Origin of the sequence: Rhodococcus sp. BP-332 (assembly GCF_019836065.1) — a bacterium.
Classification (GTDB): Bacteria; Actinomycetota; Actinomycetes; order Mycobacteriales; family Mycobacteriaceae; genus Rhodococcoides.
This window is the reverse complement of sequence record NZ_JABUEC010000001.1, coordinates 1-57671: the sequence shown is the minus strand read 5'-3', so window position 1 is coordinate 57671 and position 57671 is coordinate 1. Positions and strand designations below refer to the sequence as shown.

Below are 57671 nucleotides of genomic sequence, written 5' to 3'. Positions count from 1 at the left end.
GTTCCTCGTCCCGAACCACACGACGGTCACGTCCCGTTTCGACGTCGACCTGGCGAGTGTCGACGGCTCCGGGACCACCATTCCCATCGTCGTCGCCAACATGACCGCCGTGGCCGGCCGCCGGATGGCGGAGACGGTCGCGCGACGCGGCGGCATCGTCGTCATCCCGCAGGACCTGCCGACCGCGGCCGTCGCCGAGACGGTCTCCTTCGTCAAGAGCCGGAACCTGGTGGCGGACACCCCGGTCGTGTTGACGGCGGAGGACTCGGTCTCCGACGCTCTCGCCCTCATGCCCAAGCGTGCCCACGGCGTCGTCGTGGTCGTGGACGGTGACACGGCCGTGGGCATCGTCTCCGAGGCGGCGTGCACGGACGTCGATCGCTTCGCGCGCCTCTCGACGGTGATGGACAAGGACTTCGTGACGGCCTCCGTGGACACGAGTCCCCGCGAGATCTTCGAGCAGCTCGAGGCCCGGCACGAGAACCTCGCCGTACTGACCGGACCGGACGGCGCACTCGCGGGAGTGCTCACCCGCACCGGTGCGCTGCGCGCCGGCATCTACCGGCCCGCCACCGACGCCGACGGACGCCTGCGCATCGCCGCCGCCGTCGGCATCAATGGTGACGTGGGCGCGAAGGCCGCCGCCCTGGTCGAGGCCGGGGCCGACGTCCTGGTGCTCGACACCGCCCACGGCCACCAGCAGAAGATGCTCGATGCGCTGGCCGTCGTCGCGGCGCTCGATCTGGGCGTGCCCCTGGTCGCCGGCAACGTCGTGTCCGCAGCGGGTACCCGTGACCTGATCGAGGCCGGCGCGGACATCGTCAAGGTCGGTGTGGGCCCCGGCGCCATGTGCACCACCCGCATGATGACCGGCGTGGGCCGCCCGCAGTTCTCGGCCGTCGAGGAGTGCGCCGTCGCGGCGCGCGAACTGGGCAAGCACGTATGGGCCGACGGCGGGGTCCGACATCCCCGCGACGTCGCGCTCGCCGTCGCTGCGGGTGCCTCCAACGTCATGATCGGGTCCTGGTTCGCCGGCACCCACGAGTCGCCCGGAGATCTCCGCGTCGACGCCGCCGGGGTGGCCTACAAGGAGAGCTTCGGCATGGCGTCGAAGCGAGCCGTGGCCGCACGCACCGCGGCGGACAGCGCGTTCGACCAGGCGCGCAAGGGCCTGTTCGAGGAAGGCATCTCCAGCTCGCGGATGCGCCTCGATCCGGAGCGGCCCGGTGTCGAGGACCTCATCGATCACATCTGCGCGGGTGTGCGCAGCACCTGCACGTACGCCGGTGCGCGCTCGCTCGAGGAGCTGCACCGGGATGCCGTGCTCGGCATCCAGTCTGCGGCGGGCTTCGCCGAGGGGCGGCCGCTCCCGTCCGGCTGGTGATCTCGGCCGCACTCGTGCTCACGCCGCCGACTCGGTGATTCCGGGTCGGCGACGATACGATGTGTGCGATAGCGGCGCCCCCGAGCGGGTACCGCTGTGACACGCGCCGATTCTGCGGCGCAGGCGTCGCCTCCACGCGAACGCCACACGACAGGAAGGACACCGGTGCCCGAGGCACCCACGACGACGCCGACCCCCGGGTCCGGCACTCCGTCCCCGGACCGACCGTCCCGAGACCGCCCCTCCCCCGACGGGGAGTCGTCCGGCGGTCTCTCTCCGGAGGGCTCCTCTAGGTCGCCGGGCTCACCCGGCGCTTCCCCGACGACCACCTCGAGGCGCAGCGAGGTGTGTCCCTCGTGACCGTTCTCGTTCCGATCCTGTCCCTCGTGGGCTTCGTCGCGCTGACGGCGGGAACGGCGATCTTCGTCGCCGCGGAGTTCTCCCTCACCGCACTCGAACGCAGCACCGTCGACGCGGCGGCCCGCGACGGTGACATGCGCTCCCGCCAGGTCCAGCACGCGCACAGGACGCTGTCGTTCCAGCTCTCCGGTGCGCAGCTCGGCATCACCATCACGACACTGATCACCGGCTACATCGCCGAACCGGTGCTGGCGCGGTTCATCACCCCCGCCGCCACGGCGCTCGGTGCGTCCGACTCGCTCGCCGGCGCCGTGTCACTGGTGCTGGCACTCGTCATCGCCACGTCGGCGTCGATGGTGTTCGGCGAGCTGGTGCCCAAGAACATGGCCATCTCCAATCCGATGAAGGTGGCGCGGGCGACGGCCGGCCTGCAGGCAGGGTTCTCCCTCGTCTTCCGCTGGGCCATCAACGGTCTCAACGGTTCCGCGAACTGGGTGGTCCGCCGCCTCGGCGTCGAGCCCGCGGAGGAACTGCGTTCGGCGCGCTCGCCCCAGGAACTCGGGTCGCTGGTGCGCTCCTCCGCGGAACACGGCTCCATCGACCAGCGCACCGCTCTCCTCGTCGACCGCTCGCTGCAGTTCGGCGAGCGCACGGCGGAGGAGTTGATGACCCCCCGCGTGAAGATCGAGACGCTCGCCGCGGACGACACGGTCGCCGACCTCATCGACACCGCGGCCCGCACCGGGTTCTCCCGGTTCCCCGTCGTCAACGGCGACCTCGACGACACCCTGGGCGTCGTCCACATCAAGCACGCGTTCACCGTGCCCGCCGAGCGCCGCGCCGGAACGACGGTCAGCTCCCTCGCGCAGCGTGTCCCCAACGTCCCCTCGAGCCTGGACGGCGACACCGTCATGGAACGGGTGCGCGCCGACGGCATGCAGGTCGCCATCGTGGTGGACGAGTACGGCGGCACCGCGGGCATCGTCACCATGGAGGACCTCATCGAGGAGATCGTCGGCGACGTCCGCGACGAGCACGACACCCGCGAGGTCGACGTCCAACGCGTCGCCGACGGGTGGCTCTGCTCCGGACTCCTGCGCATCGACGAGGTCACCGAGTTCACCGGGTACGCGGCACCCGAGGGCGAGTACGACACCCTCGGTGGCCTGGTGCTGACACAGTTCGAACGCATCCCCGACGCCGGCGACCAGGTCATCCTGCCGCCCCCGAGCGGAGACCTCGAGTCCGACGAGGGCGGCTGGGTCGCGCGCGTGGACGCGATGGACGGGCGCCGGATCGACCGGATCCTCGTACGCCCGGCCGCGGAGGACGAGATCACCCGGCTGCGCGCCGAGACCGTCCGCGAGCACGACCGGGAGGCCCTCGATGGGTGACCTTCTCGCCGTCGGCCTCGCGGTCGTCCTCCTGCTCCTCAACGCCTTCTTCGTCGGTGCCGAGTTCTCTCTGATCTCGGCACGCCGCGACCGCCTCGAGAGTCTGGTGGTGCAGGGCAAGAAACGGGCTCAGACGGTCATCGAGGCCGGTCAGAACCTGTCGATGATGCTCGCGGCCGCGCAGCTCGGCATCACCATCTGCTCGATCCTGCTCGGGCGCGTGGCGGAACCCGCCGTGGCACACCTGATCGAGCGCCCGTTCGAGCTGCTCGGCGTACCCGACTCCCTGCTGCACCCCATCGGGTTCGCCCTCGCCCTGGGCATCGTGGTGATCCTGCACATCCTCATCGGCGAGATGGTGCCGAAGAACATCGCGATCGCCGGACCGGAAGCGACGGCGATGTTGCTGGTGCCCGTGCATCTGTGGTGGTTGCGTGTCGCGAAGCCGCTGATCTCGTTCTACAACCTGTGCGCCAACGGCACACTGCGGTTGTTGCGCGTCGAGCCGAAGGACGAGCTGGACTCGTCGGTGTCGGCGGATCAGCTCTCCGACATGATCGGCGAGTCCCGTTCGGAGGGACTCATCGACGAGGAGGAGCACCGCCGGCTGACGCAGGCTCTCGAGACGTCGGGGCGCACCGTGCGGGAGGTCCTCATCCCGCTGGACAAGGCCCGCACGGTGGTCTGCGGACCCAAGGGACCCACGCTGGGTGCGATCGAGGAGGCGGTCCGCGAGACCGGTTTCTCGCGGTACCCGGTCCGCGACGAGACCGACGGCATGATCGGGTATCTCCACATCAAGGACGTCCTCGATCTGATGGCGGACCCGCTGGCCGACTCGGGGACGATCATCCCGCGCTCGGACGTCCGCCTTCTGCCGATCATCGACGCGCGCACCCCTCTCGACGAGGCGTTGGCCGGTCTCCGCCGCCGACGCAGTCACCTCGGCGCCGTGGTGGAGACGGGCAAGGGCACCATCGGCATCGTCGCTCTCGAGGACCTCGTCGAGGAGTTCGTCGGCACGGTGCGCGACGGCACCCACCTCGTGGAGGACGTCGTCCCCGGGCCCGACGCGCCGTGACGTCCGTCGTGTCGGACACCGATCTCGTCGTTCTCGGACCGGACGCGTGGCATCCTCGGCGGCTCGCTCACGGCGAGCGGGTGGACGAGATGATCGGTGCCTATCTGGAGCGGCGCGCGGTCGGCGAGCCGCATCCGGTGCTCGACTTCCTCTTCACCTACTACAGCCTCAAGCCGGGCCATCTGCGCCGGTGGCACCCCGGTCACGGCTCGGTACTGACCGGGCCGGGCATCGAGGACTACCGCGGACGCTCCGGGTACGTGGACGTCGCCGTGGGCGGGCGACCCGGCGTCACGGTGTCGTCCAAGTTCCTCGACCGGCGGTCGTCCGCGATCGAGTTCGTGAGCACCCTGATCGGCCGGACGGCCACCCGCCCCGCGCAGCTGGGCTGCTTCGGTCTGCACGAGTGGGCGATGGTCTACCGCGGCGGGGACGAGGCTCTGCGTCACGACGTGCCGCTGCGCCTCGGTCACGACGGCACCGACGCGGTGGTGGAGTCGATGCCGTTGCGCTGCACCCACTACGACGCGTTCCGTTTCTTCACCCCGGACGCGGTCCCGCGGAACGCGCTCGAGCTGACGCCGGAGCACCGGCTCCTGACGGAACAGCCGGGCTGCCTGCACGCGTCGATGGATCTGTACAAGTGGGTGGCGAAGCTCGGACCGCTGCTGCCGTCCGAACTGCTGCTCGACTGCTTCGCGCTGTCGATGACGGCGCGTGAACTGGACATGCGGGCGAGCCCGTACGACCTCACGGCGTACGGCTACTCTCCCGTGCGTGTCGAGACCCCGACCGGGCGCGCCGAGTATGTGCGCGCCCAGTCGGCGATCGCGGAACGAGGCGCCGCTCAGCGAGTCGCGATCGGCGGCCTGCTCGCCGATCTGCGCTGACGGTTCGGGTCAGACGCCCACGGCCGAGAGTTCGGCGAACTCCTCGTCGCTGAGCTCGATGCTCGCGGCGGCGACGTTGTCCTCGAGGTGGGACACCGACGACGTTCCGGGAATCGGCAGCATCACCGGGGATCGACGCAACAGCCACGCGAGGGCGAGCTGTGACGCGGAGACGCCGTGCCGCTGGGCCAGCTCCGTCAGCGGGCTGCCCTCGCCGGTGAGCTTTCCGGTGGCGAGCGGGAACCACGGAATGAAGCCGATGTTCTGCTCGGTCGACCAGTCGAGGAGCTCCTCGGAGGAGCGGTCCGTGAGGTTGAAGAGGTTCTGGACGGACACGATCGGAGCGATCCTCTGCGCCTGTGTCACCTCCTCGACGGACACCTGGCTGAGGCCGATGTGCCGGATCTTGCCCTCGTCCTGCAGCGCCTTCAGCTCGCCGACCTGATCTTCGAGCGCGACGTCCGGGTCGATGCGGTGCAGCTGGAACAGGTCGATGCGGTCCACACCGAGACGGCGCAGCGACAACTCGGCTTGCTGGCGGAGGTATGCGGGACGACCGACCGGGGTCCACTGCCCGGGGCCCTGCCGGGTGAGCCCGGCCTTGGTCGCGATCACGATGTCGTCGGCGTAGGGACGCAGCGCCTCGGCGAGCAGGTCCTCGGCCACCTCGGGGCCGTAGCTGTCTGCGGTGTCGAAGAAGGTCACGCCCAACTCGACCGATCGCCGCAGCACGCGGATCGCCTCGTCGCGGTCACGGGGCGGCCCCCAGACGCCTTCTCCGGGCAGCTGCATGGTGCCGTAACCGAGCCGGGTGATCTCGAGGTCTCCACCGAGCAGGAAGGTGCCGCTCGCGTCGGCGGGGCGGGAAGTCGTCGAAGTCGTCATGGCGAGTACGACGCCGTGGGGGTCGCAGGTATTCCTGCTCGTGGTCGTCCCGCGCGCCACCACCGGTGGGCTCCGCACTACCACTGGGTAACATCGGGGCGATCCAGCGCGGCACGACGCCGCGACAGGCGAGAGTCAAGTGAGGGGCTGTGATGACGGAACGCGTCCAGGTCGGCGATCTGCAGGTGGCGGCAGTGCTGCACGAGTTCGTGGAGAAGCAGGCTCTGCCCGGCACGGGTGTGGATCAGGATGCGTTCTGGGCGGGTGTGCAGTCCCTCCTCGAGGATCTCGCGCCCCGTAACCGGGCGCTTCTCGAGGCCCGCGACGAGATCCAGGGCAAGCTCGACGCCTGGCACTCCGAGCACCCCGGAGCCGGCTACGACCGCGCGCAGTACAAGGCGTTCCTGAAGGAGATCGGGTACCTGCAGGACGAGCCTGCCGCGTTCGCGATCACGACCGAGGGCGTCGACACCGAGATCACCACGACGGCCGGCCCGCAGCTGGTCGTCCCCGTCCTCAACGCACGCTTCGCCATCAACGCCTCCAACGCCCGGTGGGGCTCGCTGTACGACGCGCTCTACGGCACCGACGCCATCTCCGAGGACGGCGGCGCGGAGAAGGGCACCAGCTACAACAAGGTGCGCGGCGACAAGGTCATCGCGTGGGCTCGCACGTTCCTCGACGACGCGGTGCCGCTGACGTCCGGCTCGCACGCGGACGCCACGTCGTACGTCGTCGACGGGTCCGCCCTGGCGGTCACCCTGTCCTCCGGCGACACCGTCGGTCTCGCGTCACCGGACTCGCTGCTCGGCTACACGGGTGAGCCGTCCGCACCGACCGGAATCCTGTTCGTCCACAACGGCTTGCACTTCGAACTGCAGATCGACGCCGAGAGTCCCATCGGCAGCACCGACGCCGCGGGCGTGAAGGACGTGCTGCTCGAGTCCGCGGTCACCGCGATCATGGACTTCGAGGACTCCGTCGCCGCCGTGGACGCCGACGACAAGGTGCTCGGCTACCACAACTGGCTCGGTCTGATGCGCGGCGATCTCGCCGAGGAGGTGTCGAAGAACGGGAAGACTTTCACCCGCACCATGAATCCGGATCGCGTCTACACCGCTCTGGACGGCTCCGAACTCGTGCTGCACGGCCGGTCGCTTCTGTTCGTCCGCAACGTCGGGCACCTGATGACCACCGATGCGATCCTCGACAAGGACGGCAACGAGATCCCCGAGGGCATTCTCGATGCCGTCATGACATCCCTGACGGGCAAGCACAGCCTGCGAGACGACGTCGCGCTGAGCAACAGCCGCACCGGCTCGCTCTACATCGTGAAGCCCAAGATGCACGGTCCCGACGAGGTCGCCTTCACGAACGAGCTGTTCGCGCGGGTCGAGGACGTCGTGGGCCTCCCCCGCAACACCCTCAAGGTCGGCATCATGGACGAGGAGCGTCGCACGACGGTCAACCTCGCGGCCTGCATCCTCGCGGCGAAGGAACGCGTCGTGTTCATCAACACCGGCTTCCTCGACCGGACCGGCGACGAGATCCACACCTCCATGGAGGCCGGAGCCGTCGTGCGCAAGGCCGAGATGAAGAAGCAGAAGTGGATCGCCGCCTACGAGGACTGGAACGTCGACACCGGTCTCGCGGCGGGCCTCGAGGGCAAGGCGCAGATCGGCAAGGGAATGTGGGCGATGCCCGATCTCATGCACGACATGCTCGAACAGAAGATCGGTCACCCGCGCGCGGGTGCGAACACCGCGTGGGTCCCGTCGCCCACCGCGGCCACGCTGCATGCCACCCACTACCACCAGGTCGACGTCTTCGCCCGCCAGGAGGAGATCGCGAAGGCTCGCCGCGCCACGGTCGACGACATCCTCGAGATCCCACTGGCTGCCGACACCTCCTGGAGCGACGAGGACAAGCAGCGTGAGCTCGACAACAACTGCCAGTCGATCCTGGGATACGTCGTCCGGTGGATCGACCACGGCGTCGGCTGCTCCAAGGTTCCGGACATCGAGGACGTCGCGCTCATGGAGGACCGTGCGACGCTGCGCATCTCGAGCCAGCTGCTGGCCAACTGGGTCCGTCACGGCGTCGTGACCGAGCAGGACGTCGTCGCCTCGCTGACGCGCATGGCGCCGGTGGTCGATCGGCAGAACGCCGACGACCCGACCTACCGACCGCTCGCCGAGAACTCGGATTCCAACATCGCCTTCAACGCCGCCAAGGACCTCATCCTCGAGGGAACCCGGCAGCCGAACGGGTACACGGAGCCGATCCTCCACGCGCGCCGTCGCGAGTACAAGGCAGCGAACCAGGCATCCTGACGGGGAGGCCGGGAGCAGCACGAGAGAGGACGGGTCCCGAGGGTGGGAGAGCATCGTCGCACCGCGTCCACGTCGGGTGGTCGTCGCGGTGTGAGCCGCGGACCCGTCGTGGTCGTCGTCGTTCTCGTGCTGCTCGTCGCGGCCGTCCTGGGCTGGTTCGCCCTGCGCGATCGCATCACCGACGAGGGTGAGCAGGCCGCGAAGGCCTGTGTGGAGGGTGACGCCGTGCTGGCCGTCACGGCTGATCCCGACATCGCCGACGCCGTGCGTACGGTCGCCGCGGCGTGGGACGCCACGGCGCCGGTGGTGCGCGATCACTGCGTCACCACGACGGTGACCGAGACGGCGTCGGACGTCGCGGCAGCGGCCCTCGCGGCCGATCCGTACGACGCGGCGGCCGGTCCTCGTCCGTCGCTGTGGATCCCGGCGACCTCGGCGGATGCGGCGCCGCTGATCGACGCGCGGCGGGTCGACAGCACCCCGCGGTCTCTCGCCACCAGTCCCGTCGTCCTCGGCGTCGCGCCGACGCTCGCCGACACCCTGGGAGCGGCGGCCGTGGGGTGGGCCGACCTACCTCGTCTCGCCGCCACCCCCGGGTCGCTCGACGCCATCGGCGCCGTGGGCTGGGGATCCCTGCGACCGGCACTGCCGGCGGGGTCGACCACCACCGCGGCTCTGGTGTCGGTGGCTGCGGCGGTCGTCGATCCCACCGCCTCCACCGCGTCGCTGACCGCCGATCAGGCTGCGTCCGCGCCCGTCGTGTCGGCGGTCTCCGCGCTCTCCCGCGCGGCGACGGACGAGACTCCAACACCGCCCGCCGATGCTGCGGCCGCTCTCGATGCGATGGTGCAGGGCGACGACCCCGCGGCCGCCCCGGTCCACGCCGTCCCGGTCACCGAACAGCAGTTGTTCGGCCGGATCACGGAGGGCCAGCAGCTGGCCGCCTTCCGCCCGGCCGGTTCGACGCCGAGTGCCGACCATCCTGCAGTGGTGCTCTCGGACGGTGATGCGACCGGACGCGCGGCTGCGGCCGCGTTCGCGGAGTTCGCCCGCGGAGCCGATCAGCAGCAGGCGTTCCTGCGACAGGGATTCCGCGTTCCCACCGCCGACGGAACCACCGAGGCGACACCTCCGTCGGTGGCGGGACTGACGTTCCCGGCGATCGGTCAGCCCGCCGCGTCGCCCGAGCCGGCGGCGCGCACGGCGGTGCTCGACACCCTCGCGTCACCCACCCGCCCGTCGAGCACCACCGTCCTGCTCGACGTGTCGGGATCGATGGAGTCGATCGACGGGTCCGCGACGCGCCTGACCAACGTGACGTCCGCCCTGCGTCAGGTGATCGGCGCGGTTCCCGACACCAGCCGAATCGGCCTGTGGACGTACAGCCGGGCACTGGACGGATCACGGCCGTACCGGGTGGAGGTTCCGCTCACGGAGGCGAACTCCCAGTCCCGCGCCGCATTGGACAGCTCTCTCGCCGGTCTGTCTCCCGCCACCGCCACCTCGACCTACGCCTCCGCGCAGGCCGCCTACGAATCGGCGGTGCAGAACTGGTCGGGCGACGGGACCAACTCGGTTCTTCTCGTCACCGACGGCCCGAACGACGACACCTCGATCTCCGCCGCGTCCTTCCTCCAGTCGATCGCCGCCGCGTCGGACCCTGCGCGTCCGGTCCGCATCGACGTGGTGTCTCTGACCCAGAACTCGGACATCGCGACGCTGCGCAGCCTCGCGGGCCAGACCGGAGGCGACCTCGTCGAGGTGTCCTCCTCCGACCCCTCACTCACCGCCACGCTCGACCGATTGTCCTCCGACCGGTGACGATCTCCACCGAATGCCGAAGGGCTTCCCCGTGATTCGCATGCTGACGTTCGCCGTGCTCCTGGCGATCGTGACGTTCGTCCTGCACCGCCGTCTGGTGGTGGCCACCGGACTCACCGGCGCCGCGCGCCTCGCCGCAGATGCCGTTCTCGTGGCGTTCTGGGCCGCCGCGGTGGTCGGGATCGGCAGCGGTGAGGTACTGGATCCCTCGTGGGCCCGCTACGTCGCGTACCCGGGTCTGACCTGGCTCGCCGCACTCCTGTACCTCTGCCTCGGTTCCCTGCTGATCGCCGTGGGCGCCCTGGTGGTGCGGATCGGAGCGCGTGTCGCCCACCGCGACGGGGTGTCCGCACGGCGCACCTTCGTGCGTCCCGCCACCGCCGTTCTCGTCCTCGGCACCGTGGTGGCCGTCGCGTACGGAGTCGTCGCGGCCGCCACCCCGAAGGTGACCCGGACGACAGTCGAACTCGCAGCACTGCCCGCGTCGTTCGACGGTGTGCGGGTGGGACTGGTGTCCGACCTGCACGTCGGCCCGGCGCGCGGCGAGGCGTTCGTGCAGGGGGTCGTCGACACCCTCATGGCCGAGAAGCCGGATCTCGTCATCATCGCCGGGGACCTCGTCGACGGAACCGTGGACCTCGTGGGCCCGGCACTGGCTCCGCTGAGCGAACTGTCGGCGCCGCTGGGTGTCGTGGTCACCAGCGGCAATCACGAGTTCTACGCGGGCGACGGCGGCGCGTGGCTCGACCTGTACGACTCGCTGGGACTGCGGGTCCTGCGCAACGAGACGGTCCCGCTCACCCGCGGCGTCGACACGATCGACCTGGTAGGCATCGAGGACCTCACGGCGCCGGAACCGTACGAGCCGGATCTGGCGGCAGCCCTCGAGGGCACCGACCCGGCCCGTTTCCAGCTGCTCTCGGCGCACCAGCCCAAGCAGGCGACGCAGGCGTCCGATCTCGGTGTGGACATGCAGGTCTCCGGCCACACTCACGGCGGACAGATCTGGCCGATCGTGTATTTCGTACCGCTGCAACAGCCCTCGGTCCAGGGCCTCGACACCATCGGCGACACCACGCTGTACACCACCCGCGGCGCCGGCGCCTGGGGTCCCCCGGTACGCATCGGCGCGCCGCCCGAGATCTCTCTGCTGGAGCTCCGGACGGCGCGCTGATCACATCGCGTCAGTGGGTCAGGCGAAGGCCTCGATCGGCGGGCAGGAGCACACGAGGTTGCGATCGCCGTGTGCGCCGTCGATCCGCCGCACCGACGGCCACACCTTGGCGCGCGAGGTGCCGGCCGGGTAGACGGCCTCCTCGCGCGAGTACGGGTGCGTCCAGTCCGTGACGAGGCAGTGCGCCGTGTGCGGCGCGCCCCGGAGCGGGTTGTCGTCCACGGTCCACTCCCCCGACGCCACTCGTTCGATCTCCGCGCGGATGGCGATCATGGCGTCGACGAAGGCGTCGATCTCGTCGAGATTCTCGCTCTCGGTCGGCTCGATCATGAGGGTGCCCGACACCGGGAAGCTCATCGTCGGTGCGTGGAAACCGTAGTCCGCCAACCGCTTCGCGACATCGTCGACCGTCACCCCGGTGCGCTTGGTGATGGGCCGCAGATCGAGGATGCACTCGTGCGCGACCATCGAGCGATCGCCGGTGTAGAGCACCGGGAAGTACTCGTCGAGTCGGCGGGCGATGTAGTTCGCCGACGCGATCGCGGTGAGGGTCGCGCGCCGTAGACCGGCGGCACCCATCATGCGGATGTAGGCCCACGTGATCGGCAGGATGGACGCCGAACCGTACGGTGCGGCCGAGATCGCACCGGTCTCACCGAGACCCTCCACGAACGGGTGTCCGGGCAGGAACTGCGCGAGGTGGGAGCGGACGCCGATCGGACCGACGCCGGGGCCGCCGCCGCCGTGCGGGATGCAGAACGTCTTGTGCAGGTTCAGGTGGCTGACGTCGCCGCCGAAGCGACCGGGGCGCGCCACGCCGACCAGAGCGTTGAGGTTCGCGCCGTCGACGTACACCTGGCCACCCGCGTCGTGCACCGCGGCGCAGATGTCGCCGATCTCGTGTTCGTAGACGCCGTGGGTCGAGGGGTAGGTGATCATGATGGCGGCCAGCGACTCGGCGTGCTCGGCCACCTTGGCGCGCAGGTCGTCGACGTCCACGTCACCGTTGGTGCGGCACGCCACCACCACGACCTTCATCCCGGCCATCACGGCGGACGCCGCGTTGGTGCCGTGGGCGCTGGACGGGATGAGGCAGATGGTGCGTGCGTCGTCCCCGCGGCTGCGGTGATAGTTGCGGATCGCCAGCAGGCCTGCGTACTCGCCCTGGCTGCCCGCGTTCGGCTGCAGGGACACCGCGTCGTAGCCGGTGACCGCGACGAGCCACTCCTCGAGGTCGCTGATGATGCGCGCCATGCCGGGAGCATCGTCTGCGGGTGCGAAGGGGTGCAGGGCGTTGAAGCCCGGCCACGTGATGGGCTCCATCTCGGCGGTGGCGTTGAGCTTCATGGTGCACGAGCCCAACGGGATCATGCTGCGGTCGAGGGCGATGTCCTTGTCGGACAGCGCGCGGAGGTACCGGAGCATGGCGGTCTCGGTGCGGTACCGCGTGAACGCCGGGTGCGTCAGGAACTCCGACGTACGGGAGAGGGCGTCGGGAACGGCGATCGGCGCGGGGCCGGAGGCCGGCTCGACACCGAAGGCCTGCAGCACGGCCTCCACATGAGCGTCGATCGTGGCCTCGTCGCAGGAGATGCCGACGTGGTCGTCGTCGACGAAGCGGAGGTTGATCGCGGCGGTCGTCTTCGCGGCGGCGACCACCTCGGCCGCGCGGCCGGGTACGCGGGCGAGGACGGTGTCGAAGTAGTTCTCGTGCACCACGGTGACGCCACCGGCGCGCAGGGCGGCACCCAGCGAGGCCGCGTGGCCGGCGACGCGCCGCGCGATGGCGGTGAGCCCGTCGGCACCGTGGTAGCTCGCGTACATCGCGGCGACGACGGCGAGGAGCACCTGCGCGGTGCAGATGTTGGACGTCGCCTTCTCGCGGCGGATGTGCTGCTCACGTGTCTGCAGAGCCAGGCGGTAGGCGGGCGATCCGTCGGCGTCGACGGAGACGCCGACGAGGCGGCCCGGCAACTGACGAGCGTGGGAGGTGCGCACGGCCAGGTATCCCGCGTGGGGTCCACCGAAGCCCATCGGGACGCCGAACCGCTGCGACGTGCCGAAGCACGCGTCGGCCCCCTGCTCGCCGGGCGAGGTGACGAGAGTGGCGGCGAGGAGGTCCGCGCCGACGGCCACGAGGGCGCCCCGATCGTGCGCCTCGGCGATCACCGACGTGAGGTCGACGATGCGGCCCGATGCTCCCGGCGTCTGCGACACGACACCGAAGAACTCGCCCTCGGGCAGGCCCGCCGCGAGGTCGGCGTCGACGAGCTCGATGCCGAGCGGCTCCGCGCGCGTCGCGATGACGGCGCGGGTCTGCGGGAACAGGTCGGTGTCGAGGACCAGGCGGGCCGACTTCGACTTGCCGGCTCGGCGCAGCAGCGTCATGGCCTCCGCCGCGGCGGTGCCCTCGTCGAGCATCGAGGAGTTGGCGATGTCCATACCCGTCAGGTCGGACACCATGGTCTGGAAGTTGAGCAGTGCCTCGAGTCGGCCCTGGCTGATCTCGGGCTGGTACGGCGTGTACGCGGTGTACCAGGCCGGGTTCTCGAGGATGTTGCGCACCAGGACGGGCGGGGTGAGCGTGGCGCTGTAACCCTGGCCGATCATGGACGTCGCGACGGTGTTGCTCGCGGCCAGCGCGGCCAGTTCGGCGAGTGCCTTGTGCTCGGAGACCGGCGCGGGCAGAGCGTCCAGGCCGTCCGCGATGCCGTCGACGGCCGCGTCGAGGATGTCGGCGGGAACCGCGGCGGCAGCGAGATCGTCCAGGCTCGCCACACCGATGACGTCGAGAAGTCGCGCGGTCTGCTCCGCGTCGGGCCCGATGTGGCGGTCGACGAAGGTACGGAGTCCGGAGGTCGAGCGGGGTTCGGCGGTCACGTGATCTCCCGTGGTGGTGGCGAGGTGCACGCCCCACACGCAGGGAGGGACGCCCCTCTCCCTCTGTCGTGATGCCCGAGACCACCGGGCGCCTGAGAGATTCGGCCGCCGTGTACGGCGCCTTTCCCCGTGGGCGGGTGGACGATTCCACCACTTTCCAGAGGCGTCGGAGCCCGCACGGTCCCGGGTGCCTGAGAGATTGACGGAGAGGTGCTGCTCCTTCGGCGCTCGTCGGGCCCGGTCCTGTGACGGACCGTGTCCCGGCGAAGCTCTCCCGTGCGGCGTCGACGCTTCCTCAGTATATGGGAGTGCGCGCCGGCGGGTCAGCCGGTCTTGCGGCTCGCGCGATTCTTGCGGCGGGAGGCGAGCTCGTCCTCGGGCGTCGGCTGGCTCTCGCCGCCGTCGGCACGCTCGGCGGGGAAGTCGGCGATGGCGCCGGTCAGTTCGCGCATGGCGCCGCTGACCGCGATCCCGAAGACGCCCTGTCCGCCCTGCAACAGGTCGACGACCTCCTCGGCGGACGTGCACTCGTAGACGGTGGTGCCGTCCGAGAACAGCGTGATGCGGGCCAGATCTGCCACGCCACGACGACGGAGGTGGTCGACGGCGACACGGATGTTCTGGAGCGAGATGCCGGTGTCCAGGAGCCGCTTGACGATCTTGAGGACCAGGATGTCCTTGAAGGAGTACAGCCGCTGGCTACCGGATCCTGCCGCGCCGCGGATGGACGGCACCACGAGGCCGGTGCGGGCCCAGTAGTCGAGCTGCCGATAGGTGATGCCGGCGATCTGGCACGCACTGGGAACGCGGTAGCCGACCAACTCGTCCGGAACCGAATCGTCGGGGAAGAGACCGGGTTGCACCTCGTCCACGTCGTTCGATGCCAGCAGGCTCATCTGCTCCGGCTCCTGCGGCTGATCTGCCACGTGTTTCTCTCCCTCTCGGATGGTCCGCCTGGAGTCCTCGTCCGCGAACCTGTTCGGCATGCGCGGTGAGAACGACGATGACATCCGTGACGCTCGGCGAGGTCGAGAATACGCCCTCGCCGCGGTGAGCGGCACGTCCTTCATCGACCCGAACGCTATGGACCGCGGAGCCGTGAGGCAACGCGCCACGCGGTAAGCCTCAACCTCAACTCAAGGGTGAGACTCGATCGTTATCTAACCGTCGGTCGCCTTGAAGTCGTCCGGCGAGATGGTGTCCAGGAATTCCTTGAACTTCTCCACCTCGTCCTCGCGCTCGTCCGGCATCACCAGACCCGCTTCGGCCAGGACGGGCTCCTCCGCGAAGATGGGGACGCCGGCTCGCAGGGCGATGGCGACCGAGTCCGACGGGCGTGCCGAGACGCGCACGTCCTGGTCGAAGACCAGGTCGGCGTAGAAGGTGCCCTCCTGGAGATCGACGATGCGAACCTCCTTCAACGATCGCCCCAGGGCCGTGACGATGTCACCGATGAGATCGTGGGTCAGCGGACGCGGCGGTTGCACGCCCTGCTGCTCCAGTGCGATCGCCGTGGCTTCCGTCTGACCGATCCAGATCGGCAGGTACCGTTCCCCGTCCGACTCGCGCAACAGCAGAACAGGTTGATTCTGTGGCTGCTCCACCCGGATACCGATCACGCGCATCTCGCCCATTGCGCCGCCTCCCAGCTGCTGTGACTCGTCGCCCGCGCACTCGACGGGGCGGACGTGCTCTCCAGTGTATTGACCCGCGGCGCCGACGACCGGCCGTGCGAGCGGCCGACGCACGCCCTCGGGGCTACTTGTCCAGTATCCCGTGAACCGCGGACTTGACCAACGACGTGTGGAGCGACAGCGACAACGCGGCCAGCTCCCGGACGAGCTCCTCGGCGCGGTCGCGCGCGCCCGCGTCACGACCCAGTGCCACCGGCCCGGCAACCTGAGCCAGCAGGTTCGCCTCGCGGTCCGCGGCGAGCTTGAACGCGCGCAGATGCCGCACCTCGAGCCCGTATTGCGCCATCGCCCATGCCGTGCGCACGAGCACCACGGCTTCCTCGTCGTAGAAGCCGGCCGGACCCGCCGAGACGAGGCCGCTCTTCTGCAGTTCGAGCAGGAACGGTTCCTCCACGCCCGCACGCTCGAGCAGGTCGGCACGACTCATCCGGACGCGCCGCTCCCCGAGAAACTCGGTGGGCGAGACACTTCCGGGCGCCAGAGCCAGCACACGTGGCCCCTTCGGCGCCGCGGCGACACCGTCGGGACCCACGGAACGGATGCCGTTGTCCAGCGCGTCCAACTGCTCCTTGATGACCTTCAGCGGGAGGTAGTGATCACGCTGCGCCGTGAGGACGTAGCGCAGGCGCTCGCAGTCCTCGACGGAGAATCTCCGGTAACCCGACGCCGTTCGTTCCGGGGAGATCAGTCCCTCGGCCTCGAGAAAACGGATCTTCGAAATGGTGACGTCGGGGAAGTCCGGGCGCAGTCGATCGAGTACGGACCCGATCGACATGCCGCCACCGGACTGCTGCCCGACTGCCGTCATCAGCTACCTGCGCCGGCAGACGTCTCGCCGAGCTGGCCGCCTGCGGACTGACCCTTCGGACCGGTCAGGAACACGAGGCGGAACTTGCCGATCTGCACCTCGTCGCCGTTCGCCAGAACGGCGGAGTCGACGGGCTCACGGTTGACGTAGGTGCCGTTGAGGCTGCCGACGTCGACGACCTGGAAGTCCTCGTCGTCCTGACGGAACTCCGCGTGGCGACGGCTCACGGTGACGTCGTCGAGGAAGATGTCGCTGTCCGGGTGGCGTCCCGCGGACGTCGTGGGCTGGTCCAGCAGGAAGCGAGAGCCCGCGTTGGGGCCCCGCTTGACGACGAGCAGGGCGGAACCGACGGGCAGACCCTCGACTCCGGAGACCGGTGCGTCGGAGGAGCCCTGGGGCGCCGCTGCGGAATCGATCTCGTTCAGGAAGTCCGCTCGGAAGACCGAGGTGGTCTCCGCGGGGGACTCTCCGTAGACGCCGTCGTTGCCGTTATCGCTCACGTTTCTCCTCCTCGATCTGATCGCCCCTCACCCACGAGGCGATTCAGCACATTCTCTTGTCACGCTTGTCTGACGGTTCCGCGGTTCCCCGACCGGGGTGCCGCCGAACCACGTGAGGACCTTACCGACCGTACCTTGCACACACCGTCGCCCGGGCGTGCTTGCCCGCCCGCCGGGCACGGCTGTTACGTGGTCGTGATCGACGCGTACCCCTCGGCGTCCATCATCGCCTCGAGAGCGTCGTCGAGATCGCTCTCGGAGTCGACGGACAGGTCCACGAGCCAGCCGGCGCCGTACGGATCGCTGTTCACCAGTTCGGGGTCGCCGTCCAGTTCACCGTTCACTGCAACCACTTTGGCCGACAGCGGGGCGTAGATGTCGGAGACGCTCTTGGTGGACTCCACCTCGCCGAGCGACTCACCGGCCGACACCGCATCGTCCTCGGTGGGCAGCTGAACGAAGACGACGTCGCCGAGCTGCGACTGTGCGTAGTCGGTGACGCCCACGCGCACGGTGGTGGGGCCGGTCCGCTGGACCCATTCGTGCTCGGCCGTGTACCGCAACTCGGTGGGGATATCGGTCTGGCTCACGTGAACCGGGTCCTTTCGCAGGCGTTGTCGCGGTGCGGACGAGGAGAACCGCACTCGCGCTGAGCGTATTGGCGAGCTTTCCGCCTCCGCAAGGCGGGCGCTCCCCGGCTCATCGTGCGGCGAGCGGGAGGCGTCGGACCGGACCGAGCGCCAGGCCGAGGTACAGCGCGCCCGTGTAGAGGTACAGCGCGGTCCCCCACACCAGCAGGGCCTGCGCGGGAACCGCGATCACGTCGGCGCCGACCCAGTCCACCCGCGCGGCGAGGAGGAACGGCAGGGCGCTCATCAGAACGAACGTCGCGGCCTTGCCGAGGTAGATCACCTCGGGCGGAGCGAGTCCCCGCCGCCGGTAGAGCAGCAGGGTGAGTGCGAGGATGCCGTCCCGCGCGATCAGGACCACGGCCACCCACCACGGGAGGATGCCCGCGAGGGCGAACCCCACCAGTGTGGTGACGACGTACAGGCGATCGACGAACGGGTCGAGCAGAGCACCCAGGGCCGACGACTGGTCGAGCAGCCGGGCGAGCTTGCCGTCCAACCAGTCCGTGGCCCCGCTGAGCAGGAGCAGCAGCAGCGCCCAGCCGTACGCCTGCTCCCCCAGCAACAACCACAGGAACACCGGCACCCCGAGCAGACGAACGACACTCAGAGCATTGGGCACCGTCAGGATGCGATCGCCGACGACACCGGCGACCACGTCGCGAGGGCTGTCGGACGCCGGATCGGTCATCCCCCGAGCTTTCCACACGGGCGCGCCGTCCGGACCCGACGAGCCGCTACCGCCAGGCGAAGACCGGCTGCTCGTAGTCGTGCACGCGGGTGTGCCGCCCACCGAGCACCACCTCGCGGAACTGGTGCACCACCGCGCCCGTGGGCGCGTGCACCAGGCTCGAGCGAAAAGGCCACTGCACCACCGGTCGCGGCGACTCGGCGATCGACACGAACCGGGCGTCGACGTCGATCTCGTCCGCGGTGACGCGGTACAGGAACTCCACCTCGTCCGGATTGGGCACCGCGTCCCCGGTCCAGTCCGCGATCCACACCACGAACGGACGGATGACGTAGCCGGAGCGGGTCCGATAGTCGTCGAGCGTCCCGAGCACGGAGTCCGGGCCGACTCGGATGCCGACCTCCTCGTCGAGTTCGCGCAGGGCGGCATCGACCGGTGTCTCGCCGTCGTCGACACGCCCGCCAGGCAACGCGAACTGGCCCGGATGCGCGCGCATCCGGGAGGGCCGCTTCGTCAGCAGCACGTGCCGATCGCCGGGCTCCCCGCCGACGGCCACCACGACCGAGGCGCGTCGTTCGTCACCGCCCTCGATGAGCCGACTCTCGAAACCGTCCAGCGTCCGCACGATCTCTGCACGTTCGAGGCGCGTGTCCATCAGGCGACAGTAGCCAGGCTCACCGGGCCGGTGCGCGCAGCGCGCGCACGGCCGGCGCCGCCGAGTACGGCAGGATGCGCGAGCGATCCGCCGGAAGGGCCAGCTCCACGACAGCGGACTCGTCGATCCGGTACGGCTGCGCGAGCACCACGCCGGCGAAGGCCTTGCGCAGCCGTGACATCTCGGCCCGGACCGTGATGGCACGGCCGTTGTCGCCGAACAGTTCCGTCGCAAGTTCTGCCGCGGTGCGCCCGTCTCTCCTCGCGGCGAGCAGGAAGAGGATCTCCGCGTGCCGAGGTGTCGGCTCGTGGGACCAGGTTCCGAAGGGACTCGACACCTCGACCACGGTGCGCGAGGGGTCGGACACGTCGATGCGGATGTTCGTCGGCGTCGACTCCCCGTCGACCACTCCGTCGCGTTGCGAGGACGCCGGTCGCACCATCCAGCCACCGGGCAGCGGCTCCAGATCGCACACGCCGAGCGTCGGTACCCACAGTCGGCCCGGCGCCACCTCGTCGGGGAGCAGCACCCGATTGCGCACCGGGACCGACGCCACCGCCGCGACCCACCCGTGCCCGTCGACGGCCAGCGCGGGCGTCTCCGACCGAGCCAGCATCGGCGCCGCCACCGAGCGCAGGTTGTCGAGCGTGCGTCGATGCTGTTCACGCAGTTGAGCTTCGGCGAGTCGAGACACGGCATCGATCAGCGCCAGCGTGGTCGGGTGCACCGAACTCGCGGGTCCGCTGACGTCGACGAGGCCCAGCACCCGGCCGGTACGCGGATCCTTGATGGGACTGCTCGCGCAGGTCCACGCGTGGTGAGTGCGCACGAAGTGCTCGGCGGAGAAGATCTGCACCGCCGAGCGCGAGACCAGTGCCGTGCCGATGGCGTTGGTTCCCACACTGTCCTCGGCCCAGTCGGCCCCCTCGACGAAGCCGAGCCGATCGGCGCGGTCGAGCACCGAGGGTGCCCCGCTGCGCCACAGCACCCGCCCGAGCCGGTCCGCGACCACCAGTAGGTTGTCGGAGTCCTGCAGAACCGAACGCAGGCTCCCGGTCAACTCCGGCAGGATCTCCACGAGCCCCGAGTCCCGACGCATCTGCTCGAGTGCCGCGGCGTCGACAGCATCGGCGGGTCCGCGGTTCTCCGGATCGACACCCAGGTTCATCACGCGCTGCCACGAGTCACCGATGACGTCGCGGGGGCGAGCGGGCGCGCGGGCACCCGACATGGTCGCGTCGTACACGGCGGACAGCAGCTGCGCGTACCGACGTGGGTCCTCACCTGCCGCGACGGCGGGCTCGGGTTCGGAGGTTCGAGTCATCGACACCGATTGTGCTCCGCATCACAGTGCGTGTCATGCCCGGGTCTGTCCCGATCGGTCATCGGTAGACGAGTCCGCCGTCGATGAGACCGGCCTGACCGGTCATGTACGCCGCGTCGGGCCCGGCGAGGTAGGACACGTATCCCGCGACGTCGTCGGGAGTCTCGGCTCGGCCCAACGCGATACCGCCCACGAACTTCTCGTAGGTCGCGCCCTCCTCCGCGCCGGTCAGTTCGGCGAACCGCTTGTCGATGGTGACCCACATGTCCGTGCCGACCACACCCGGGCAGTAGGCGTTCACGGTGATACCGGCGGAGGCGTACTCCTTGGCGGCGGCCTGCGTGAGACCGCGCACGGCGAACTTGGTGGCGCTGTACACACCGAGCATCTCGAACCCGTCGTGCCCTGCGATGGACGACGCGTTGATGATGCGGCCGGGCCGACCGAGTTCGATGAACGTCGCGGCGGCCGCCTGGATACCCCACAGCACACCTTCGACGTTGATCGACAGGATGCGGCCGACCTCCTCCGGCGTGGCCTCGGACAGCGGGCCGACGAGTGCGATCCCGGCATTGTTGACCATGATGTCGAGACCTCCCAGCTCGGCGGCGGCCCGGTTCACGGCGTCGAACACCTGGCGGCGATCGCTGACGTCGGCGACGATCGTCGTGGCTGCGCGACCGAGCTCCCGCACCTCGTCGGCGACCTGGCCGATGCCGTCGGGGTGCACGTCGACGAGCGCGATGTCCGCGCCGTCCCGCGCGAGTCGGAGGGCGATTCCCCTCCCGATTCCCTGTCCTGCGCCGGTGACGAGTGCGACCTGTCCGTCGATGCTCATGCGTGTCTCCTTCATGTGATGGTGGATGTCCGGGACGGAGGTCAGAGCGACGGATCGACGAGAACCTTCATCTTCGTGCCGGCATGCAGTGCCTCGAAACCGTCGTCGATCACCGCGTCCATCCCGATGCGCGACACCCACCCGGTGGGGTCGTACACGCCGTCGGCCATCAGAGCGATGACGGCGTCGTAGTCGGCGGAGGTGTAGCAGAGTGACCCCTGGATGCGGGCCTCCTTCATCACCAGATCGAGAAGCGGCGTGGTGAGCGGCTTCTCGTAGATCGCCACGCTGACCATCGGCTTGCGGGACCCGACGCACGCCAGCGCGGTCGCCACCGCCGGCGCGACACCGGCCGCGTCGTACACGGCGTCGGCGCCGCGCCCGTCGGTCTCGTCGGCCACCACAGCGGGGACGTCGACGGACGTGGGGTCGAGAGTGCGTGCACCGAGCGCCTCGATCGCTGCCCGCCGGGTCGCGGACGGCTCCACCACGAGGATGTCGTCGAGCCCCTTGCCGCGCAGCGCGAACCAGAGTCCGATGCCGATCGGTCCCGCCCCGAACACCATCGCGGTGTCGCCTTCGCGCACCTCACCCAGAGTCGCCGCGTGGTAGGCCACCGACATCGGCTCCACCAGCGCACCCAGATCGAGGGACACGGAGTCCGGCAGCGCGTGCAGCATGTCGGTCGGCACCACCGTGTACTCGGCCATACCGCCGTCGGACATCAGTCCGTGGAAGCCGATCGACTGGCACACGTTGTAGTTGCCGGCTCGACACGGACCACAGTGCCCGCAGCGGTACAGCGGTTCGATGGCGACACGGTCACCGATCGACCATCCCGTCACTCCCGCGCCGATCTCGGTGATGGTGCCCGAGAACTCGTGGCCGAGAATCAGCGGCATCTGCTGACCGGTCAGGGCGTGGGGCTCGGTGGGAACGAAGATGGGACCGGCGTAGTACTCGTGCAGGTCGGTACCGCAGATGCCGTTCGCCCCGACGGCGATCTTCACCTGGTCCGGTCCCGGGTCGGGCTCCGGGACATCGGCGATCTCGACCTTGCCGGGCCCGTGGTACACCGCTGCGCGCATCGTTCGACTCCTCACCGGCCGTCCCAGCGACGGCCGTGATCACCGTTCTATGTGACACGCGGCACAGCACGACAGGGTTGCAGTCGGTTGCACCTGCGACTGCAACCCGCTGCAACTCTTCCTCGGACCGTGTCCACGGCGTGTGCTGTGCATCACACGAGCACGACCACGGAACGACGAAGACGGAGTTGTCATGACCCAGACCCTCGAGCCACCCACGCAGAGCATCTCGCCGCAGCAGCGGGTCGACGCATGGTTGGCCGATTTCGAAGCGGGGCTCGCTGCGCGGGACATCGATCGAGTCGTCGCGATGTTCGCCGTCGACAGCTTCTGGCGCGACCTGGTGACGTTCACCTGGAACCTCAAGACGGTGGAGGGACGCGACGGTATCGCCGACATGCTGACGGCACGGCTCGCCGACGTCGGTCCGCAGGGTTTCCGCACGACCGAGACACCCGACGAGGCCGACGGTGTCACCTCCGCATGGATCGAGTTCGAGACCGCGACGGCACGCGGCAAGGGACATCTGCGGCTACGCACCGACGCGGAGTCCGGTGAGTCGCTCGCCTGGACCTTGCTGACGACGATGCAGGAACTGAAGGGGTACGAGGAACCGCGCGGGCACGCGCGACCGATGGGGGCTGTGCACGGCTCGAACAAGGAGACGAAGACCTGGGCCGAGCGACGCGAGGCGGAGGAGAAGGAACTGGGATACGGCATCCAGCCCTACGCCCTCGTCGTCGGCGGCGGTCAGGGTGGCATCGCTCTGGGCGCTCGCCTGCGTCAGATGGGCGTCCCGGCCATCGTCGTCGATCGCGGCGAGCGCCCCGGTGATCAGTGGCGAGGACGCTACAAGTCGCTGTGCCTCCACGATCCGGTCTGGTACGACCACCTCCCCTACCTGCCGTTCCCGGACAACTGGCCGGTGTTCGCCCCGAAGGACAAGATCGGCGACTGGCTCGAGATGTACACGAAGGTCATGGAGGTGCCGTACTGGTCGAAGACGACGGCCCTGTCGGCGACCTTCGACGAGGCGGCCGGGGAATGGACCGTGGTGGTCGATCGTGACGGCGAGGAGGTGACGCTGCGACCGAAGCAGCTGGTGATGGCGACGGGCATGTCCGGCAAGGCCTCCATCCCCGACTTCCCGGGAATGGACGTCTTCCGGGGCGAGCAGCATCACTCGAGTCAGCATCCCGGTCCGGACGCCTACGTCGGCAAGAAGGTCGTGGTGGTGGGCTCGAACAACTCGGCGCACGACATCTGCAAGGCGCTGTTCGAGACGGGCGCCGACGTCACGATGCTCCAGCGATCGTCCACTCACATCGTCAAGTCCGACTCGCTGTGCGAGATCGCGCTGGGCGACCTGTACTCCGAGCGCGCCGTCGAATCCGGAATGACCACGCAGAAAGCGGATCTCACCTTCGCCTCACTGCCGTACCGCATCATGCACGAGTTCCAGATCCCAGTGTACCAGCAGATCGCCGAGAAGGACAGGGACTTCTACGACCGCCTCGAGAAGGCCGGCTTCCAGCACGACTTCGGAGACGACGGCTCCGGACTCTTCATGAAGTACCTGCGGCGCGGCTCCGGCTACTACATCGATGTCGGCGCCTCGGAGCTGGTGGCGGACGGCAGCATCCACCTCGTCGGCGGTCAGGTCGACCACCTGACGGAGAACGCGGTGGTGCTGTCCGACGGGACGGAACTCGAGGCCGATCTCGTCGTGTACGCGACGGGCTACGGATCGATGAACGGCTGGGTGGCCGACCTGGTGGACCAGGAGACGGCCGACAAGGTGGGCAAGTGCTGGGGTCTCGGTTCCGACACCACCAAGGACCCCGGCCCGTGGGAGGGCGAGCAGCGCAACATGTGGAAGCCGACGCAGCAGGACAACCTGTGGTTCCACGGCGGCAACCTGCACCAGTCGCGGCACTACTCGCTCTACCTCGGCCTACAGCTGAAGGCTCGGTACGAAGGCCTGGACACCCCCGTGTACGGGCTGCAGGAGGTCCATCACCTGCGCTGACAGACGCGTGCGCCGTGTGCGTGTCCCTCGACACGCACACGGCGGTCGTCGGAGCGAGAGAACCTCACTCCACGGTCGGTGTGAGGCCGGTCGTCACTGACCGAGCCAGAGCCGCTTCCGGCAGACGGCGAGCATGGGCTCGACCAGCGCGCGGTCGGTGATCCGAACGCCGTTCTCCAGCAACACCTTCACGCGACCGAAGAACTCGTGGGGCGTGAGTCCGAACTCCACCAGGATGTCCTCGGCGCGGCCGCCGCCGTACACGTACCACCGCCGCAGGAAGGCGACCATCGCGAGGTCGGTCTCCGACGGATCCGTCGGATCGGTGGACAGGGGTGCTGCGCCGGGCGTCGTCGACCGGGAGGCTGCGGGGAAGGGTGTGCGTGTCACGACGCGAGTATTGCCCATCGATCCGACACTGCGGTGACGGATCGGTGAACATGCCGACGAGTCACAGCAATTTCTCAGCGGCTGTTCACTCCGGGACAGCGTGATCACCGGTCCGCGCGGGTATGTGATCCCCACCACGCCACCGCGGCGTCGTCCACCGTTCCGGTAGCGGAGGCAATAGATTCGACGGTGTTCGTCGTTCGTCGGCGGCACGACCGCCGGAGGGGCAGCACGATGAACGTTCGACACAGACGACCGGCCACCTGGTTCGCGACCGCCGCAGTGGGCGTCGCACTGGTCACCGCCCTCGCGGCCCCCGCGAGCGCCGCGCCCGCACCGGGCGACTTCTCCGGCGTCCCGGAGCGGACCTCCCTGTCGTACACCTCGCTCTCCACGGGCGTCCACGTCGGCACTGCCAACGAGAACGAGGCACGGCCGGGACTCTCCACGGTCAAGCTCTACCTCGCGGATCACGTGCTCCGACACGGTGATTCGTCCGCGGAGGACCGCGACCTCGCCGCTCGCATGATTCAGGTGAGCGACGACTGGGCCGCCTCGCTGCTCGACAGCAAGTACCCCGGCGCCATCGACGCCGCGGCGCGCGAGTACGGACTGACCGCGACCTCGCGAGGCAGCTTCTGGGGCGACTCCTACACCAGCACGGCCGACACCGTGCGCTTCCTCGACACCAAGAAGCGCACCGATCCCGGCAGCCCCGTCCTCACGTGGATGACCACGGCGCTACCGGTCGCGGCCGACGGCACGGTCCAGGACTGGGGCACCGGTCGACTCGCCGCCGCCACCGGAACGAAGTGGGGCTGGGCGGACGACGGGTCCAGCGTCGTCGCCTCGGCCTCCATCGGCGACGACTTCACGGTCGCGGCCAACACCTACGGCGGCCCGGCGCCCCAGAGCGACGACGTACTCACCGCGCTCGGGGCGTTCGATCTGGCGACCCCGACGATCGTGACCGCGCCGAGTGTTCCGTCGCTGCTGGACGCCATCCTCGGCATTCGCTGACGCCGACATCGACCGGCCTCACGCCGACTTCTTGCGACTCCGATTACCGGATCGAGCGGAGACCGCACCCCCGAGCAGGATCATGCGCATGGTCCGTTCGGCGGCGTCGGTGAGCAACCGCTCGCCGTTCGCGACCGCCTCGGACAACGGCATCGGCACCGTGATGATGGACGCGATGGCGGCGATGCCCACGTCGTGCACCGCCGGCGCTCCGCGACCGAGTGATCCCGCCAACGCGATCACCGGCACGCCGAACTGCTGGCAGCGCCGCGCCACCTCCGCCGGGACCTTGCCCCGCGGGGTCTGGAAGTCGATGGACCCTTCGGCAGTGATGACGAGGTCCGCCTTGCGGATTCGGCGGTCGAGGTCGATTCCCGACAGGCCCGAGTCCAGCAACGCATCGAAGCGGGACCGCAACTGCGCCCCGACCCCGGCCGCGAGTCCTGCACCCAGTCCGCCCGACGCTCCCGTGCCCGCTCCGGTCGCCACATCGCCGGTGGCCACACCGTCCCGCTCGAGGACGCGCGCCCAGTTGTCCAGGGCGGCGGCGAGTTCGTCCACCTGATCCGGGGACGCCCCCTTCTGCGGTCCGAACACGCGGGCGACACCGCTGGGTCCGCACAGTACGTTGTGCGGATTGCACGCGAGCACGACTTCGACCTCGGTGAGACGGGGATGCAGCGCCGTCAGATCGAGGTGGTGCGCCCGGATCAGTTCTCGACCGCCGCGGCCGATCTCATGGCCCTGCACGTCGAGGATCCTGGCGCCGAGCGCCTGCAGTGCCCCGGCTCCCCCGTCGCAGGTGCCGGAATCGCCGCAACCCACCAGGATCGTGTCCGCGCCCGCGTCGAGCGCCGCGGCCATGAGCTGGCCGACACCGTAGGTGGTGGTCGCGCCGGGATCGCGCCGATCGTGCGGTACGAGGGAGAGCCCCGCCGCAGCCGCCATCTCCACCACGGCGACGGAGCGCTCGGAGCCACCGAGTCGGGCCCAGTGCGAGGGCACCGGCTCCCCCACCGGTCCGACGACCGTCGTCTCGTGGAGGGTGCCGCGCGTCGCGGCCGCCAGTGTGCGGGCCGTTCCCTCACCGCCGTCGGCGATGGGCGCGGTGTCGACCCGAACTCCGGGTAGTGCGCGCCGCACCCCCGATGCGATGGCGGACGCGACGGACTCGGCGCAGAGGCTCTCCTTGAAACCGCTGGGGGCGACGAGGATGCGCTGGGGAACTCGTGTGGACATGGTTCTCCTGAGATAGGGGTGGGAGCAGTCAGGGCAGGTACAGCGGAAGACCGAGGGCAGGCCACAGCCATACCGAGCAGACGAGAACGAGAGCGACGGACACCGGGGCTACCGCGGCGGACAGGCGGAGCAGGTGGCCTGCCGAGAACCCCGGGACGGAGTCGCTCGCGGCGAACATCGCCACCGGTTTGGCCGAACTGGTGAGTGTGAGGCAGAAGCCGGCGGCAGCGGTGGAAGCGAACGCCGCGGCGGCAGGATCGATGCCGAGCACCGGCGCAGTGGCGACGACGACGGGGACGAGCACCGCGGAGCGGGCGGACCGTGACTGGACCACGAGGTGGGACAGCAGCGACACCAGCACCAGTACGACCACGAACACGGTCGCGGCGGACGACCCGAGCGCGCTGATGGGCCCGAAGACCAGGTCGGCGAACCACTCGGCGGCACCCGTCGTGGTCAGCGCCATTCCGAGACACAGTGTTCCGGCCATGAAGAGCAGCAGGCTCCACGGGATGGTGCGAACGGCGGCAGGCAGCGTGGTGGCCCCGACGAACGGTGCCGACGCGAGCAGTGCGCCGATCATCGCGACGATGGCCGGTTCGACACCGTGCACCGGCTCGGTGCACCACAGGGTCACGACGGCGACCAGAACGAGCAGGACACGCTTCTGCGGGACGGTGAATGGCCCGGTGGACCCGACGAACGCGTCGCGTGTCACCGAGAGCGGTCGGCGTCGCTCCGCTCGATCGGTGAACAGGGACAGCGCGATCTCCGCCGCGAGATGCGACCACACGATCGCGAGCGGCAGTCCGAGAATCGCCCACTGCAGGAACCCGATGCCCGATCCGGTCGTCGTGCGCACGATCTCGCTGGTGATGAGGTGCGCGCCGGCCCCCAGCAGCGACCCGACCGCGGAGCAGAGGATCACCGCGGGGAAGACCAGGGACAGCGTCAGCACCACTCGGGGCCGTTCACGCAGAACGGTCGCCAGAGCGAGGAACACCGGCAGCGCGAGCGCAGCCCGGCCCGACGTCGACGGGATCGCGAAGGTCGTCAGGAGCAGCACGAGGGTGACCAGATGGACGAGCTGCCGCGGCGACCGGGCGACCGACAGCACGCGTGCCGCAACCCGAGCGGACAGGCCGCTGGCCGTCACCGCCGCGGCGATGACGAACGACCCGACCAACAGCCAGATCACGGTGTCACCCAGTGTGCGCGTGAAGGTCTCGGTGGACACGGGACCCAGGATCACCAACGTCAGAGCGGCGCCCAGAGCGACGTGGGTGTCGTCGAGGGGCGAGAAGATCCACATCCACACCGCGACGAGGAAGACCAGCACCGTGATGGTCCCGTGTGCGGTCAGATCGCCGGCCACTCCTGCCAGGACGACACCGACGGCGAGCACCGCGAGAATGACGGCACCGACGAGGGTCCGCGGCGACGGCGTCGGAACTCGCCGCGGCGTCCGGGTAGGGACAGGACTGGTGGGAGTACGCCGCCCGGGCGGCGTCGTCGCGAACTCGGTGACGGTCATCGGACGCGGTATCCCATCCCGCGCACGGTCTCCACGCGCTCGGCGCCGATCTTCGCGCGCAACGCACGCACGTAGACGTCGACCACGTTCGAGGCCGGATCGAAGTCGTATCCCCACACCTGCCCGAGGATCTGCTCACGGGACAGCACCTGGTCGGGGTGGCGCAGGAACGTCTCGAGCAGAGCGAACTCGCGCGCCGTCAGATCGACGACCGACTCCCCCACGTGCACACGGCGTGACCGCAGATCGAGACGAAGATCCCCCGAGGTCAGCGAGTTGTCCGCCGAACCTGCGGTGTCGTCCTGCAACCGCAGGCGTACCCGTGCGAGGAGCTCGGCGAACTGGAAGGGCTTGGTCATGTAGTCGTTGGCGCCGCCCTCGAGCCCGGCAACGGTGTCGCGCACGCTGTCCCGAGCGGTCAGGACCACCACGGGTGTCGACACACCCTCGCCGCGCAACTGTCGGAGCACCGTGAACCCGTCCATCGCCGGCAGGCCGATGTCGAGCACCACCATGTCGAAGCCACCGCCACGCGCCATCATGAGCGCGGTCTCGCCATCGGCGACGTGCTCGGTGGTGTACCCGGCGGCCCGCAGACCCTTGCCGACGAAGGAGGCGATGTGGATGTCGTCCTCCGCGATCAGGATTCGGCTCATCGGATCTCCTTCGTGAGTGCATCGTCTGTCGTGGGCGTCGGGCCGGTCTCGGACCGCGGGCTGTGGCCCGGAGCCGGGAGGTCGAGGCCGAACGTCGCCCCCTCGCCGTGCACACTGCGCACCCAGGCGGAGCCGCCGTGGGCGTCGGCGATGGCACGGACGATGGCGAGTCCGAGGCCGGCTCCCGACCGCGCTGCCGGTGACGTCCGGTCGGCGGGCGATCCGCGTTGGAAACGGTCGAAGATGACGGGCGCGTCCTCGGGGCGGACGCCGGGCCCGTCGTCGGCGATCCACAGCGACAACCGTCGAGCGTCGCCGTCGTCATGGAAGGTCGATCCGAGCCGGATGCGGCTCCCGTCCTGGGTGTGTCCGACGGCGTTGGCCGCGAGCTGCACCATGGCCTGCGTGACGCGCTGGGCGTCCAGAACACACGAGCCCTCCGCGACCTGCATCAGCAACCACTGCCGATCGCCGAGCGTCTGCACCTTCGACTCGATGTCGAGGACGAGTTGCGCCGCATCGACGGGGGCGGGCACGACGAAATCGGGCTGCTCGGCCTTGGCCAACATGAGCAGATCGCTGACGATCCGCCCCATGCGGGCGAGCTCGCTGTCGACGAGCGCCAACGTACGCCGCCGCTCCTCCGGGTCCTCCGACATGAGCTCGAGATGCCCCCGGACGATCGTGATCGGCGTGCGCAGTTCGTGTCCGGCATCGTCGACGAACTGTCGCTGGGTGGTGTACGCCTGCTCCAGCCGGTCGAGCATCGCATTGAACGTCTCGGCGAGATCGGAGATGTCGTCGCGCCCGTGGACCGGGACGCGCGCGGTCAGATCCGTCTCCCCGATCTCGGCCGCGACCGTGCGCACCGTGCGGACGGGAGCGAGAATGCGACCTGCGACGAGATACGCGATTCCAGTCGTCAGCAGCAGTCCGACAGCGCCGACCACTGCCATGGTTCGCATGGTCCGATCGACGAGATCACGGTTCGCACCGGTGAACGCCGTGACGACGAACGTGCCGGCGCGGCCGGTCGCGTCGTCGATGACGACGTGCCCCCACCGCATCTCGCCGTTGTCGGTGTCCAGCACTCCGGCGGGTTCGGCCGACTGCACGACCGTCGTCAGGATCGGTGACCCCGGTGCGAGCACGGTCGGCACATCGACGCCGGGCTGAGTCAGTACCGAGTCGCCCACGACGCCGAACATCACTTCACCCGTGCCGGCCGACTGCCGGGCGAGGTACACCTCGAGAAGCCGCTCCACCGAGACGAACGGCTACGTCGTCGTGGGATCGACCCCCTCGGACGCGAAGGTCCGGAACTCCTCGGCTTCCTGCGCGACGTCCCCGTTGGCGCGCACGTCGACGTCGCGCAACAGCAGATTGCGGGCGGTCACCAGCACGACCACCAACAGAAGAAGGGTCGTCAACATGATCCAGGCGGTGATCTTCCACCGTGCCGGAAGAGCCGATCCGCGGCGAGCCGAGACACCGGCGACGTCACTCATCGTCGTCACCGCCGTCGACGTCGTCGACGTCGTCGACGTCGTCGGCGCCGTCATCGCCGTCGTCCGCGTCGTCGGAGAAGTCGACGATCGGCGGCGCCTGCACTGGAGCCTGAACTGGCGGCGGTGTGATCGGAGCGGGAGCGGCCGGCGCGGGCGAGGCAGGCGGGACATCAGGTGTGGGAGCGATCACCTCGGGCGTCGGCTCCGGCGCCACACTCACCACGACGGGCGAGGGGTCGAGGCGTGGCGCCGGTGATCGCGTCACCAGGACCCCGGCGACGAGAACGCACGCGATGGCCACCAGGACGGCGGCCGCGGCGAGTGGGCGGGAGGAGCGCATGACAGCAACTATGCCGGGGGTCCATGACCGTCCCATGAGACGACGATGAAGGTTCCTTCATGTTCGACACGCCGTGAGTGGCCTCAACGGCCGAGCAGGACGCCGATCTGCATCTCGATCTCTGCCGCCACGTCCGCGACGCTCTTGGTCGCGTTCGCCGTCAGAGCCATGCTGAGAAACAGGATGGCGGAGACGATGTGGGCCTGCACCTGCCGGTCCGGGTGGTGCGTCGCGTCGTCGTCGTCGCGGCCGAGGATCTCCGCGACGACCGCCTCGGTCCGCGCGGCGAGTGACAACGCTTCACGACGATGAGGTTCCGTGTCGTCACCGAACACGACCTCTCGCTGATAGGTCCGGCCGTTCTCGATCTGCTTGCGGTTGCACTCGACGACCGGCCTGAGGACGGCCATGACGGCCTCGACCGGATCCACGACGTGGGCGGCCGCGGCGATGCCCCGCTCGAGCGCGCTCGCGTAGTCCGAGTTCTGCACCAGAAGAAGCAGTTCACCCTTGTTCTTCGCGTACAGGAAGACCGTTCCGGTTCCCACGTCGGCGCGGTCGGCCACCTGTTGTGTGGTCACCTCACTCACGCCGTACTCGGCGAAGAGGTCGCGTGCCGCCGTGGTGATGCGGTCGAGCTTGTCCTGCTTGTTCCGTTCTCGACGGCTCATCGCCGGGGAGGAAGACACCGCCGCTGCCCTCCTTCGCGCACTCCTGACGGGTGATGTACTCCCGTCATTCTCCCACGGCAGGTTTCCTCTGCTGTCGATGAAGTCGACGACCACGGGCGCGGCCTCCGCGACGTGCGGTGCGCCCGCCACACTGGACGCGAACATGAAAAATGGCCCCGGACAACGGTCCGGAGCCATTTCTGTGTCGGGCTGACAGGATTTGAACCTGCGACCACCTGACCCCCAGGGAGCTAGATAGCCTGTTGCACAGTCTTTCTCGTGCTGCCCCGTCCAGCTCGGAGCGGTTCCGGACCGGATCACATGCCGCACCGTCCGCACAGTGTGTGCGGGTCTTGGCAAGCTCTCGGCACGCTGTCAGGTCAGAACTCGGGCCGCATGTCAGGTGGCAGTGACGCGTCGAACTCGGCCTTCGGACGGATACGGAGCTGCCGCATCGTAGGAGCCGTCCATCCGGACTCGCCGGGATGGGGACCCCAGTCGGAGAGCCACCACGGCAGTACGTGGAGAACACTCTCGATTGACCTGTCGTCCTGCCAGGTCGCGAACCGGATACCGAATCGATGCAATCCGTCGATGCAGCGATGGATGAACGCCAGACCTTCCAGCGCAACGCGCGCCTCTCGCTCTGTGATCGTCACTGTTACTCGCCGGTGACGCGTCAGCCCGGTCGGGTCCGTCGTCATCTCGTCGGGCGCTTTGTATGCGGTGCGCACGATGGTTACAGCTTGTTCGGGTGTCGTGCCTTCCGTCGCCGCGATGTGCAACATGTGCGCAAGATCGTGGCGCATAGCGATGGCCCGTTTCCATTCAGGAGTCCATATTTCTTTCGAAGGCAGTCGCATGTTTACCTGCCGCGCCGCCGCCCGGATTTTGCTCGGCAGCTTCACCGGATCCACCGTGGTGAAGTCGGGACCGACGGACGGGACCCTCTCGTTCACGTACAGAAGAGCGCGCGTCTCTTGCACAACGGTCTCGCAGCCGCCGACCACCTGCCAGAGCAGCCGCTCGATGGTAGGTGATGGCACGAAGAGGTTGTCTGCGGCACGTTCGTTGGCCTCGATCTTCCGACGGATCTCGTCAAACTCGGCGCTTAACTCGCGTTCTGTCATAACCCGATGAAACACCACGAACGCGACACCGCCCGCCCCTGTCGAGCGTGAGGGCGGGCGGTGTCAGCGGTCGAGCTACTACTCCACGGGTCGAAGAACGCGCACCGGCCACATCCGGGCACTTGTGATCTGGTGAAGATCGAACGAGTGATAGTGGTCGCCCGAGAGTTGCAAAGCGTCGAGCACGTCGCGGTGACCGGCGTGACCACGAACGTAGAGTGTCGCGGCCAGTTCCTCCACGGCGGGCCAGACCAGCTCCAGCAGTGCGCTGACCTCGCGCCGGTCGACGTGACCGGATGCGGTCAGAGCTTCGGCGTCGTGCGAGTTACGAGCGAGCGACCCTGCGATCTGCGCGCCCGAAGGTCGGTGACCGGCGAGCCAGCGGGCCTCGGCCCACGGTCCGGCGAATGTGACCTCATGGTCGAACTGGTCGGGAACCGCGCCGTAGTGGGTCGCCCCCTCGGCCAGATCTATCCGGTCGATAGTGCCGCCGTACAGGACAGCCGCCACCGCGTGACCGGCCTCGTGGACCGAAACTCGCAGGTCTCGGAGGTCTGTAGCTGTGAGCGCGTGCGTCATCGCGCCACCTTCTTTCGTCGTGTCGGGCGGGAGATCCGCGGCAGGGACTCGCCAGGATGAAGTCCAATGGCGACCTCCACGCAGTCGCGGCACCGCCACCGATGGAGCGAGCCTTTGAAGATCACGACCTGCACGCCGCAGTCCGGGCAGAGTCCGGACGGTGCCCCGGCCTTCACAGTTCGATCCCGAGCGCGGCGAGCTGTGCTCGCGCGGTGTCGGCGGCAGCCACCGTGCGGTCCGGTACCGGGTGAGCCGCACGGGCGAAACGAGCGCGCTCGACCTTGCGGACGACTGCCAGAGCGGCACGGTCCAGCTCCCGCAGCTCGGTCACGAGTTCGTCGCTGAGCTGGCTCGCGAGGCCGTTTCGCGGATCGGCACCTTTCAGCGCGCGCCCGAGCGGAACGCCGTAGGGCCGCGCCGTCTCGACCAGAGCGGCAACCCACGAGCCGTCGGCAAGCTTGCCGACGCCGATGTCAGAGCGTGGGACGGTAGCCGCAAGCGCGCGAAATGCCTGCCGTGCACGCGCGGCGTCCTCCGCGTTGAGCGATTCGAGTGCCGCGCGGCTTTGCCGTGCGGAGACGATCCCCGAAACGGTCGCGATCAGACGATGCACCGCGTCGGCCACCGCCTGAGCGTCGTCCGCGTATCGCTTCGGGCATGGCTCGCTAGCGACGGCCTCGGCGACGGGTCCGGCGATGGCCTCGACCTCGGCTGCCAGGTCGAGATTGCTGCCGTCGTAGCGGACTGCCAGCCATGTGCGGCGACGTTCGCGGGCTTTGTCCTGCGAGAAGACGACGGGCTTGGACGGGCCGCGGTCGGGGCGAGGCTTGATGTATCCCTTGAGCATTCAAATTCCTCCGGTTATCAGTAGGTCAGGGTCAGGGTCGGAACAGGTTCTCGATAGGTGGGACGCCGCGCATCGAGTGACCACGTGTCAGCGGGTGCGGAGTCGGTGGCGCGACCGGCGCGACCGGCGCGACAGCGGGTGCGGCAGGCGTCGGCGTAGGGGTCTCCGGTGCCGGCGCTTTCAGGTCCGTGAGTGCCGCGGCCTCGGTGTCATCGAGCACCCACGGATCAGGGCTCAGCTCGCCGCTGTCAGCCGAACGGGCGTCGGGTGAGGGCTCGGTCGCACCGATCTCGCGAACCAGTCGTGCGGCCTCGGTGGCGAAGTCGAAGTCGGAGACCGTAGCGACCTCGACAGCGACCGGGGCTGCGATACCGAGCAGCCGCACCCGACGGTCGAGTGCGCCGAGCACGATGCCCGCGGCCTTGGTGTCGCCGCCGACTGCCGCCGTCCAGTAGGTGCGGTGCAGTTCGTCCAGGCGCATGAGTTCAACACCGCGGTACGTTTCGACACCCTCGGTCTCGGTCCGGGCGAGCAGGCGGTCCACCGCGTGCCGTGCACCGCTCTCGTCGGCGTAACCGACGCGTTCAGCGACGACGCGCCACGGGTGCCCGTCGCGGCGTAGGTCGAGTGCATCGAGCGCCTTCGACCGGGACTTCGGGGTCGGTTGGTTGTTGGACGGCATGGCGTGTTCCTCTCGGTTCGGACAGCGATTGAGCGGACGGGTCAGAGGGCTATGAGTCGGCGGCGGCCGGGTGTCGCCGCGAACGCAGCTCGGGACATCTCGTCGGACCGACCGACGTAGGTCCGGCCTCGGATGACCACGGCCTCGATCTCTCCGCGGCTCCACAGCGCGGACATCGCCGCTAGCTGTTCGGCCTCGGTGCCGGGCAGTCGTCGCGAGATCGGCTTCCACGGGCGCAGCTCGGTGTCGAGCGCAGCCAGTAGCGCCGCGTCGATCTCTGCTCGGTCGACGGTGGGTGTGGCGGTGGGGGTCATGGCGTCCTCGGTTCGGGGTCGGGTGAGGCCGTCCGTTGAGGGGTGCTCGGGTTCGGTGTCGAGATCAGGTCACGAGGGCGTCACCGTCGTCGCTTCGTCCGACGATGCGAACGGTCGAGCCGTCGATCCTGACGTTGATCCCGTTCGCTTCCGTGATCACGTTGTGGCCCTTGCGGTCGGGTGACGTGGTGTCGCAGTCGCAGCTCGGACGACATGCCGGGCAAGCCGACGGAGCCGAATACGAGTGCAGTCGGGTCATGCGGGGGCGTGTGTCCCTCCGTGTTGTCCCGACTGCAAAACCGTCGAGATATGTTTGTAGTTATATGCAGGTAGAAGGGGGTTTCCGCAGTGGGGTCAGCAGTGGGGACAGACTGCTCAGTGAGGCCCACAGGGAGGGACGAATAGTCGCAGGTCAGAGGCAGTGGGGACAGTCGGGACAGTGGGGACATACATACGGACGGTTCTACTGTCCCCATTGGTGGCCGCGTCACCGCTCGACCTCCGTTGCCGGGGCTGCGAGGGGGTCGCGGTGCTGGTCACCGGGCAGCGACCACACTGTCTTTCGCGGGAAACCCTCCGAGTGGTAGATGACGCCCAGCTCGCTCGCAGCCCGCTTGAGGGTCCGCTCGGAGATGTTCTCGTCTTTTCGAGCGGCGTCCTTCGTCTGCTTGCTCGCGGCCGGGCTGTGCACCGACAGGTAGTCGGCCAACCACGCCTTGGCAGCGTCGACCGTGGTCGCGTCCTCGTCACCCTCGTTGAACCGGTCCGCGATTATCTGGCGGGACGACTTGCCGACCGTCCCGGCGTAGGCGAGCAGCGGCACCGTTCCGTCGTCGTCGGCGGTCGGAGGGAAGTGCTGGATGGACGTGATGCGGAACCGCGTCGCATCTGACGACCGCGCGATGTTGGACTTCTCGGGGCCGATCACCACGCAGCCCTCCTCGTCGGGATCGGCCTGCGCGAACAGGGTCATGCGCGCCTTCTTGCGCAGCTCTGCGGTCGCGCCGTACTTGTCGCGGGCGTTCGCCGTCGCCACCCGGTTCGTGTGGGTGAGCAGCAGAACCGCCGCGCCGCTGCTCGTGGCGTACTCCTTCCACGGGTGCAGAGCTTGGCGGGCGTGTTGCGGGTCTCGAACCGACAGCTTGGCTGGCACGGTGTCGAGCCAGGCGTCCACCACCACGAGGGCGGGGTCGACCTCCGCGGTCAGGATGACATCGAGATCGTCCGGGAACGTGGGCGCGCCGCTGCCGTCGGCCTCCGACGCGATCACGTGCACTCGGGACAGGTCGACGCCCGCGACCTCCAGACGCGGCCGAACAGTGGTGGCCCAGTCGTCCTCGGTGGCGACCACGATCACGTCCGCGGGCTCTCGCACCGGCACGCCGTACTCGGGCATCGGCTTACCGGTGGTGACGAATGCGATCAGCCACACCCACATGAGGGACTTGCCGATACCCTCGTCGCCCACGAGCAGCGTGACCGCCGAGCGGGGCACGTGTCCCGTCGCGAGCCATTCCCGCGGCTGCGCTGCCGCCAGCTCGTCTCCACGCCACAACCGTGGAGCGGCGTCGGTCGGTCCAGTCAACCGAACGCGATCCCGCACGGTCTGGCGGCTCTGCTCCAGGACCACCGCGGCCCGCAGGCGCAACTCCTCGATCTCGGAGTGGGTGAGCGGCCGCATCGAGTTCAGCGCCGCGTCATCGGCCCCGGCGCGAATGAGGCGGTCGCCCGAGATCATGAGTTCGGGCGCTTGTTTCAGCGGGTCGCGCTTGGCGTTGAACCGGTCGAACCCTGCGGCCACGTTCCGCGCCCACAGCTCGGGTCGAGTACGTAGGTCGTCCAGGTCGAACGAGCACGTCGCCCAGCGTTTGAGACGTGCGTCGGCGTCCGGGCCGCGCGCGTTGTCGGCGCGCTTGGCAGCCGTCTTCGGATTGTCGAACGGGTTGCTCTCGGTGTCCGGCGCGTCTGCCGGTCGGTCGGTATCGTCGGTGCTGGTGGTCACGTCGACCTTTCCCGATCCCCGGTGCGGTGGTGCGCGCCGGGGATCTCTCGTTTCACGGTGAGGCCGTCAGAGGTTTTGTCTCGCAACGCGATTTGGCGATCACCGAGCCGGGGCAGGCCCGAAGCCATCACCCCGGCCCAGCGACCGGTTCCCGCCTCGCCAGATGGTCTAGGCCGAAACGGCCGGGTCTTCGAGCATCAACTGGGCACGCACCCAGGCGCTCGGAATACGCACGCAGCCGCGGACTTTGATCGAGGGCCAGTCACCCGCCTTCACCGATTCGTATGCCTTGCTCCGGGAGACTCCGAACGCGGCGGCCACGTCGAGAGTTCCAACAGCGGGGTCGGTCATGATGCGGTGGAGCGCTGCGCTCGTGTCCGTCTGGTGCTGTGCCATGAGTCCGTTGTACTCTGATTACGTACCGTCCAACTAGCCGAAATTACGGTCATTAAATGAGCACCGACAAGTTGAGGTCCGCACGGGGCGACGTGGTGTCCGTGACGGTCCAGCCCGACTCGGACCGCCCGTATCTCATCGCGCTCGCCGGGCATCGTTTCAGTTATGAGGTGGCGATCACGCCGAACCGCGACCGGGCGGCACTGGGAGACCTGCGATTGGTCGCCAACGATCACGGCACCGCCATCGCGACGGCCGACCTCATGGCGGTGCCGGTCGACAGGTTGGCGCGCATCGCCGCCAAGCACGCCCGTCGCGACGACGGCGAGCACGACCGCGCAGCCGCCGACCGTCTCAGCGCCGCGCTGGCCGAACGCTTCGGCCTCGACCCCGACCAGGCCGCGGTGTCCGTGTCGAGTCACGAGACACCGGGTCCGGTGATGGTTCCCGGATCGAAGCCGAAGGGGCGGGGCCGACCGGCCAAGTCGGCGTCGTTCTACGCCCGCGTGGCCGACGCGGCTCGCGCAGCGGCAACCGACCCCGAACGACGCAGCATCGCTCGCGGGGTACAGGCACGAGCCGCGACGTGGCCCGAGTACGACACCCCGCCCCCGCTCTCGACCGTCGAACGCTGGCTCAAACAGGCCAGAGCACTCGGCCTCTACACCGGACCACGTTCACGCCCTACCCATCTCACCCACGAGGAGACCGACCAGTGACCAGCCCCGATGCACTCCGGAAGACACGCCGGGCGGAGCCCATCAACAAGCACACCGCCCGAAACGGCAGGGTCAGCTACTGGTTTCAGGTCGACCTCGGCACCAAGCCCGACGGCAGCCGGGACCGCCAGCGGTTCACGCACTCAACTCTGAAAGAGGCACGCGCGGACTACCGACGCATCACCAGCGAGGTGGCGGCAGGTCGCTACTCGCGGCAGACAGATCTCACCGTCGGCCAGGCGTGCGACGCGTGGATCGACGGTCGACGCGGCATCCGAGAGGTCACCCTGGCCGGGTACGTCAACGATCTCAAGCCCGTGCGTCGGCACATGGGCGGCAAGAAGCTCGCGCAGCTCACCAAGCGCGACGGGGACGAGCTGGTCGAATGGATGCTCACCGCGGGGCGCACGTCCTCGCGTAACCAGCGGCCGGACTCTCTGTCGGGCCGTGTCGCCGCGCTCATCGGTCGGCACCCTGAGGGCATCTCGGCAGCAGATCTCGCGGCAGCCTTCCCCGGCGACGACGTGCACACCTGCCTGTCGGGTCTCATTCGAGCGGGCCGCGTCACCCGGCCGCGTCGTGCCGTCTACGTACTGACCGACACGGCCGCGTCGACACCGCGGGGCGTCAAGCCAGTCACGGTGCGTTCTACGCTCACCAGCTTCGGGATGGTGGTGCAGAGCTTCGTGGACCAGGGTGCGCTCCCCCGGAACGTCATCGCACTGGTCGAGCGCCCGTCGGACCCCATCGCGGCCGACGAGGACGACACGGCCGGTCGGTCGTGGTCGCTCAGCGAGGTCGAGACCTTCCGGACCGCGGTCGCCGAAGACCGGTTGTTCGCATGCTGGCTCTTGAGTTGCTACGGGATGCGCCGCAGCGAGGTGTTGGGACTGCGATGGTCGAGCATTGACGGCGACGTGCTCCGCGTCCGGCGCGGACGGGTGGCGGTCGGCAGCACGACCGTGGAGGGCTTACCCAAGTCTCGGCGCAGCCGTCGTGACTTGCCGCTGCCGACCGAGCTGTCCGACGCACTCCGCGCGCTCCGGACACGGCAACGTGCAGAAGCTCTCGCGCTCGGCGTCGAGTGGTCCGATGACCGCCTCATCGTTGCGCACGAGGACGGCACTCCGGTTCGACCTGAGTGGTACTCCGACCGGTTCGACCGGCTGCGCTCTCATGCGGGCCTGCGCCGCATTCCGCTGAAGGGTCTGCGGAACACGAGCGTGAGCCTCATGCTCGCGTCGGGCATACCGGTTCACATCACGGCCGGGTGGCACGGCCACGATCCGGCCGTGTCGCTCAGCATCTACTCCTCTGCGCTTCCGGAGGATCTACGCGCGGCGGGAAGCTCGTTGTTCGGCTGAACCACCGCGCGTTGGCAAGCTCTTGGCAAGTCGCGTATCGCTGAACGAACAGAGGCGACTCCCGATGAACTCGGAAATCGCCTCTGAACTGCTCGTATTGTGGTCGGGCTGACAGGATTTGAACCTGCGACCACCTGACCCCCAGTCAGGTGCGCTACCAAGCTGCGCCACAGCCCGCGATCCCTCGAAAGGGATCGTGTGTGCCCCGAAGGGAACGAGCAAACACTACCCCAGTGGCGACGCTGGACGCCAATCGCCTCAGCAGCACCACCGGGGCAGTCGCCTACTTCTTCTTGCGGTCCCGCTTCTCCCGGATACGCACCGAGATCCGCACCGGACTGCCGTCGAAGTTGAACTCCTCACGCAGTCGGCGCTCGAGGAACCGGCGGTACCCGGCCTCGAGGAAACCGGTGGTGAACAGCACGAACGTCGGCGGGCGCGTGCTCGCCTGCGTGGCGAACATGACGCGGGGCAGTCGACCACCACGCATCGGCGGCGGCGTCGCGGCCACGACCTCCTTGAGCCAGGAGTTCAGCTGACCGGTCGAGATGCGCTTGTCCCACGACGCGAGCGACGTCTCCAGAGCGGGCACCAGCTTCTGCACCGCACGACCGGTCTTGGCCGAGACGTTGACGCGCTGCGCCCACGGCACGCGCATCAGGTCCCGGTCGATCTCCTTCTCGAGCTGGCCACGACGGTCGTCGTCGACGAGGTCCCACTTGTTGAACGCGATGACCAGTGCGCGGCCCGCGTCGGCGACCATCGAGAGCACCCGCAGGTCCTGCTCGGAGATGACCTCGGACGCGTCGAGCAGCAGGATCGCGACCTCGGCCGCGTCGATGGCGCCCTTGGTGCGGAGCGAGGCGTAGAACTCGGCGCCGCTGGCGTGGCTGACGCGCTTGCGCAACCCCGCGGTGTCGACGAAACGCCACACCTTGCCGCCCAGTTCCACCAGTGAGTCCACCGGGTCGACGGTGGTGCCGGCGACGTCGTGCACGACCGATCGCTCGTCGCCGGTGAGCTTGTTCAGCAGGCTGGACTTGCCTACGTTCGGCTTGCCGACCAGGGCGACACGACGAGGGCCGGCGACACCGGTTCCCTCGCGGGGCGTCTCGGGCAGGACTGCCAGGACGTCGTCGAGCAGATCGCCCGTACCGCGGCCGTGCGTCGCACTGACCGGACGGGGCTCACCGAGACCCAGCGACCACAGCAGTGCCGCTTCGGATTCCGTGCGCTCGTCGTCGACCTTGTTGGCCACCAGGATGACCGGCGTCTTCGACCGACGCAGGACTCGTGCCACGGCCTCGTCCGTCGCCGTCGCACCGACGACGGCGTCGACGACGAGCAGGATGGCGTCCGCCGTCTGCATCGCCATCTCGGCCTGCCGGGCGATCGACTGCTGCATCCCCTTGGCGTCGGGCTCCCAACCGCCGGTGTCCTGCACCATGAATCGACGTCCGGACCAGTTGGCCTCGTACGAGACACGGTCGCGGGTGACGCCGGGAACGTCCTCCACCACGGCCTCGCGGCGGCCGATGATGCGGTTGACGAGCGTGGACTTGCCCACGTTGGGCCGACCGACGACGGCGAGGGTGGGAACGGCGACCTCGGCCTCGGCCTCGCCGTCACCCTCGAAGTCGATGTCCTCCCAGTCCGACTCCTCGGACCAGATGCCGTCCGAGGCGTAGACCTCGGTCGCGTCGAGCGTGTCGAATGTGTTGTCGCTCATGAGCGTGCTCCTTCCGGGGCATGAGTCGGACGCCCGATGTCCAGACGCTCGGTGACCAGACGCATCAGTTCGTCGATCACCGCGTCCTTGTCGAGGTCGCTGGTGTCCACGGTGACCGCATCGTCCGCGGGTCGCAGCGGGGACGTGGCACGTGTGGAGTCCGCGTGGTCCCGACGCTGGACGTCGGCGAGCACGGCGTCGTAGTCGTCCCCGCGGCCCTCGGCGATGTTCTGGTCGTTACGACGCGTGGCGCGCGTCTCCGCGGACGCGGTCAGATAGATCTTGATGTGAGCGTCGGTGAGGACGACGGTGCCGATGTCGCGACCCTCCACGACGATGCGACCGGCAGTGTCCGCGATCTCTCGTTGCAGCGCAACGAGTTTCTCGCGCACAGCGGGCACGGCGGACACCGCGGAGACGGCCGCCGTCACGGCGGACCCGCGGATCGGACCGGTGACGTCCTCGCCCGACACCTCGACCCGCTCCCCCGTGGGATCGGTGCCGATGGAGAGGTCGATGGACTCGGTGAGCGCAGCGACGGCGTCGGCGTCTCCGGGATCGACGTCGTTCGTCAGCACCCATGCCGTCGCCGCGCGGTACATCGCACCGGTGTCGAGGTAGGACGCACCGAGCCGGGTCGCCAACAGGCGGGAGACGGACGACTTGCCGGTACCGGACGGGCCGTCCATCGCGACGATCAGTCGATCCTCCGACGCGGTCACAGGCCGACCGCCCCGTACAGACTGCCGACCTCGCCGCGACCGAGCACCCGCAGCGTGCCGGGGCGCTGGTCGCCGAGGGCGACGGCCCCGATGTCGGTGCGCACCAGGCGTTTCACCGGGAACCCGACCGAGTCGAACAGTCGGCGCACGATGTGCTTGCGACCCTCGTGCAGCACGACCTTCACGAGCGTCTTGCCCTCGTTCACGTCGAGCACCGCGTAGGAGTCCACCTTCGCCGGTCCGTCGTCGAGTTCGACTCCGGAACGCAGCTTCTTGCCCGCGTCGCGGTCCAGGACACCCTGCACCGTGGCGAGGTACGTCTTGGACACCTCGAAGGAGGGGTGCATCAGCCGGTGGGCCAGATCGCCGTCGTTGGTGAGCAGGATCAGGCCTTCGGTGTCGGCATCGAGTCGGCCGACGTGGAAGAGCCGCTGTCCTGCCTGGACCCGCTCCGAGACGATGTCGCCGATGCAGGGCCGACCGAGGTCGTCCGACATCGTGGACTGCCATCCGCGCGGCTTGTTCAGCGCGATGTGGACCAGATCGGCCTTGATGACGACACGGGTGCCGTCCACCCGCACGACCGCGACCTCGGGGTCGACGCGGACACCTTGCTCGGTGACGATGCGGCCGTCGACCTCGACGCGTCCCTCGTCGATGAGCTGCTCGGCGGCGCGACGCGAGGCGACACCTGCCTGGGCGAGCACCTTCTGCAAGCGCACACCGTCCTCCGGAGCCACGTGCGGCCGCGGGCCGTCGGTGTGCTGATGGCGGGCCGGCTTGGCGTTGCTGATGGTCGGAGCAGCCGTCGTCTTGCGCTCCGGCTTCGGCGACTTGCCGGGCTTGGAGCCGCTGTTCTTGGGAGCCACCCGGGGGTACCCGGACTTGCCGCCGGGCTTACGGCTCTCGGTGCGCTTGCTGTACGCAGCAGCGGCGACCTTCTTGTTGGGGCGCTTCTTCTGTCGTTCGGGAGTGGAGGCGTCGGATGCGCCGTCCCGGTCCGGTGTGCCATCACGGCGAGCGGAGTCGTTCACGTTTCTTACCTATTCGTCTGTGGTGTCGGTGCCGAACTCGGTGGTCGAGTCCGACTCGGTGTTCTCTCGTCGACGCTCGGCACGCAGGACCCGCGGATCGGAGTCCATGCTGTCGCTGATGTCGTCGATCATGTCCACGCCCGGAAGCAGCGGAGCAAGTTCGGGGAGGTCGGACAGTGACGCCAACCCCAACCGTTCGAGGAACATTTCCGTGGTGACGTACTGCGTCGCCGCAGAGTCCGGGTCGGGACCCGCCTCGGCGATGAGACCTCTCGCGAGGAGAGTGCGCATCACGCCGTCCACGTTCACTCCGCGCACAGCACTGACTCGTGCGCGGGTAACCGGTTGACGATAGGCGATCACAGCGAGGGTTTCCAGTGCCGCTCGGGTGAGCTTGGACCGCGCACCGTCGAGGAGGAGCCGTTCGACATAGGGCGCGTACTCGGTGCGGGTGTAGAAACGCCACCCGTCGCCGGCGAACCGCAGGTCGATGCCACTGCCGCGGGCGGTGAGGTCGGCGGCCATGGCGGTCAGCGCCTGCCGGATGCGCGTTTCGTCACAGTCCAGGGCCGAGGCGAGCTGCGGGACGGATGCCGGGGTGTCGACGACGAGCAGCACCGACTCGAGCGCCGCGCGCACCTCGGCGTCCGACAGGGCGTCGGGAGCGTCCTCGCTCGCTGTCATCCGTAGTCCTCCATCCTCGAGACGTCCATCCGGTCGATGTCGGCAACGTCGTCGTCGCCGGTCCAGGTGACCGCGAGATCGCCCAGCGCCTCGGGTTGGTCGAACGCGACGACCTTCTCGCGATACAGCTCGAGCAGCGCGAGGAACCGTGCGACCACCTCGACGGTGACCTCGCAGTCGCGGACCAGGTCGGCGAACGTCGCCCACTCACCCATTCCGCGGTCGCGCAGCATCGCCAGGATCGCCCGCGCGTGTTCCGGGACCGACACCGCCGACGCGTGGAGATGGCCGAGACCGACCGTCGGCACCTCGCGCGGGGTGAACGCCGCCGCGGCGATCTCGGCGAAGCGGCGCGGATCCACACCGAGCAACACCTCCGGCAGCAGCGACGCGAACGAGTCCTCGAGCGAGACCGATCGCGGATAGCGCCGCAGCGCGGCGTTCTCCAGTTCGCCGAACAACTGCGCCACCTGTTTGTAGGCCCGGTACTGCAGCAGCCGGGCGAACAGCAGGTCCCGCACCTCGAGCAGTGCCAGGTCCTCGGCGTCGTCCACCTCGCCCGACGGCAGGAGGCGGGCGGCCTTGAGGTCCAGCAGGGTCGCCGCGACCACCAGGAACTCGGTGGTCTGGTCGAGACCCATCTCCGCGCCCATCGCGCGGGTGTACGCGATGAAGTCGTCGGTGACGGTGTGCAGTGCGACCTCGGTGACGTCGAGTCGGTGCTGCCCGATCAGGGTCAGCAACAGGTCGAACGGGCCTTCGAAGTTGGTGAGCCGCACCTGGAATCCGGTGGGCGTCGGCGCGTCCCCGACCGTCGTGTCCGTCACGACCGTCCCGTCGGTCAAGACTGGGGTGCGGTGTCCCGGTGGATGACCTCGCGGGCCAACGACCGGTACGCGTCGGCACCCGCGGACTTCGGCGCCCACGTGGTGATCGGCTCGCCGGCGACGCTCGTCTCCGGGAAACGCACGGTGCGCGTGATGACGGTGTCGAAGACGACGTCGCCGAACACCTCGACCACGCGATTCATGACCTCTCGCGAGTGCAGCGTGCGGGCGTCGAACATCGTGACCACGATGCCCTCGAGCTTCAGCCGCGGATTGAGACGATCGCGCACCTTGTCGACGGTGTCGTTGAGCAACGCGAGTCCGCGCAGACTGAAGTACTCGCACTCCATCGGGATGAGCACGGAATCGGCGCACGCGAGGGCATTGACGGTCAACAGGCCGAGCGACGGCTGGCAGTCGATGAGGACGTAGTCGTAGCGATCGAGAATCGGGTGCAGCACGCGTCCCAGCGTCTGCTCGCGGCCGACCTCGGTGACCAGTTGGATCTCGGCCGCGGAGAGATCGATGTTGCTGGGGAGCAGGTCCATCCCGTCCACCCGCGTACGCATGAGGACGTCGTCGATCGCCACCCGCGGCTCCACCAGCAGGTTGTGCACCGTGAGGTCCAACTCGTGGTGTGGCACACCGAGACCCGCGGAGAGCGCGCCCTGCGGATCGAGGTCGACCAGCAGGACTCGGCGTCCGTACTCGGCCAGCGACGCACCCAGATTGATGGTCGACGTGGTCTTGCCGACGCCGCCCTTCTGGTTGCACATCGCGATGACCGTCGCCGGTCCGTGCGAGGACAGCGGCTGCGGATCCGGGATGTCGCGATACGGGCGGCCCGTCGGCCCCATGCCCGACGGGTGGGCCAGCGTGGGATGTTCCGGTTCGGGCTGACGAGTGCGGAACAGTGCTCCGTCGTCGTGCGCCGCTGACACCACCGGACCTCCATCCTCACCTCGTGCTGCAGTTCCCCTGAACGCTACCGCGTGTCGGGTGCAGCTTCGTGCGGACACGCTACCGTGCGCGCGGATGCGCCTCGGCCCACACTTCGCGCAACGTCGTGACGGTGACCAGTGTGTAGATCTGCGTGGTGGTCACCGAGGCGTGACCCAGAAGTTCCTGCACCACACGTACGTCCGCGCCGCCGTCGAGCAGGTGGGTCGCGAAGGAGTGCCGCAACGTGTGCGGGGACACGCTGGCTCCGATCCCGGCGCGCTCCGCCGCGGTCTGGAGGACCTGCCAGGCGCTCTGGCGTGACAACCGGCCGCCTCGCACGTTCAGCAGCAGGGCGGGAGTGCCCTGCGACACCAGTGCGGGTCGACCACGGACGAGGTACGCGTCGACGGCGTCGAGTGCGGGACGGCCGATGGGCACGATGCGCTCCTTGCCACCCTTGCCGTGCAGGACCACGGACCGCGAGTCGGAGTCGATGTCGTCGACGTCGAGACCCACGGCCTCGGAGATGCGCGCACCGGTGGAGTAGAGGAGCTCGAGCAGCGCCCGGTCGCGAAGACCGCGCGGGGTGTCCGCGGCCTCCCCGGCGACGGCATCGAGGAGCGCGAACACCTGCTCGACGGAGAGCGACTTCGGGAGCCGGCGGCCCGGCGCCGGCGGTTTGACCCCGGCAGCGACGTCGACGTCGACGATGCCCTCGGCCAGCGCGAAGCGGTGGACTCCGCGAACCGCGATGACCGTACGCGCGGCGCTGCTCGCCGCGAGCGGCGGGAACAGCTCGTTGCCGGACCGGAGGGCCGTCACGAACTCCGCGACGTCCACCTCGGTGACGTCGCGGAGACTGTTCCGGTCGAGTTCACCCAGATGGCTGGCGTAGCGCGAGAGGTCGCGGCGGTACGAGGTGATGGTGTTGCGAGCTGACCCGCGCTCGACGGCGAGGTGATCGAGATAGGTCGCGATCACCTCGCCCGGCGAGTCAGCTGCCATGCGCGCCCTTGCGCTTCTCGAACGCGGTGGGTCGATCACGCCAGGGTGCATCGCTCGGCCGCAACGGAACCGAGCGTGACCGCACCGCCGCCAGCGCCAGGATTCCCGCCACCGCCGACGCGTTCACGATCTCGCCGCTGAACACGCGCGACACCGCCTCGTCCACCGGGACGCGGACGAGCTCGATGTCGGCTTCCTCGTCGTGAGCCTCCGGTCGATCGACCTCGGTCACCTCGTCGGCCAGGTAGATCCGCACGGTCTCGTCCGTGAACCCGGGTGACGCCGCCACGTCGACCAGCAACGACAAGGACGCCGCGGCGAGCCCCGTCTCCTCGGTCAGCTCACGCTTCGCGGCCTCGACGGGATCCTCCCCCGGCTCGTCCAACAGACCCGCGGGAAGCTCGAGCAGGCGACGCCCCAGAGGATGCCGGTACTGGCTGATCAGCACGATGCGCTCGTCGTCGTCCAGCGCGACCACGGCGACCGCACCGTGATGCTCGACGACCTCACGTTCGGCCCGACGACCGCCGGGCATCGTCACCTGGTCGAGCCGGAGCGCGAGAATCGCACCCTGGTACTCAACGGACGATTCGAGGATCTCGAACTCGTGACGATCGGCCATGGTCAGGCCTTCGTCGCGGCGGGTTCGGCCGGCTGCGCCGTGACGGACTCGTCACCGTGGACGTCGACGGGCAGCCGCTCCTCGGACTTGTACGAGAGCGCAGCGGAGATCAGCGACGCGAAGAGCGGGTGCGGCCGCGTCGGCCGGCTCTTGAGTTCGGGATGCGCCTGCGTGCCGACGAAGAACGGATGCGCGCTCCGCGGCAGTTCGACGAACTCGACCAGGTGGCCGTCCGGGGACGTGCCGCTGAACTGCAGTCCACTCTCCGCGATGCGGTCGCGGTAGCTGTTGTTGACCTCGTAGCGATGGCGGTGACGCTCGGAGACGGACTCGCTGCCGTAGGCCTGCGACACCACCGACCCCTTGGTGAGCGTGGCGGGGTAGGCCCCGAGGCGCATCGTGCCGCCCAGGTCCGCCTCGCCGGCGACCGCCTGCTCCTGGTCCGCCATCGTCGAGATGACCGGCTGTGTCGTCTCGGGCTCGAACTCGGCCGAGTTCGCATCGGTGAGACCGACGGACCGCGCCGCCTCGATGACCATGCACTGCAGACCCAGGCAGAGCCCGAGCGTCGGGATCTTGTGCGTCCGGGCGTGGGTGATCGCGCCGAGCTTGCCCTCGATACCGCGGATGCCGAAGCCGCCGGGAATCACCACGGCGTCGATGTCGGCGAGCGCCAGCTTGGCGCCGGCCGCGGTGTCGCAGTCGTCGGACTGCACCCACACGAGTTCGACCTTCGCGCGGTTGGCGAAACCGCCGGCCCGCAGCGCCTCGGTCACCGACAGGTAGGCGTCGGGCAGATCGACGTACTTGCCGACCAGGGCGACGCGCACCGTCTCGCGAGGCTGGTGCACTCGCTCGAGGAGGGTTCCCCACACGGTCCAGTCGACGTCCCGGAACGGCAGTCCGAGCTGACGCACGACATACGCGTCGAGACCCTCGCCGTGCAGCACGCGCGGGATGTCGTAGATGGAGGGCGCGTCGGGGGTGGAGATGCACCCGTCGACGTCCACGTCGCACATGAGCGCGATCTTCGCCTTGAGGGCCTGCGGCACGTCGCGGTCGGATCGCAGGATCAGCGCGTCGGGCTGAATACCGATGCTGCGCAACGCCGCCACCGAGTGCTGCGTCGGCTTGGTCTTGAGCTCACCCGAGGGCGCGAGGAACGGAACGAGCGAGACGTGGAGGAAGAAGACGTTCTCCCGGCCCACGTCGTGGCGGACCTGACGCGCCGCTTCGAGGAAGGGCTGCGACTCGATGTCGCCGACGGTGCCACCGATCTCGGTGATGACGACGTCGGGCTCCTGGCCCTGCAGATCCGGTCCGCGCATCGCGAGGATGCGGGCCTTGATCTCGTCGGTGATGTGCGGGATGACCTGGACGGTGTCGCCGAGGTACTCGCCGCGACGCTCCTTGGCGATCACCGTGGAGTACACCTGGCCGGTGGTCACGTTGGCGTATCCGGAGAGATCCCGATCGAGGAACCGCTCGTAGTGGCCGACGTCGAGGTCGGTCTCCGCGCCGTCCTCGGTGACGAAGACCTCGCCGTGCTGGAACGGGTTCATCGTTCCGGGATCGACGTTGAGGTAGGGATCGAGCTTCTGCATCGTGACGCGAAGGCCACGTGAGGTGAGAAGCTGACCGAGGCTCGAGGCCGTGAGCCCCTTGCCGAGCGACGACGCGACGCCGCCGCTGACGAAGATGTGCTTGATGTCGGCCCGCGTGTGAATGCGTGACTGCAAAGAGACTCCCGTGACGGTGCGACCCGATGGTGACAGCGAGCGAATCGCTCAACATCGAGTGGTTCGGAACCTGGCCGACCCACGGGACTTCACGGTAACACCTTCACGCGAGTTCGGTCGACACCACGCGGGCGACGACGGCTGGAGTACCTAGCTCGGGGTCGCCCCGACCGTCACGGCCGTCGCGGCAGGACCCGTTCCGTACCGACCCGTACCACCGGCGAGCTGCTCACCGAGTGCCAAGGCGACGGTGATGCGCCCCGACGTGCGATCGACGTCGTCGACGGTGCTGGTCCCGGCAGCGAGGGCGGAATCCGACCGCACCACCGCGATGGGACCGCTGCCCTCGGCCGAACCGGCACGGCCCGCGAGCACGGTTCCGGCTCCGCGTCCGTCCAGAGCGCCGGCGAAGCGAGCCACGATCGCGCCGCGGTTGCCGTCCTCACCCGAGTCGGCGGCCTGTCCGGAGACCACCACCGCGAGCTGTGCCGGTGCCACGGCACCGTCGTCGTACGTGATGAAGCCGCCGCCGCGCAGGGTGTCGAGGGCCAGGCCCAGTTCCTCCGGCGTGCTCTGCGGTTGGGCGGTCTGTGCGTTCAGCAACAGCACCGTACCGAGCAGATCGCCCGCGAGGCTGCCCTGATCCACCGATCCCGTACGCAGTTGCGCGCCTGCGGGAACCACGTTGGTGAGGCGCGTGCGGAGATCGTCGCCGCTGGCGGCGGACACGAACGCCTCGGTGAGCCCCACTCGTCCGGTCACCGACCCGCCCGCGTCGGCGATGGTGCGCTGCACACCCTCCACGTCGGCGGGGTCTGCGTCGGGCGTGGTGACCAGCACGACGGTGCGGTCGGCCAGCGCTCCCGCGACCACCCGGGTCGCGACGGCCGCGTCGAAACCGTCGGCGGCGTTGAGTTGCTCTCCGAGTGCGTTGTTCGCCGACTGCAGGTCGTTCACCTCGGTCTGCAGATCGTCCCGGTCGTCGCGCAGTCCGGACAGCACTCGACCGGACAGCAGGCCGGAGCCGAGGACGACTCCGACCGCGAGCGCCAGGAACACCGCGATCAACGAGATGGTGTGCTGACGAAGCGAAATCACTGAAGCAGCCCCTGCACCCACAGGGCGAAGCTGTTCCAGGTCTCGATCGCCCAGTCCAGAGTCGCACCGCTGCCGTTGGTCACGACGAGCGCCGCGATGACGGCGATGAGGGCTGCGAGGACGAGCAGCGCCACCGCGCCACCGGAGACCCGGCTGCGGTACAACGTCGCCATGGCCTTGGCGTCCACCAGTTTCGGACCGACCTTGAGTCGGGTCATGAACGTCGACGGTGTGTCCGCGCGCTTGCTGGCGTCGAAGAACTCGTCGAGCGACGCGGCACATCCGACCGTGACGATGAGTGAGGCGCCGTGGTGGTCGGCGAGCAGGAGCGCGAGGTCCGCCGGGGTGCCCGTGGCCGGGAACGTCATGGCTCCGATGCCCAGGTCCTGGATGCGCTCGAGGCCTTTGGCGTGGCCGTCGGAATCGGCGGGGAGCACCACCTCGGCGCCGGACTTCAGCGTGCGGCTGCTCACGTCGTCCGGGTCGCCGACGATCAGGTCGGGGCGGTATCCCGCCTCCGACAGCGTGTCGGCGCCGGCGCCGACACCGATGAGGATCGGCGAGTACTCCTTGATGAACGGCTTGAGCGACTTGAGATCGGCCACGTGGTCGGTGCCCTCGGCGACGACCACGACGTGACGACCGTTCATGTCGACGTCCACCTCGGGCACTCCGACGCCGTCGATCAGCAGCGGCGACTCGGTGCGGATGAACTCGATCGTGTTGCCCGAGAACGCTTCCAGGTGATCGATCAGACCAGACTTGGCCTCGATCATGCGGTCGGAGATGTCGGCCTCGGACTGCTCGGTGCCGGTGGCGAGACGTCGCTCCCCGGCGTACACGTTGCCGTCGTGCAGGCGGATCTTCGAACCGTCCTTGACCTTCTTGAAGACGTCGGAGCCCACCTCGTCGATGAGCTCGATGCCGTTGGCGACGAGCACCTCCGGACCGAGATTGGGGTAGCGCCCCGAGATCGAGGCGGAGGCGTTGACCACGGCCGTCACGCCGGCCTGTACCAGCAGGTCGGCGGTGATCCGGTCGAGGTCGAGTTCGTCGAGAACGACGATGTCTCCGGGACCGACACGGCGCAGGAGCTTGGCCGTGGAGCGATCGACCCGAGCGATTCCCGTGACTCCGGGAAGTGAGTCATGACTACGCGAGAGCAGAGCCGGCATCTTCATGCACACGATGATGGACAACAACACGGCAGCATCGGCGGAGGCGCGCCGTAACAACTACCACATCATTCACATCAGTCACACCAGCACATCGCTCTCAGGCGGTCGCGGACTCCCGTTCCGCCGTCGCGGTGCGCAACAGTTCCTCGGCATGTGCCCGGCCGGTCTCGGTGTCGTCGAGCCCGGCGAGCATGCGCGCGAGTTCCACGACACGCTCGGAATCCGTCAAAGTGCGCACACCACTGTTGGGGCCGCCACGTTTTCCGTCGGTCTTGTTCACCACCAGGTGCGTGTCGGCGAACGCCGCGACCTGCGGGAGGTGCGTCACGACGATGACCTGATGCGTCCTGGCCAGGCGTGCCAGCCGCTTGCCGATCTCCACGGCGGCGCGACCACCCACGCCGGCATCGACCTCGTCGAAGACCATGGTCGCTCCGGCATCCGATCGCGCGAGGACCACCTCGAGCGCCAACATCACGCGGGAGAGCTCACCGCCGGACGCGCTCTTGTTGAGCGGCAGCGACTGCGCACCGCTGTGCGCGGACAGACGGAACTCGATCTCGTCGGTGCCGGTCGACCCGGCGTGCAGCGCGGTTCCGTCGACGGACAGCGCCGACCGATCGTCCGCACCCGCAGCGCGGGGGCGCACCTCGACGTCCAGCTTGGCCTTGCCCATCGCCAGGCCGGCGAGTTCGGCGCTGACCGCCTTGGACAGTTTCGCCGCAGCCTTCACCCGCGCGGCCGACAGCTTGCGTGCGACCTCGGCGGTCGCTGCACCGGTGGTGGAGACGCGCTCGGTCAGCGCTGCCACGGCGTCGGCGGAGACGTCCAGTCCCGTCAGGCGGGTTCGTGCGTCCTCCGCCCACGCGAGCACTCCGTCCACGTCGGCGGCGTACTTGCGAGTCAGACTCTTGAGCTCCGCTTGACGCGAGAGCAGCGTGTCCAGTGACTCCGGATCGGCGGGCAGATCCTCGAGGTACGAGGTGAGCTCGGCTCCGACGTCGGTCACCACCGCGATAGCCTCGGCGAGTCGTGGGCCGACGGCCGAGAGAATCTCGTCGTCGGTCGAGGCGAGTCGATCGCGGGCCTCGCCCAACAGCGCCATGACGGACACGTCGCCGGGGTCGTCGCCACCGGTGAGCGCCGTGTGCGCGGCGGACGCCGCATCGCGGAGCGAGTCGAGATCGCTGAGCCGCCGGACGGTCGCCGCGATGTCGGTGTCCTCGTGCGGTGCCGGTGCGACCGCGTCGATCTCGTTCAGGGCGAACGTGAGCTGGTCCGCCTCGCGCGCGAGTTCGCGAGCCTTCTCCGTCCGCTCCCGCAGTTCGGTCACCGCAGCGACCCACTGCGAGCGGCGAGTGCGGTACGTCTCGAGCAGCGGCCCGATGGCGTCCGCAGCGAAGCGGTCCAGAGCGGCCAACTGCTGATCACTGCGTTGCAGACGCAATTGATCGTTCTGTCCGTGCACCGTGAGCAACGATCCGGTGAACTCCGACAGGACGCCTGCGGGCACACTGCGGCCGCCGAGATGAGCACGTGATCGGCCGTCGCTGCCGACCGTCCGGAGGGCGATGATGCTGTCGTCCTCGTCGCGCCGACCGCCGGTGGACTCGAGCAACTGCTCCACGTCGCCGCGGACCTGGTCGGTGACGTGGTCGGTGGTGAAACGACCCTCGACCACCGCGCGGTCGGCGCCGACACGGACACGCCCGGCGTCGGCGCGCGCGCCGGAGAGCAGATGCAGGCTGGTGACGACCATCGTCTTGCCGGCACCGGTCTCACCGGTGAGCACCGTCAGACCCTCCGAGAACGACGCCGTCGCCTCGGCGATGACTCCCAGGCCGTCGATACGAATTTCGGACAACACGTCGGTTACGTCACCCTCCCCCGCCAGCCGGTGACCGGCAAGGCGAACTTGTGTACGAGTCGATCGGCGAACGGCGCGGAGTCGAGCCGGATCCACTTGATCGGCTCACATCCTCGCACCACCTCGACGCGAGCACCGGCGGGCAGGCGCAGGGTGCGCCTGCCGTCGCAGAACACCACCGCGTCGTGTCCGCCGTCGAAGGTCTCGATGGCGATGTGTGACTCGGGACTTGTCACCAGCGGCCGCGCGAACAGCGCGTGGGCGTTACTGGGGATGACGAGGATCGCCTCGAGCTCCGGCCACACGACCGGACCACCGGCCGAGAACGCATAGGCGGTGGACCCGGTGGGGGTCGACAGCAGAACACCGTCGCATCCGAACGAGGACACCGGACGGTCGTCCACCTCGAGCACCACCTCGAGCACCCCGAGCCGCGATCCGTTCTCGATACTGGCCTCGTTCAGCGCCCACCCACGTTCGATGATCTCGCCGTCGACGTGCACGGTGATGTCCAGCGTCATCCGCGGTTCGATGCGGTACTCGCGGCGCACCACGATTGCCAGGGTCTCCTCGAGATCGTCGGCCTCCGCCTCGGCGAGGAATCCGATGCGTCCCAGGTTCACGCCGAGCACCGGGATGGACGCCACCCGCGCGAGTTCCGCAGCGCGCAGGAAGGTTCCGTCGCCGCCGAGGACCAGGACGAGCTCGCAGCCCACCGCCGCCGACGGACCGAACTCCACGACGGAGACGTCGGACTGCGGTGTGGAGAGCGCGTCGATCCCCGACGTCGACTCCAACCGCGACGTGTCGTGCTCGTCGACGAGCACGCGCAGGGCGATCCCGTGATCGTGGAACACCTTCGCCGCGCGCAGAGCCGTCTGCTCGATGTCCGGGCGACCCGGATGCGCGACGAGCAGGATGGTGCGCTCGGGCACGGTCGACTCGCTCACTGAGGCCCCTTCTCCACGGCGTCGGACACCAGTTGCTCGACGGACGTCGACTGGGCTGTGCTGGGATCGTCGTCCGGACCCGGAACGGTGAGCCACAGGAAGTACTCGACGTTGCCGGACGGACCGGGCAGTGGGCTCGGCTCCACACCGGACGTGACCAGGCCCAGGTCGGCCGCGGCGCGCGCGACTCCCAGCACCGCATCTGCGCGCAGGGCGGGATCACGGACCACTCCCCCTGCACCGACGCGATCCTTGCCGACCTCGAACTGGGGCTTGACCATCGGGAGGATGCTGGCACCCGGACGGGCACACGCGGCGAACGCCGGGAGTACGAGAGCCAACGAGATGAAGGACAGGTCGGCGACCACGAGGTCGACCGGCCCGCCGATGGCCTCGGCATCGATGCCGCGGACGTTCGTACGGTCGAGGACTCGCACCCGCTCGTCGGTCCGTAGCCGCCACACCAACTGTCCGTAGCCTACGTCGACCGCCACGACCTCGCGTGCACCCTTGGACAACAGCACGTCGGTGAACCCACCGGTGGACGCACCCGCGTCGAGACACCGCGCGCCCTCCACCGTGACACCGCGTGGCTCGAAGGCGGCGAGCGCGCCCAGTAGCTTGTGTGCACCTCGAGAGGCCCACGACACCTCGTCGGAGACCTCGGTGACCCGTAGCGCCGTGCCGGGCTCGACCGCGGTGGCGGGCTTCGTGGCCACGGTGCCGGCGATCAGCACTCGACCGTCCGAGATGAGCTCCGAGGCGTGATCCCGAGATCGGGCCAGACCGCGGCGGACGAGTTCCGCGTCCACCCGAGCGCGACGAGCCATGTCAGTTCTTGTCCACGGACGCGAGCGCGTCGACGAGTACCTCGTGCGCGCGGTCGAGGATGCGGGCCTGCCGCGTCAGCGTGACCAGGCCGTGCGGGTCGTCCGTACCCTCGCCGAACGGCGCCGACGCCGCCACGTCCGCCTCGGCGACCAGCGCGTCGACAGCCGAGACGACGGCGTCGGGATCGACGGACGTGCCCTCGACATCGGAGTGCGACGGCAAGTGCTGACCGGGGCGGGTAACGGGCGTGCTCATCGCGGACAACGCTAGCCGATACCCCCGACGACGTCGGTCGGCGGTGGTGACCGTCAGTGTCAGGCGGTCCACCGCGCGACGACATCCGCAGCCGCACCGGACGCGCCCTCGACGGTGTCGAAGCCGCCGAGCGCCCAGACCGCGGGGAGAACGTCGCGCAGTGCCTCGATCCAGAGGTCGCCGTCGGCGTCGACGTCGCCCGTGGTCTCGACTCGCAGCACGGAACCGGACAGCGACACCGACCAGGTGTCGGAAGGCTCGGAGGGAACGAGAGACGCGGCCGGCTCCTCGAGCAGAGCCGACAGGGACGACGCGAGGTACGTGGGGCGCTCGTGCGGGACGGCAGTGAGCACGTCGTGCACGGTGCTCACTCCGGTGAGCACGAGGAGTGACGGCACACCCACCTCGTTGGCTCCCGCGATGTCCGTGTCCAGACGGTCACCCACCACCAGCGGCGTGGTCGACCCGCTGCGCTCGAGCGCGTCCTTCATGAGAGGTGCCTCGGGCTTGCCCGCCACGATCGGGGTGGCCCCCGTCGCTGCGGCGACCGCCGCGACCATGGCACCGTTTCCCGGCCCGAGACCGCGAGGCGTCGGCAGGCTGGTGTCGGCATTCGTGGCCACCCAGCGTGCGCCGGCACGGACCGCGTAGGTCGCCTCGGCGATGTTCGCCCACCCCGTCTCGGGGGAATGTCCCTGGACGACCGCGGCCGGAGTGGGGTCCGCTGTACGAACCGGCACCAGGCCGGCGGCGGACACCTCTGCCTCGAGGGCCTCGGTTCCGACGACCAGCACGGACGCACCTGCGGGCAGGAGACCAGCGAGAAGCCGCCCCGCCGCCTGGGAACTCGTCACCACCGACTCGTCGGGCGCACGGAAACCGAGATCGCGTAGGTGCTCGGCCACCTGAGCGGGAGACCGACTGGCGTTGTTGGTGACGTAGCAGAGCTGAGAGGAGCACTCGCGGAGAATGTCGACGGCACCGTCGATCGGATCGGGACCCCGGTACAGAGTCCCGTCGAGATCGAGCAGCAGGGCGTCGTGAGCGTCGGTCAGACGGGTCACTGACCGGTCAGTTCGTCGACTCGGTCCTCGGCGTCCGTCTCACCCTCGACGTCGGCGGCGGCGGCACGGAGGAACCACTGCACCCCGTCGTCCGCTCGACCGGCGGCCACGAGAGCGTCGGCGTAGGCGTAGTACAGCCGCGCTGCAGCCGACCCCGTGCGATCTCCCTCGAGATCCGGAGTCTGCAGCGTCACCACCGCCTGGTCGTACTGCCCCATGTCCATGCGGGCACCCGCGACGACGATGCGCAGTTCGGACGCATCGTCACCCGTCAGCTGGCGAGCCTCGTCGCTGCGTCCGAGCTCGATGGCGCGCTCCGGCCGACCGAGGCCCCGCTCACAATCAGCCATGACGGACAGCAGGCCTGGCCCACCGGCCATACGGCGGGCGGCGCGGAGCTCGGACAGAGCCTCCGCCCACTCTCCTGCGTGATACGCGGCGATGCCGGCCGTCTCTCGGACCACGGCGATGCGGCCGGCACGCTGCCGCGCCGCTCGCGCGTGCAGCAGTGCTGCGGCGGGATCGTCTCCGATCAGCTGACTGACCATGACCATGTGTCGTGCAACAGCTTCCGCGTTGCTCTTGTCGAGGCTCAACAGGTCTCGACGGACCCCGGGTTCGAGATCTTTCGCGTCGACGTCGTCCGGCAGATCGGGCTCGACCGGACGAGGAGCGCGAGAATCAGGGCCTCGCCCACCGCCGGCGCGCGGACCTGCGCTCCCTTCACCGCCGCGACGACGGGGAGGTGCACCCTGTCCTCGAGTGCGGTCGGGTGCCTGGCCCCTGCCGGAACCCTGCCGACGGTCGCCGGACGTCGATCGATCCCCGGAGCGCCCACGGTCGCCGGTGTGGCGACGTTCGTCCTGGCTCCCGGAACGGTCACCGGAGCGAGGGGCCGATGATCGGAACGACCCGCGTTCCCCCGCGCTGTCGCGGCGAGGTGCCCGGTTGTCGCGCGCGGGCGGCCGGCGGTCCGAATCGGACGTACGACCTTCCGATGACGGCTCTTCCGGCACGGTGGTTCCTTTCGATCGATCGGCGACCGAGCTCTCCCGCTCGTCACCGGTGGTGTCATCATGCCGCACTCACGATCGGAGTGCAGAAACACGAAAGGGGACCCATGTGAATGGGTCCCCTTCCGGAACGGATTGTTCGGCGGTGTCCTACTCTCCCACACCCTGTCGGGTGCAGTACCATCGGCGCTGGAGGGCTTAGCTTCCGGGTTCGGAATGGGTCCGGGCGTTTCCCCTCCGCTATGGCCACCGAAACTCTGTG

53 protein-coding genes, 1 tRNA gene, 1 rRNA gene, 1 pseudogene and 1 riboswitch (1 of these 57 running past the window's edge) are annotated in these 57671 nt (G+C 69.0%); of the genes and pseudogenes, 11 read left to right on the top strand and 45 right to left on the bottom strand.

Features of this window, described 5'->3' with window-relative positions; translation table 11 throughout:
- From HQ314_RS00280 to HQ314_RS00265, 4 genes are all read left to right on the top strand, one after another.
- A protein-coding gene (locus tag HQ314_RS00280) for a GuaB1 family IMP dehydrogenase-related protein (RefSeq protein ID WP_222648886.1) crosses the window boundary here: on the top strand, positions 1-1384 show its 3' portion. 53 nt of this gene lie to the left of the window's left edge; only the last 1384 of its 1437 coding nucleotides appear in the window; its start codon lies off the left edge, out of view; the stop codon is at positions 1382-1384.
- 356 nt (positions 1385-1740) lie between these two features.
- Positions 1741-3138 carry a hemolysin family protein gene (locus tag HQ314_RS00275; RefSeq protein ID WP_222648883.1) on the top strand — a complete coding sequence of 466 codons (1398 nt, stop codon included), beginning with the start codon at positions 1741-1743 and terminating at the stop codon, positions 3136-3138.
- Entirely contained in the window at positions 3131-4219 is a 1089-nt protein-coding gene (locus HQ314_RS00270) for a hemolysin family protein (RefSeq protein ID WP_222645175.1), read from the top strand. Before HQ314_RS00275 ends, HQ314_RS00270 begins: the two co-directional genes overlap by 8 nt.
- Entirely contained in the window at positions 4216-5109 is an 894-nt protein-coding gene (locus HQ314_RS00265; protein WP_374197804.1) for a 3-methyladenine DNA glycosylase, read from the top strand. Before HQ314_RS00270 ends, HQ314_RS00265 begins: the two co-directional genes overlap by 4 nt.
- Positions 5110-5118: 9 nt before the next feature.
- Here HQ314_RS00265 and HQ314_RS00260 read toward each other — a convergent pair whose 3' ends face one another.
- Complete coding sequence (locus HQ314_RS00260) at positions 5119-5994, bottom strand: aldo/keto reductase (RefSeq protein WP_027505433.1); 876 nt, start codon at positions 5992-5994, stop codon at positions 5119-5121.
- 152 nt (positions 5995-6146) lie between these two features.
- On the opposite strand from HQ314_RS00260, the gene HQ314_RS00255 reads away from it, so the two are divergent.
- The 3 genes from HQ314_RS00255 to HQ314_RS00245 are packed head-to-tail and all read left to right on the top strand — an operon-like array spanning position 6147 to position 11322.
- On the top strand, positions 6147-8327 hold the full coding sequence (locus tag HQ314_RS00255) for a malate synthase G (RefSeq protein ID WP_222648881.1): 2181 nt from the start codon (positions 6147-6149) through the stop codon (positions 8325-8327).
- Between the two features lie 42 nt (positions 8328-8369).
- Complete coding sequence (locus tag HQ314_RS00250; protein ID WP_222648879.1) at positions 8370-10148, top strand: VWA domain-containing protein; 1779 nt, start codon at positions 8370-8372, stop codon at positions 10146-10148.
- A 31-nt stretch (positions 10149-10179) separates the two neighbouring features.
- Positions 10180-11322 carry a metallophosphoesterase gene (locus tag HQ314_RS00245; RefSeq protein WP_222648877.1) on the top strand — a complete coding sequence of 381 codons (1143 nt, stop codon included), beginning with the start codon at positions 10180-10182 and terminating at the stop codon, positions 11320-11322.
- A gap of 18 nt (positions 11323-11340) precedes the next feature.
- On the opposite strand, the gene gcvP is transcribed toward HQ314_RS00245, so the two are convergent.
- From gcvP to HQ314_RS00190, 11 genes are all read right to left on the bottom strand, one after another.
- Entirely contained in the window at positions 11341-14202 is a 2862-nt protein-coding gene (gene gcvP / locus HQ314_RS00240; protein ID WP_222648875.1) for an aminomethyl-transferring glycine dehydrogenase, read from the bottom strand.
- Positions 14203-14370: 168 nt separating this feature from the next.
- Positions 14371-14489, bottom strand: a riboswitch (glycine riboswitch).
- A 36-nt stretch (positions 14490-14525) separates the two neighbouring features.
- On the bottom strand, positions 14526-15098 hold the full coding sequence (locus tag HQ314_RS00235) for a MerR family transcriptional regulator (RefSeq protein WP_231476295.1): 573 nt from the start codon (positions 15096-15098) through the stop codon (positions 14526-14528).
- 264 nt (positions 15099-15362) lie between these two features.
- Positions 15363-15836: a bifunctional nuclease family protein gene (locus HQ314_RS00230; protein WP_027505439.1), complete on the bottom strand. Its 474-nt coding sequence runs from the start codon at positions 15834-15836 to the stop codon at positions 15363-15365.
- A gap of 124 nt (positions 15837-15960) precedes the next feature.
- The gene (locus HQ314_RS00225) at positions 15961-16704 is read right to left on the bottom strand and encodes a MerR family transcriptional regulator (protein WP_222648872.1); all 744 of its coding nucleotides are present in this window, start codon (positions 16702-16704) and stop codon (positions 15961-15963) included.
- Positions 16704-17204, bottom strand: a complete 501-nt coding sequence (gene garA, locus HQ314_RS00220) for a glycogen accumulation regulator GarA (protein WP_027505441.1) — start codon at positions 17202-17204, stop codon at positions 16704-16706. The genes HQ314_RS00225 and garA overlap by 1 nt, the downstream gene beginning before the upstream one ends.
- A gap of 185 nt (positions 17205-17389) precedes the next feature.
- Complete coding sequence (gcvH, locus tag HQ314_RS00215) at positions 17390-17794, bottom strand: glycine cleavage system protein GcvH (RefSeq protein WP_027505442.1); 405 nt, start codon at positions 17792-17794, stop codon at positions 17390-17392.
- A 109-nt stretch (positions 17795-17903) separates the two neighbouring features.
- Positions 17904-18524 carry a CDP-alcohol phosphatidyltransferase family protein gene (locus HQ314_RS00210; RefSeq protein ID WP_051613241.1) on the bottom strand — a complete coding sequence of 207 codons (621 nt, stop codon included), beginning with the start codon at positions 18522-18524 and terminating at the stop codon, positions 17904-17906.
- 46 nt (positions 18525-18570) lie between these two features.
- On the bottom strand, positions 18571-19179 hold the full coding sequence (locus HQ314_RS00205; RefSeq protein WP_222648870.1) for a CoA pyrophosphatase: 609 nt from the start codon (positions 19177-19179) through the stop codon (positions 18571-18573).
- Between the two features lie 19 nt (positions 19180-19198).
- Positions 19199-20503, bottom strand: a complete 1305-nt coding sequence (locus HQ314_RS00200; protein WP_222637492.1) for a GAF domain-containing protein — start codon at positions 20501-20503, stop codon at positions 19199-19201.
- A 58-nt stretch (positions 20504-20561) separates the two neighbouring features.
- The gene (locus HQ314_RS00195; protein WP_222631303.1) at positions 20562-21341 is read right to left on the bottom strand and encodes an acetoin reductase; all 780 of its coding nucleotides are present in this window, start codon (positions 21339-21341) and stop codon (positions 20562-20564) included.
- 41 nt (positions 21342-21382) lie between these two features.
- Positions 21383-22429 (bottom strand): 2,3-butanediol dehydrogenase, encoded by a 1047-nt coding sequence (locus HQ314_RS00190; RefSeq protein ID WP_222648868.1) that lies wholly within the window; start codon positions 22427-22429, stop codon positions 21383-21385.
- Positions 22430-22622: 193 nt separating this feature from the next.
- Here HQ314_RS00190 and HQ314_RS00185 point away from each other — a divergent pair, with 193 nt between their 5' ends.
- Positions 22623-24458 carry an NAD(P)/FAD-dependent oxidoreductase gene (locus HQ314_RS00185; protein WP_222648866.1) on the top strand — a complete coding sequence of 612 codons (1836 nt, stop codon included), beginning with the start codon at positions 22623-22625 and terminating at the stop codon, positions 24456-24458.
- Positions 24459-24551: 93 nt separating this feature from the next.
- On the opposite strand, the gene HQ314_RS00180 is transcribed toward HQ314_RS00185, so the two are convergent.
- Positions 24552-24848, bottom strand: coding sequence for a DUF3263 domain-containing protein (locus tag HQ314_RS00180; RefSeq protein WP_222648864.1), 297 nt, complete (start codon positions 24846-24848; stop codon positions 24552-24554).
- Between the two features lie 234 nt (positions 24849-25082).
- Here HQ314_RS00180 and HQ314_RS00175 point away from each other — a divergent pair, with 234 nt between their 5' ends.
- Complete coding sequence (locus HQ314_RS00175; RefSeq protein ID WP_222648862.1) at positions 25083-25868, top strand: hypothetical protein; 786 nt, start codon at positions 25083-25085, stop codon at positions 25866-25868.
- Between the two features lie 18 nt (positions 25869-25886).
- On the opposite strand, the gene HQ314_RS00170 is transcribed toward HQ314_RS00175, so the two are convergent.
- From HQ314_RS00170 to HQ314_RS00110, 13 genes and pseudogenes are all read right to left on the bottom strand, one after another.
- Positions 25887-27107 carry a glycerate kinase gene (locus tag HQ314_RS00170; RefSeq protein ID WP_222648860.1) on the bottom strand — a complete coding sequence of 407 codons (1221 nt, stop codon included), beginning with the start codon at positions 27105-27107 and terminating at the stop codon, positions 25887-25889.
- Between the two features lie 28 nt (positions 27108-27135).
- Complete coding sequence (locus HQ314_RS00165; protein ID WP_222648858.1) at positions 27136-28641, bottom strand: SLC13 family permease; 1506 nt, start codon at positions 28639-28641, stop codon at positions 27136-27138.
- A complete protein-coding gene (locus tag HQ314_RS00160) occupies positions 28638-29297 on the bottom strand; it encodes a response regulator transcription factor (RefSeq protein WP_056444417.1) in 660 nt (219 codons plus the stop codon). Before HQ314_RS00160 ends, HQ314_RS00165 begins: the two co-directional genes overlap by 4 nt.
- Positions 29294-30805: pseudogene (locus HQ314_RS00155) on the bottom strand (sensor histidine kinase). Before HQ314_RS00155 ends, HQ314_RS00160 begins: the two are co-directional and overlap by 4 nt.
- Entirely contained in the window at positions 30798-31145 is a 348-nt protein-coding gene (locus HQ314_RS00150; RefSeq protein ID WP_222648856.1) for a hypothetical protein, read from the bottom strand. Before HQ314_RS00150 ends, HQ314_RS00155 begins: the two are co-directional and overlap by 8 nt.
- 83 nt (positions 31146-31228) lie before the next feature.
- Positions 31229-31834 (bottom strand): TetR/AcrR family transcriptional regulator, encoded by a 606-nt coding sequence (locus tag HQ314_RS00145; RefSeq protein ID WP_027505455.1) that lies wholly within the window; start codon positions 31832-31834, stop codon positions 31229-31231.
- A 362-nt stretch (positions 31835-32196) separates the two neighbouring features.
- On the bottom strand, positions 32197-32946 hold the full coding sequence (locus HQ314_RS00140) for a hypothetical protein (RefSeq protein WP_222648854.1): 750 nt from the start codon (positions 32944-32946) through the stop codon (positions 32197-32199).
- A gap of 78 nt (positions 32947-33024) precedes the next feature.
- Positions 33025-33525, bottom strand: coding sequence for a M50 family metallopeptidase (locus HQ314_RS00135; protein ID WP_222648852.1), 501 nt, complete (start codon positions 33523-33525; stop codon positions 33025-33027).
- Between the two features lie 172 nt (positions 33526-33697).
- Positions 33698-34372: a hypothetical protein gene (locus HQ314_RS00130; RefSeq protein ID WP_222648850.1), complete on the bottom strand. Its 675-nt coding sequence runs from the start codon at positions 34370-34372 to the stop codon at positions 33698-33700.
- A 31-nt stretch (positions 34373-34403) separates the two neighbouring features.
- Positions 34404-35054 (bottom strand): hypothetical protein, encoded by a 651-nt coding sequence (locus tag HQ314_RS00125; RefSeq protein ID WP_222648848.1) that lies wholly within the window; start codon positions 35052-35054, stop codon positions 34404-34406.
- A 41-nt stretch (positions 35055-35095) separates the two neighbouring features.
- Complete coding sequence (locus tag HQ314_RS00120) at positions 35096-35368, bottom strand: hypothetical protein (protein ID WP_222648846.1); 273 nt, start codon at positions 35366-35368, stop codon at positions 35096-35098.
- 487 nt (positions 35369-35855) lie between these two features.
- Entirely contained in the window at positions 35856-37370 is a 1515-nt protein-coding gene (locus HQ314_RS00115; RefSeq protein WP_308119161.1) for an AAA family ATPase, read from the bottom strand.
- Positions 37371-37538: 168 nt separating this feature from the next.
- Positions 37539-37766, bottom strand: coding sequence for a helix-turn-helix domain-containing protein (locus tag HQ314_RS00110; RefSeq protein ID WP_222648844.1), 228 nt, complete (start codon positions 37764-37766; stop codon positions 37539-37541).
- A 56-nt stretch (positions 37767-37822) separates the two neighbouring features.
- Between HQ314_RS00110 and HQ314_RS00105 the strand changes: the two genes are divergently transcribed.
- Positions 37823-38485: a hypothetical protein gene (locus HQ314_RS00105; RefSeq protein ID WP_222648842.1), complete on the top strand. Its 663-nt coding sequence runs from the start codon at positions 37823-37825 to the stop codon at positions 38483-38485.
- Positions 38482-39849 carry a site-specific integrase gene (locus tag HQ314_RS21600; protein ID WP_308119160.1) on the top strand — a complete coding sequence of 456 codons (1368 nt, stop codon included), beginning with the start codon at positions 38482-38484 and terminating at the stop codon, positions 39847-39849. The genes HQ314_RS00105 and HQ314_RS21600 overlap by 4 nt, the downstream gene beginning before the upstream one ends.
- Before the next feature lie 100 nt (positions 39850-39949).
- Here the strand turns inward: HQ314_RS21600 and HQ314_RS00095 are convergent.
- From HQ314_RS00095 to rrf, 19 genes are all read right to left on the bottom strand, one after another.
- Positions 39950-40026, bottom strand: a tRNA-Pro gene (locus HQ314_RS00095).
- Between the two features lie 106 nt (positions 40027-40132).
- On the bottom strand, positions 40133-41578 hold the full coding sequence (der, locus tag HQ314_RS00090) for a ribosome biogenesis GTPase Der (RefSeq protein ID WP_056444408.1): 1446 nt from the start codon (positions 41576-41578) through the stop codon (positions 40133-40135).
- Complete coding sequence (cmk, locus tag HQ314_RS00085) at positions 41575-42267, bottom strand: (d)CMP kinase (RefSeq protein WP_037185658.1); 693 nt, start codon at positions 42265-42267, stop codon at positions 41575-41577. Before cmk ends, der begins: the two co-directional genes overlap by 4 nt.
- Positions 42268-42296: 29 nt before the next feature.
- Entirely contained in the window at positions 42297-43334 is a 1038-nt protein-coding gene (locus HQ314_RS00080; RefSeq protein WP_081821205.1) for a pseudouridine synthase, read from the bottom strand.
- A 9-nt stretch (positions 43335-43343) separates the two neighbouring features.
- On the bottom strand, positions 43344-44018 hold the full coding sequence (gene scpB / locus HQ314_RS00075; RefSeq protein ID WP_222637481.1) for an SMC-Scp complex subunit ScpB: 675 nt from the start codon (positions 44016-44018) through the stop codon (positions 43344-43346).
- Entirely contained in the window at positions 44015-44863 is an 849-nt protein-coding gene (locus HQ314_RS00070) for a segregation/condensation protein A (RefSeq protein ID WP_222648840.1), read from the bottom strand. Before HQ314_RS00070 ends, scpB begins: the two co-directional genes overlap by 4 nt.
- Complete coding sequence (locus tag HQ314_RS00065; protein ID WP_051613290.1) at positions 44860-45759, bottom strand: ParA family protein; 900 nt, start codon at positions 45757-45759, stop codon at positions 44860-44862. Before HQ314_RS00065 ends, HQ314_RS00070 begins: the two co-directional genes overlap by 4 nt.
- A gap of 106 nt (positions 45760-45865) precedes the next feature.
- Positions 45866-46792, bottom strand: a complete 927-nt coding sequence (gene xerD, locus HQ314_RS00060) for a site-specific tyrosine recombinase XerD (protein WP_222631321.1) — start codon at positions 46790-46792, stop codon at positions 45866-45868.
- Positions 46782-47420 (bottom strand): NUDIX hydrolase, encoded by a 639-nt coding sequence (locus HQ314_RS00055; protein ID WP_056444399.1) that lies wholly within the window; start codon positions 47418-47420, stop codon positions 46782-46784. Before HQ314_RS00055 ends, xerD begins: the two co-directional genes overlap by 11 nt.
- On the bottom strand, positions 47417-49153 hold the full coding sequence (locus tag HQ314_RS00050; RefSeq protein WP_056444396.1) for a CTP synthase: 1737 nt from the start codon (positions 49151-49153) through the stop codon (positions 47417-47419). The genes HQ314_RS00055 and HQ314_RS00050 overlap by 4 nt, the downstream gene beginning before the upstream one ends.
- A 150-nt stretch (positions 49154-49303) precedes the next feature.
- Positions 49304-50251: a copper transporter gene (locus tag HQ314_RS00045; RefSeq protein WP_027505464.1), complete on the bottom strand. Its 948-nt coding sequence runs from the start codon at positions 50249-50251 to the stop codon at positions 49304-49306.
- Entirely contained in the window at positions 50248-51432 is a 1185-nt protein-coding gene (gene steA / locus HQ314_RS00040) for a putative cytokinetic ring protein SteA (protein WP_027505465.1), read from the bottom strand. Before steA ends, HQ314_RS00045 begins: the two co-directional genes overlap by 4 nt.
- A 94-nt stretch (positions 51433-51526) precedes the next feature.
- Positions 51527-53296 carry a DNA repair protein RecN gene (gene recN, locus HQ314_RS00035; protein ID WP_027505466.1) on the bottom strand — a complete coding sequence of 590 codons (1770 nt, stop codon included), beginning with the start codon at positions 53294-53296 and terminating at the stop codon, positions 51527-51529.
- A gap of 5 nt (positions 53297-53301) precedes the next feature.
- Complete coding sequence (locus HQ314_RS00030) at positions 53302-54246, bottom strand: NAD kinase (protein WP_027505467.1); 945 nt, start codon at positions 54244-54246, stop codon at positions 53302-53304.
- Entirely contained in the window at positions 54243-55076 is an 834-nt protein-coding gene (locus HQ314_RS00025; RefSeq protein WP_056444390.1) for a TlyA family RNA methyltransferase, read from the bottom strand. Before HQ314_RS00025 ends, HQ314_RS00030 begins: the two co-directional genes overlap by 4 nt.
- A gap of 1 nt (position 55077) precedes the next feature.
- On the bottom strand, positions 55078-55332 hold the full coding sequence (locus tag HQ314_RS00020; RefSeq protein ID WP_222648838.1) for a hypothetical protein: 255 nt from the start codon (positions 55330-55332) through the stop codon (positions 55078-55080).
- 59 nt (positions 55333-55391) lie between these two features.
- Positions 55392-56396: an HAD-IIA family hydrolase gene (locus HQ314_RS00015; RefSeq protein WP_027505470.1), complete on the bottom strand. Its 1005-nt coding sequence runs from the start codon at positions 56394-56396 to the stop codon at positions 55392-55394.
- The gene (locus HQ314_RS21595) at positions 56393-57412 is read right to left on the bottom strand and encodes a hypothetical protein (RefSeq protein WP_373425223.1); all 1020 of its coding nucleotides are present in this window, start codon (positions 57410-57412) and stop codon (positions 56393-56395) included. The genes HQ314_RS00015 and HQ314_RS21595 overlap by 4 nt, the downstream gene beginning before the upstream one ends.
- A 134-nt stretch (positions 57413-57546) precedes the next feature.
- Positions 57547-57663 (bottom strand): 5S ribosomal RNA (gene rrf, locus HQ314_RS00005).
- Between the last annotated feature and the right edge of the window lie 8 nt (positions 57664-57671).

Bases quoted from the DNA above. Each gene is read 5' to 3' on its own strand.
- steA (WP_027505465.1), bottom strand. From the start codon at position 51,432: ATGAAGATGCCGGCTCTGCTCTCGCGTAGTCATGACTCACTTCCCGGA.
- HQ314_RS00020 (WP_222648838.1), bottom strand. From the start codon at position 55,332: ATGAGCACGCCCGTTACCCGCCCCGGTCAGCACTTGCCGTCGCACTCC.
- HQ314_RS00175 (WP_222648862.1), top strand. From the start codon at position 25,083: ATGAACGTTCGACACAGACGACCGGCCACCTGGTTCGCGACCGCCGCA.
- HQ314_RS00185 (WP_222648866.1), top strand. From the start codon at position 22,623: ATGACCCAGACCCTCGAGCCACCCACGCAGAGCATCTCGCCGCAGCAG.
- HQ314_RS00150 (WP_222648856.1), bottom strand. From the start codon at position 31,145: ATGCGCTCCTCCCGCCCACTCGCCGCGGCCGCCGTCCTGGTGGCCATC.
- HQ314_RS00135 (WP_222648852.1), bottom strand. From the start codon at position 33,525: ATGACGCACGCGCTCACAGCTACAGACCTCCGAGACCTGCGAGTTTCG.
- HQ314_RS00200 (WP_222637492.1), bottom strand. From the start codon at position 20,503: ATGACTCGAACCTCCGAACCCGAGCCCGCCGTCGCGGCAGGTGAGGAC.
- HQ314_RS00025 (WP_056444390.1), bottom strand. From the start codon at position 55,076: ATGGCTCGTCGCGCTCGGGTGGACGCGGAACTCGTCCGCCGCGGTCTG.
- HQ314_RS00205 (WP_222648870.1), bottom strand. From the start codon at position 19,179: ATGGACACGCGCCTCGAACGTGCAGAGATCGTGCGGACGCTGGACGGT.
- HQ314_RS00230 (WP_027505439.1), bottom strand. From the start codon at position 15,836: ATGGGCGAGATGCGCGTGATCGGTATCCGGGTGGAGCAGCCACAGAAT.
- HQ314_RS00105 (WP_222648842.1), top strand. From the start codon at position 37,823: ATGAGCACCGACAAGTTGAGGTCCGCACGGGGCGACGTGGTGTCCGTG.
- HQ314_RS00190 (WP_222648868.1), bottom strand. From the start codon at position 22,429: ATGCGCGCAGCGGTGTACCACGGGCCCGGCAAGGTCGAGATCGCCGAT.
- der (WP_056444408.1), bottom strand. From the start codon at position 41,578: ATGAGCGACAACACATTCGACACGCTCGACGCGACCGAGGTCTACGCC.
- scpB (WP_222637481.1), bottom strand. From the start codon at position 44,018: ATGACAGCGAGCGAGGACGCTCCCGACGCCCTGTCGGACGCCGAGGTG.
- HQ314_RS00255 (WP_222648881.1), top strand. From the start codon at position 6,147: ATGACGGAACGCGTCCAGGTCGGCGATCTGCAGGTGGCGGCAGTGCTG.
- HQ314_RS00235 (WP_231476295.1), bottom strand. From the start codon at position 15,098: ATGAGCCTGCTGGCATCGAACGACGTGGACGAGGTGCAACCCGGTCTC.
- HQ314_RS00165 (WP_222648858.1), bottom strand. From the start codon at position 28,641: ATGACCGTCACCGAGTTCGCGACGACGCCGCCCGGGCGGCGTACTCCC.
- HQ314_RS00140 (WP_222648854.1), bottom strand. From the start codon at position 32,946: ATGACAGAACGCGAGTTAAGCGCCGAGTTTGACGAGATCCGTCGGAAG.
- HQ314_RS00120 (WP_222648846.1), bottom strand. From the start codon at position 35,368: ATGACCCCCACCGCCACACCCACCGTCGACCGAGCAGAGATCGACGCG.
- HQ314_RS00210 (WP_051613241.1), bottom strand. From the start codon at position 18,524: ATGACCGATCCGGCGTCCGACAGCCCTCGCGACGTGGTCGCCGGTGTC.
- HQ314_RS00195 (WP_222631303.1), bottom strand. From the start codon at position 21,341: ATGAGCATCGACGGACAGGTCGCACTCGTCACCGGCGCAGGACAGGGA.
- HQ314_RS00170 (WP_222648860.1), bottom strand. From the start codon at position 27,107: ATGTCCACACGAGTTCCCCAGCGCATCCTCGTCGCCCCCAGCGGTTTC.
- HQ314_RS00125 (WP_222648848.1), bottom strand. From the start codon at position 35,054: ATGCCGTCCAACAACCAACCGACCCCGAAGTCCCGGTCGAAGGCGCTC.
- HQ314_RS00160 (WP_056444417.1), bottom strand. From the start codon at position 29,297: ATGAGCCGAATCCTGATCGCGGAGGACGACATCCACATCGCCTCCTTC.
- HQ314_RS00270 (WP_222645175.1), top strand. From the start codon at position 3,131: ATGGGTGACCTTCTCGCCGTCGGCCTCGCGGTCGTCCTCCTGCTCCTC.
- xerD (WP_222631321.1), bottom strand. From the start codon at position 46,792: ATGGCAGCTGACTCGCCGGGCGAGGTGATCGCGACCTATCTCGATCAC.
- HQ314_RS00110 (WP_222648844.1), bottom strand. From the start codon at position 37,766: ATGGCACAGCACCAGACGGACACGAGCGCAGCGCTCCACCGCATCATG.
- cmk (WP_037185658.1), bottom strand. From the start codon at position 42,267: ATGGACGGCCCGTCCGGTACCGGCAAGTCGTCCGTCTCCCGCCTGTTG.
- HQ314_RS00260 (WP_027505433.1), bottom strand. From the start codon at position 5,994: ATGACGACTTCGACGACTTCCCGCCCCGCCGACGCGAGCGGCACCTTC.
- HQ314_RS00225 (WP_222648872.1), bottom strand. From the start codon at position 16,704: ATGACGGCAGTCGGGCAGCAGTCCGGTGGCGGCATGTCGATCGGGTCC.
- HQ314_RS00130 (WP_222648850.1), bottom strand. From the start codon at position 34,372: ATGCTCAAGGGATACATCAAGCCTCGCCCCGACCGCGGCCCGTCCAAG.